Origin of the sequence: Dorea sp. D27 (assembly GCF_001185345.1) — a bacterium.
In the GTDB taxonomy this organism is placed as follows: domain Bacteria; phylum Bacillota; class Clostridia; order Lachnospirales; family Lachnospiraceae; genus Extibacter.
In genome coordinates, this window is sequence record NZ_KQ236743.1 from 1079261 (window position 1) to 1136931 (window position 57671).

The 57671-nt window shown below is 49.1% G+C and carries 50 protein-coding genes (1 of these 50 cut by a window edge); 3 read left to right on the forward strand and 47 right to left on the reverse strand.

The annotated features are described in order from the left end of the window. Nucleotides 1–22: 22 nt before the first annotated feature. The 3 genes from HMPREF0980_RS20010 to HMPREF0980_RS05145 form a co-directional block, all read right to left on the reverse strand. Complete coding sequence (locus HMPREF0980_RS20010) at nucleotides 23–241, reverse strand: hypothetical protein (RefSeq protein WP_049728022.1); 219 nt, start codon at nucleotides 239–241, stop codon at nucleotides 23–25. Nucleotides 242–343: 102 nt separating this feature from the next. Further along, nucleotides 344–718: a hypothetical protein gene (locus HMPREF0980_RS20015; RefSeq protein WP_049728023.1), complete on the reverse strand. Its 375-nt coding sequence runs from the start codon at nucleotides 716–718 to the stop codon at nucleotides 344–346. A 53-nt stretch (nucleotides 719–771) separates the two neighbouring features. Then, nucleotides 772–2217 carry a phospholipase D family protein gene (locus HMPREF0980_RS05145; RefSeq protein WP_049728024.1) on the reverse strand — a complete coding sequence of 482 codons (1446 nt, stop codon included), beginning with the start codon at nucleotides 2215–2217 and terminating at the stop codon, nucleotides 772–774. Nucleotides 2218–2392: 175 nt separating this feature from the next. Between HMPREF0980_RS05145 and HMPREF0980_RS05150 the strand changes: the two genes are divergently transcribed. Continuing rightward, nucleotides 2393–2959, forward strand: a complete 567-nt coding sequence (locus tag HMPREF0980_RS05150) for a ferritin-like domain-containing protein (protein ID WP_147629778.1) — start codon at nucleotides 2393–2395, stop codon at nucleotides 2957–2959. Nucleotides 2960–3054: 95 nt separating this feature from the next. Here HMPREF0980_RS05150 and HMPREF0980_RS05155 read toward each other — a convergent pair whose 3' ends face one another. The 7 genes from HMPREF0980_RS05155 to HMPREF0980_RS05180 form a co-directional block, all read right to left on the reverse strand. Then, complete coding sequence (locus HMPREF0980_RS05155; RefSeq protein ID WP_049728025.1) at nucleotides 3055–3822, reverse strand: CAP domain-containing protein; 768 nt, start codon at nucleotides 3820–3822, stop codon at nucleotides 3055–3057. Between the two features lie 129 nt (nucleotides 3823–3951). Next, nucleotides 3952–4752, reverse strand: coding sequence for a sensor histidine kinase (locus HMPREF0980_RS19395; RefSeq protein WP_242847337.1), 801 nt, complete (start codon nucleotides 4750–4752; stop codon nucleotides 3952–3954). Continuing rightward, a complete protein-coding gene (locus HMPREF0980_RS19400) occupies nucleotides 4710–5225 on the reverse strand; it encodes a hypothetical protein (RefSeq protein ID WP_242847338.1) in 516 nt (171 codons plus the stop codon). Before HMPREF0980_RS19400 ends, HMPREF0980_RS19395 begins: the two co-directional genes overlap by 43 nt. After that, nucleotides 5212–5889 carry a response regulator transcription factor gene (locus HMPREF0980_RS05165; protein WP_049728026.1) on the reverse strand — a complete coding sequence of 226 codons (678 nt, stop codon included), beginning with the start codon at nucleotides 5887–5889 and terminating at the stop codon, nucleotides 5212–5214. Before HMPREF0980_RS05165 ends, HMPREF0980_RS19400 begins: the two co-directional genes overlap by 14 nt. Nucleotides 5890–5896: 7 nt before the next feature. Further along, nucleotides 5897–6667: an ABC transporter ATP-binding protein gene (locus tag HMPREF0980_RS05170; protein ID WP_049728027.1), complete on the reverse strand. Its 771-nt coding sequence runs from the start codon at nucleotides 6665–6667 to the stop codon at nucleotides 5897–5899. 13 nt (nucleotides 6668–6680) lie between these two features. Then, the gene (locus tag HMPREF0980_RS05175; RefSeq protein ID WP_049728344.1) at nucleotides 6681–9059 is read right to left on the reverse strand and encodes an ABC transporter permease; all 2379 of its coding nucleotides are present in this window, start codon (nucleotides 9057–9059) and stop codon (nucleotides 6681–6683) included. Nucleotides 9060–9263: 204 nt separating this feature from the next. After that, entirely contained in the window at nucleotides 9264–10376 is a 1113-nt protein-coding gene (locus tag HMPREF0980_RS05180) for a GGDEF domain-containing protein (protein ID WP_049728028.1), read from the reverse strand. Between the two features lie 343 nt (nucleotides 10377–10719). Between HMPREF0980_RS05180 and HMPREF0980_RS05185 the strand changes: the two genes are divergently transcribed. Further along, the gene (locus HMPREF0980_RS05185) at nucleotides 10720–12792 is read left to right on the forward strand and encodes a sensor domain-containing diguanylate cyclase (protein ID WP_049728029.1); all 2073 of its coding nucleotides are present in this window, start codon (nucleotides 10720–10722) and stop codon (nucleotides 12790–12792) included. A gap of 130 nt (nucleotides 12793–12922) precedes the next feature. Here HMPREF0980_RS05185 and rlmH read toward each other — a convergent pair whose 3' ends face one another. The 19 genes from rlmH to HMPREF0980_RS05275 form a co-directional block, all read right to left on the reverse strand. After that, nucleotides 12923–13402: a 23S rRNA (pseudouridine(1915)-N(3))-methyltransferase RlmH gene (rlmH, locus tag HMPREF0980_RS05190; RefSeq protein WP_049728345.1), complete on the reverse strand. Its 480-nt coding sequence runs from the start codon at nucleotides 13400–13402 to the stop codon at nucleotides 12923–12925. Nucleotides 13403–13461: 59 nt separating this feature from the next. Further along, nucleotides 13462–14238, reverse strand: a complete 777-nt coding sequence (locus HMPREF0980_RS05195) for a ZIP family metal transporter (protein ID WP_049728346.1) — start codon at nucleotides 14236–14238, stop codon at nucleotides 13462–13464. A 162-nt stretch (nucleotides 14239–14400) separates the two neighbouring features. After that, nucleotides 14401–15789: an NADPH-dependent glutamate synthase gene (gene gltA / locus HMPREF0980_RS05200; protein WP_049728030.1), complete on the reverse strand. Its 1389-nt coding sequence runs from the start codon at nucleotides 15787–15789 to the stop codon at nucleotides 14401–14403. Next, nucleotides 15789–16676, reverse strand: coding sequence for a sulfide/dihydroorotate dehydrogenase-like FAD/NAD-binding protein (locus HMPREF0980_RS05205; protein WP_049728031.1), 888 nt, complete (start codon nucleotides 16674–16676; stop codon nucleotides 15789–15791). The genes gltA and HMPREF0980_RS05205 overlap by 1 nt, the downstream gene beginning before the upstream one ends. Before the next feature lie 139 nt (nucleotides 16677–16815). Beyond that, a complete protein-coding gene (locus HMPREF0980_RS05210) occupies nucleotides 16816–17997 on the reverse strand; it encodes an iron-containing alcohol dehydrogenase (protein WP_049728032.1) in 1182 nt (393 codons plus the stop codon). 200 nt (nucleotides 17998–18197) lie between these two features. Next, nucleotides 18198–19487 (reverse strand): chitobiase/beta-hexosaminidase C-terminal domain-containing protein, encoded by a 1290-nt coding sequence (locus HMPREF0980_RS05215; protein WP_049728033.1) that lies wholly within the window; start codon nucleotides 19485–19487, stop codon nucleotides 18198–18200. 15 nt (nucleotides 19488–19502) lie between these two features. Continuing rightward, nucleotides 19503–20342, reverse strand: a complete 840-nt coding sequence (folD, locus tag HMPREF0980_RS05220; protein WP_049728034.1) for a bifunctional methylenetetrahydrofolate dehydrogenase/methenyltetrahydrofolate cyclohydrolase FolD — start codon at nucleotides 20340–20342, stop codon at nucleotides 19503–19505. A 14-nt stretch (nucleotides 20343–20356) separates the two neighbouring features. Continuing rightward, nucleotides 20357–22027 (reverse strand): formate--tetrahydrofolate ligase, encoded by a 1671-nt coding sequence (locus tag HMPREF0980_RS05225; RefSeq protein WP_049728035.1) that lies wholly within the window; start codon nucleotides 22025–22027, stop codon nucleotides 20357–20359. 36 nt (nucleotides 22028–22063) lie between these two features. Continuing rightward, the gene (locus tag HMPREF0980_RS05230) at nucleotides 22064–24445 is read right to left on the reverse strand and encodes an FtsK/SpoIIIE family DNA translocase (RefSeq protein ID WP_049728036.1); all 2382 of its coding nucleotides are present in this window, start codon (nucleotides 24443–24445) and stop codon (nucleotides 22064–22066) included. Nucleotides 24446–24510: 65 nt separating this feature from the next. Next, nucleotides 24511–25209 (reverse strand): ClpP family protease, encoded by a 699-nt coding sequence (locus tag HMPREF0980_RS05235; RefSeq protein WP_049728037.1) that lies wholly within the window; start codon nucleotides 25207–25209, stop codon nucleotides 24511–24513. A 51-nt stretch (nucleotides 25210–25260) separates the two neighbouring features. Then, the gene (locus tag HMPREF0980_RS05240) at nucleotides 25261–26541 is read right to left on the reverse strand and encodes an O-acetylhomoserine aminocarboxypropyltransferase/cysteine synthase family protein (protein WP_049728038.1); all 1281 of its coding nucleotides are present in this window, start codon (nucleotides 26539–26541) and stop codon (nucleotides 25261–25263) included. A gap of 10 nt (nucleotides 26542–26551) precedes the next feature. Next, nucleotides 26552–26908 (reverse strand): CFI-box-CTERM domain-containing protein, encoded by a 357-nt coding sequence (locus tag HMPREF0980_RS19405; RefSeq protein WP_242847339.1) that lies wholly within the window; start codon nucleotides 26906–26908, stop codon nucleotides 26552–26554. Continuing rightward, on the reverse strand, nucleotides 26847–27317 hold the full coding sequence (locus HMPREF0980_RS19410) for a hypothetical protein (RefSeq protein WP_242847340.1): 471 nt from the start codon (nucleotides 27315–27317) through the stop codon (nucleotides 26847–26849). Before HMPREF0980_RS19410 ends, HMPREF0980_RS19405 begins: the two co-directional genes overlap by 62 nt. A gap of 57 nt (nucleotides 27318–27374) precedes the next feature. Continuing rightward, nucleotides 27375–28106 (reverse strand): YebC/PmpR family DNA-binding transcriptional regulator, encoded by a 732-nt coding sequence (locus HMPREF0980_RS05250; RefSeq protein WP_049728039.1) that lies wholly within the window; start codon nucleotides 28104–28106, stop codon nucleotides 27375–27377. 55 nt (nucleotides 28107–28161) lie between these two features. Next, a complete protein-coding gene (locus HMPREF0980_RS05255) occupies nucleotides 28162–28962 on the reverse strand; it encodes a hemolysin family protein (protein WP_049728040.1) in 801 nt (266 codons plus the stop codon). 24 nt (nucleotides 28963–28986) lie between these two features. Then, nucleotides 28987–29334 (reverse strand): type II toxin-antitoxin system PemK/MazF family toxin, encoded by a 348-nt coding sequence (locus tag HMPREF0980_RS05260; RefSeq protein WP_049728041.1) that lies wholly within the window; start codon nucleotides 29332–29334, stop codon nucleotides 28987–28989. 87 nt (nucleotides 29335–29421) lie between these two features. Further along, nucleotides 29422–30588, reverse strand: coding sequence for an alanine racemase (alr, locus tag HMPREF0980_RS05265; protein WP_049728042.1), 1167 nt, complete (start codon nucleotides 30586–30588; stop codon nucleotides 29422–29424). Further along, nucleotides 30589–32088: a bifunctional ADP-dependent NAD(P)H-hydrate dehydratase/NAD(P)H-hydrate epimerase gene (locus HMPREF0980_RS05270; RefSeq protein ID WP_049728043.1), complete on the reverse strand. Its 1500-nt coding sequence runs from the start codon at nucleotides 32086–32088 to the stop codon at nucleotides 30589–30591. A gap of 122 nt (nucleotides 32089–32210) precedes the next feature. Next, on the reverse strand, nucleotides 32211–32861 hold the full coding sequence (locus tag HMPREF0980_RS05275; RefSeq protein ID WP_049728044.1) for a redox-sensing transcriptional repressor Rex: 651 nt from the start codon (nucleotides 32859–32861) through the stop codon (nucleotides 32211–32213). A gap of 154 nt (nucleotides 32862–33015) precedes the next feature. On the opposite strand from HMPREF0980_RS05275, the gene HMPREF0980_RS05280 reads away from it, so the two are divergent. After that, the gene (locus HMPREF0980_RS05280) at nucleotides 33016–34935 is read left to right on the forward strand and encodes an ABC-F family ATP-binding cassette domain-containing protein (protein WP_049728045.1); all 1920 of its coding nucleotides are present in this window, start codon (nucleotides 33016–33018) and stop codon (nucleotides 34933–34935) included. 59 nt (nucleotides 34936–34994) lie between these two features. Here HMPREF0980_RS05280 and HMPREF0980_RS05285 read toward each other — a convergent pair whose 3' ends face one another. The 18 genes from HMPREF0980_RS05285 to kdpA form a co-directional block, all read right to left on the reverse strand. Then, nucleotides 34995–35687, reverse strand: a complete 693-nt coding sequence (locus HMPREF0980_RS05285; RefSeq protein WP_049728046.1) for a flavodoxin family protein — start codon at nucleotides 35685–35687, stop codon at nucleotides 34995–34997. Nucleotides 35688–35835: 148 nt separating this feature from the next. Continuing rightward, the gene (locus HMPREF0980_RS05290) at nucleotides 35836–37035 is read right to left on the reverse strand and encodes an NADP-dependent isocitrate dehydrogenase (RefSeq protein ID WP_049728047.1); all 1200 of its coding nucleotides are present in this window, start codon (nucleotides 37033–37035) and stop codon (nucleotides 35836–35838) included. A 24-nt stretch (nucleotides 37036–37059) separates the two neighbouring features. Then, nucleotides 37060–37713 carry a GntR family transcriptional regulator gene (locus HMPREF0980_RS05295; RefSeq protein ID WP_049728048.1) on the reverse strand — a complete coding sequence of 218 codons (654 nt, stop codon included), beginning with the start codon at nucleotides 37711–37713 and terminating at the stop codon, nucleotides 37060–37062. A gap of 23 nt (nucleotides 37714–37736) precedes the next feature. After that, nucleotides 37737–39128: a 2-isopropylmalate synthase gene (locus HMPREF0980_RS05300; RefSeq protein ID WP_049728049.1), complete on the reverse strand. Its 1392-nt coding sequence runs from the start codon at nucleotides 39126–39128 to the stop codon at nucleotides 37737–37739. Between the two features lie 169 nt (nucleotides 39129–39297). Further along, the gene (locus HMPREF0980_RS05305) at nucleotides 39298–40008 is read right to left on the reverse strand and encodes a response regulator (RefSeq protein WP_049728050.1); all 711 of its coding nucleotides are present in this window, start codon (nucleotides 40006–40008) and stop codon (nucleotides 39298–39300) included. Further along, nucleotides 40005–42650: a sensor histidine kinase gene (locus HMPREF0980_RS05310; protein ID WP_049728051.1), complete on the reverse strand. Its 2646-nt coding sequence runs from the start codon at nucleotides 42648–42650 to the stop codon at nucleotides 40005–40007. The genes HMPREF0980_RS05305 and HMPREF0980_RS05310 overlap by 4 nt, the downstream gene beginning before the upstream one ends. 60 nt (nucleotides 42651–42710) lie before the next feature. Further along, nucleotides 42711–43136, reverse strand: coding sequence for a tetratricopeptide repeat protein (locus HMPREF0980_RS05315; protein WP_242847341.1), 426 nt, complete (start codon nucleotides 43134–43136; stop codon nucleotides 42711–42713). Between the two features lie 247 nt (nucleotides 43137–43383). Further along, the gene (locus HMPREF0980_RS05320; RefSeq protein ID WP_242847342.1) at nucleotides 43384–43857 is read right to left on the reverse strand and encodes a DUF1653 domain-containing protein; all 474 of its coding nucleotides are present in this window, start codon (nucleotides 43855–43857) and stop codon (nucleotides 43384–43386) included. Between the two features lie 18 nt (nucleotides 43858–43875). Further along, entirely contained in the window at nucleotides 43876–45090 is a 1215-nt protein-coding gene (gene ilvA, locus HMPREF0980_RS05325) for a threonine ammonia-lyase (protein WP_049728053.1), read from the reverse strand. A gap of 26 nt (nucleotides 45091–45116) precedes the next feature. Next, nucleotides 45117–46091 carry a signal recognition particle-docking protein FtsY gene (ftsY, locus tag HMPREF0980_RS05330; RefSeq protein ID WP_198146163.1) on the reverse strand — a complete coding sequence of 325 codons (975 nt, stop codon included), beginning with the start codon at nucleotides 46089–46091 and terminating at the stop codon, nucleotides 45117–45119. 8 nt (nucleotides 46092–46099) lie between these two features. Further along, complete coding sequence (smc, locus tag HMPREF0980_RS05335) at nucleotides 46100–49660, reverse strand: chromosome segregation protein SMC (protein WP_049728054.1); 3561 nt, start codon at nucleotides 49658–49660, stop codon at nucleotides 46100–46102. 7 nt (nucleotides 49661–49667) lie between these two features. After that, nucleotides 49668–50363, reverse strand: a complete 696-nt coding sequence (gene rnc / locus HMPREF0980_RS05340) for a ribonuclease III (protein WP_049728055.1) — start codon at nucleotides 50361–50363, stop codon at nucleotides 49668–49670. Nucleotides 50364–50422: 59 nt separating this feature from the next. After that, nucleotides 50423–50656, reverse strand: coding sequence for an acyl carrier protein (gene acpP, locus HMPREF0980_RS05345; RefSeq protein WP_006444189.1), 234 nt, complete (start codon nucleotides 50654–50656; stop codon nucleotides 50423–50425). Between the two features lie 35 nt (nucleotides 50657–50691). Further along, nucleotides 50692–51714 carry a phosphate acyltransferase PlsX gene (gene plsX, locus HMPREF0980_RS05350; protein ID WP_049728056.1) on the reverse strand — a complete coding sequence of 341 codons (1023 nt, stop codon included), beginning with the start codon at nucleotides 51712–51714 and terminating at the stop codon, nucleotides 50692–50694. A gap of 59 nt (nucleotides 51715–51773) precedes the next feature. After that, nucleotides 51774–53816, reverse strand: a complete 2043-nt coding sequence (locus HMPREF0980_RS05355) for a DUF4118 domain-containing protein (protein ID WP_049728057.1) — start codon at nucleotides 53814–53816, stop codon at nucleotides 51774–51776. Between the two features lie 66 nt (nucleotides 53817–53882). After that, the gene (gene kdpC, locus HMPREF0980_RS05360) at nucleotides 53883–54530 is read right to left on the reverse strand and encodes a potassium-transporting ATPase subunit KdpC (RefSeq protein WP_049728058.1); all 648 of its coding nucleotides are present in this window, start codon (nucleotides 54528–54530) and stop codon (nucleotides 53883–53885) included. A gap of 12 nt (nucleotides 54531–54542) precedes the next feature. Next, nucleotides 54543–56609: a potassium-transporting ATPase subunit KdpB gene (gene kdpB / locus HMPREF0980_RS05365; protein ID WP_049728059.1), complete on the reverse strand. Its 2067-nt coding sequence runs from the start codon at nucleotides 56607–56609 to the stop codon at nucleotides 54543–54545. A gap of 103 nt (nucleotides 56610–56712) precedes the next feature. Then, on the reverse strand, nucleotides 56713–57671 hold the 3' portion of the coding sequence (kdpA, locus tag HMPREF0980_RS05370) for a potassium-transporting ATPase subunit KdpA (RefSeq protein ID WP_049728060.1). Its footprint extends 769 nt past the window's final position; the window shows 959 of its 1728 coding nt (coding positions 770–1728); the start codon falls outside the window, past its right edge; it ends in the stop codon at nucleotides 56713–56715.

Below are 57671 nucleotides of genomic sequence, written 5' to 3' on the forward strand. Positions count from 1 at the left end.
TNTTTTCTGTACTTGTCATTCTCTACTGAATCAGCACCGCTTCCATAAGGACCGGCTGATGGTCCGTGTATTCAAACTCCACATCTATGTTCTTAAGCGCAGTTACCCTGATATTGTCCGACACGATAAATCCATCGATGACATATACTTGGGAATCATCATAATTGCCGCTGTACGGCGCATTTAACAGGCGACATGTAGGGACATTGTCTGAGACGGCAAAGGAAAACCCTTCCGGCATATCGTCCTTCCCCGCTGTCGTAAGCTTCCAGGTGGAAGTTGATAAGCACGAGCTCTCTGACCGTATCGTCCAGAGGGATTCTTGTCTCCAGCATGCAGCGTTTCAGATTGCATGGTAAGACCTCTTTGAATCCAAATCTACTCCCTGCAGAAAATATATGTCAGCATTCTGCTCTTCTAGAATGGATGATATTCCCTCCAGATTATGTTCCACGACTTCCCGGCTGTCTGGCATCACCTTTTTACCACCGTCCATAAAGAAGTCCTCCTCTTTGCCAAGGCCGGCATAACCTGTATTGTATGTCAGTATGGCAAATGATTCTCCAGCCTTCAGCTCCCCTGTCCCCTCTGACGGTTCCAGCTTTTCCACCGCCTCAGGACGGTACTCCCTGACTGTCAGGTATAAGACTGCCGCCGCTGCCAGGACCACAATCACAAGCGCAATAATTGCCACCGTCTTTCGTACTTTTTTCTTCATAAGCCCTCCTTTCTTCCATATCCCCAGTCCCGCATGTCTGACAGTCAAAACTATCACATGAGAAAACGCAGCCAGTTGAACAATGTCAGGACTTTGACCCTGAACTCCCTTTTGCTGCTGATATCCTGTCTTGTGACCCCTTCCGGTATGTCGTACGTATCTTCATCCAGCACTTTGACCGACTCTGCCTCATACTCCCTCATATACCCCTTCAGCTGGCTGTTTACACCTTCGCTGTCGATAACAAGCATGAGTTCTGTGTCCAGATAGGCGCTCCGCATATCCATATTGAAGGAACCGACAATTGAAATATCATCTCCTATCGTAATACTTTTTCCGTGATAGGACACGCCGCCTTCATATTCGTATACCGTAATCCCCGTTTCCAGCAGCTTCCCTTTATTCAGCTTATAGTCAGAAGCCCCAAAAGGATTTCCGTTGTTGGCGACCGAATTCGTCATCAGTGCAGCTTTTTTGCTTCCGGCACATACCGTTTTCAGAGACGCATACATCCAGTCGTTGCAGATGATATACGGGGTATGGATCGATATATCTTCTTCTGTGTCCTTCATAAGCTCTGTAAGCGAATAGAATACCCGGGGCTCTTTGGAATATACGTGGACAGGATTGGACAGCAGCGTAATCCTGTTCACTTCGAATGTCATCCCTTCATAGTCCGCTTTCTCATTAATCACAGGATATTTTTTCAACATATCGCTGTACCGCTGTTCGAGCTCCTTCTCTGCTCTTGATACTTCCCCGTTGGAAACGGCACCGGGACTGGCGTGAAACACTCTGCAATCATCCAGATTCCATACGGATTCAAAATATTCTTCCAGCTCGTGGACAGAGCTTCCCTTGTCCTGGGGAGAGCGGCTGTATACGAGCACATCTCTGTCATAATTCCTGTAACCGCTGTCACCGAGAAAATAATCATACGTATTACGTCCGCCAAGCAGATACAGTCCGTCATCTGCAATGACATATTTGTCATGAAGGCGTCCCATACTTTTCCACGGCATGAGCAGGTTGATTCTATTGTATACCCTGATTTCCACATTGCCTGTAGTCGAAAGGGCATAGAAGTACTCATTGCCGTCCATCTGCTGCAGCGCCGAAAAGCCGTCCACAAGTATCTTAACGTCAACGCCCCGTTTCGCCGCATCCATCAATGCGGCTATCATATCTTTACCGCTTTTGTCTGCATGAAAGTCAAACGTAGACAAAATAATCCGCTTCTTCGCCTGGCCAATCATCCTAAGCCGTTCCTCCAGCGCCTGTTCATTGTCTTCTATCACGCATGCCCTGTCACACGATACCTCGTCCGAATAGCAGTCCTTGGGATCAAACATCTGCTTATATTCCCGGCTCACGCCCGGCTGCATCGCGTAGGACAGAACCGTCCCAGCGATGACGTATGCGGCAAACAGGACTGTCGCGGCTAGTATGTATCTCCACCTGAACTTGAATGCCGGTCTTTTCGATAAACCTTTCTTCATATATCGTTCCTCATCCACCTTTCCTACGTAAGTTCCTCTACATCGGTTAATCATACCACTAAGCAGGGCTTTTTGCCACATTACACCTCTTGAATTCTTCAAATATCCGTATATATTTCGCTTTTTATTCATAGATTGTTTAGTCAGGAGCCTTAAAGTAAAAGGAGTGTATGATATGAATAATGATGTAAACCGTAACTGCGAATGCGAATGTAACGATGCCAGGCCCCAGGTGCCGAAAGAACCGTCTTACGCCGCTTCCGGTCCGTATCCTCCGGTCCGTATCTGTGAACGCAACAGAGCCTACGGTAGAATGATGCTCGATAATATGGGAGGCCAGAACTCAGAAATGTCTGCCGTAAGTCTGTACCTCTACAACAATCTGCTCATTGATGAAGACGAGCGCTTATCTAAGATTTTTCACAAGATCAGCATCGTGGAAATGCACCATCTGGAAATATTCGGTCAGATTGCAAGGATGATGGGCGAGAACCCCCGCCTCTGGACTTACCGCGGAAACCAGATGGCATACTGGACACCGGCCTACAATAATTATCCGATAGAAATCCGCCCTCTGCTTATCAACTCGTTGAATGGTGAGAAAAAAGCAGTCCAGAAATATGAAGAACAATGCCGGAAGATAAAGGACACACATATCGTAGAATGCCTGAAACGCATTATCCGGGATGAAGAGATACATATCCACATATTTGAATCGCTGCTGGAAGAATATTGTGGTTAGGGTAAATGCGGGAGATGTGCACTTTGCCAGCTTCCAAAAGAACTACAGGGAGATGCAGCTGCATCTCCCTGTAACTTTGTCTATCCATATGCATCTTAGTAAGTAAACAACTGGGTCCAGTAATTCGTTCCCTTTTGGTTCTGGTAGTGTCCCACGCCGATAGTCGTGTATCTGGAATTCATTATGTTTGCCCTGTGGCCCGGACTATTCATCCAGCCTTTCATCACCTCTTCCGGAGTCTTCTGGCCCCATGCGATATTCTCACCGGCACCGCGGAATTTTACTCCTTGTTCTGTAAGTGCGGTATTGAATCCTCTGCCGTCCGGTCTTGTATGTGAGAAAGAGATTTCAGTTTCTTTCGCTCGTACGAGCGCTGCTCTTGAAACATCTTCAGCCATCTTCAGCGCCGGAAGTCCTTCCTTCGCCCTCTCTGCATTGACAAGCGTTACCACCTGTTCTGCAAATGTATTATTGCTGCTGTCATCCTGACCCGGCTTGTTGTCCGGCTGGTCTGGCTTAGGCTTATCTGTATCCGGCTCATCTGTATCTGGCACATCCGGCGTACTCGGAACATCCGGCATATCCGGAGTCTCTGGAACATCGGTGTCGGGCTTGTTGTCCGGCCTGTTTTGTCCGCCGCCATTAATGCCAGGACAAAGTTTATTAATAATTTCTTCTATGTTAAGCTTCTGCTTCAGCTGGTCATCCGTAATCTCATTTACGCTGACACCGCTGCCACTCCCGACAATTACATATCCTTTTCTTACAGGTCTGTTCCCTTCTGCCGCATGTGATACTGCCGGCACTGCCATACTTGCTGTGACTGCAACTGCAGCCAATGTAATGAAAATTCTGTATTTCATCTTCTCCTCCTTCTGGTCTATATAATTGTTACAAATATATTACACATTTGTTACGATTTATATCCTACCATAAAAAGAAGCTTCGGCAACATGTAATATCTGGAATCAGCCTGACATTTCTGTCTCTGCCTAGCGGAATACTAATACAAATGCCATGCCGTCTTCGTCCTTCTGGGCAAATATTTCACCGTCCATCTTCCGCATAATCTCACGGCAAATATACAGACCCAGTCCGTTGCCCTCCATTCCCCTGCTGTTGGCCCCACGGAAAAAGCTCTCGAAGATATGATTGAATTCGTTGTCCGTCACTGGTTTGCCGGTACTGTAAATCCGTATGAGATGGCAGTAGTCTTCTTCAAAAAAAGAAATTTCAATCCTTCTTCCGTCCCCGTATTTGAAAGCATTTTCAAAAAGATTCCCGAATACTTCCAGGGCTCGTTCCAAATCCCCTTTCAGCAGAAGATTGTCATATGCCCCAACGTTCAAATCCACCATGCGGATTCTGCATTTCTCCCAATACGTGTCCAATACCCTGTCCATCAGGTCCTTTTGATAGAATTCGCCTTCCTTTATCTGGATGTCCAGGATATCTTCTCTGGAATTTTTCATGATTTCTTCCACATAACGTTCGATTTCCGCCGCCTTCTCACCAATCTGATGTGCCGCATGTATCCTCTGGGGTCCATCGCCGTACAGATTTTCTTCCAGTGCCTTCCCGTATAGCCGTATCGTATGCAGCGGCGTCTTGATGTCATGCGAAAGCGACAGCAGCATCGTCTTCTTCTCCTTCTCGAGTTCCAGACGCCTTTTCCTGGCGTATGACAAAGCATCCCTCAACTGGCTCATGCCCAATACGAAATCACCGAAGAACCGGCTTTTCTCTTCTGTCACTTCCCCGGACAGGTGGCCGTTCGCCAGTTCATACGGCATTTTTTCAGGCGGAGGAAAGGCCCTATCAGCCGTGATTTCAGATAGAACAGAACGAAAATGAGAGCAGCCCCCATGATACCGAGAGACACCTCCGTCAGCAGAAAAATCTTTTCCGCCTGAAAAGGCGGTTTTTCATAATCGAACCTCAGGAATCCTTTTAGGACACCATCTTTAAACAGGGGAACAACCTGGATTCCGAGCTCGTTCTTCTCCTCATAAAAAGCGGTCGACTTCTTTTCTTCCTTAAGCTGGTGTTCCGGCAGATAAGAGACTTCTTTTACGTGCCGGAAAGATGACAGGTCAACATCTTGCAGCAAAACCCCCTCCTGCAGGGCACCATATATCTTGTTTATTTCAATTTTATACTCAGCGCTCCGCACCGCAGCTGTACTGTATATTCCAATTCCTGCTGTAACGGCTGAAAATAGATAGATAAGGACTGCAGCCAGAATCACGGCATTATATTTCTTCATATCTGTAACCCACTCCCCAGACCGTCACGATCCGCTTCGGCTCTCTGGGGCATTCTTCAATCTTGGCCCGCAGCATTTTGACGTGAACCGTCAGTGTCTGGCTCTCGCTGAAACTGTCTGCCCCCCAAACCTTCCCGAATATATATTCTTTTCGGAGCGTTTTGCCCGGATTCCGGACGAACAGGAGAAGAAGTTCATACTCCTTTATATTCAGTTCCAACGGCCTGTTCTTCAGAGATGCCGTCCGTGCCTTCTGATCGACTGTAATCGCTCCGGAAGATATGAGCGCCGCTTCCTGACGGCCTTCCGTACGCTTCAGTATCGCATTTACCTTGGCGGTCAGTATCTCTGGCTCCACAGGCTTCTCCATATAATCGTCCGCTCCCAGTTCATAACCCATAAGCTTGTCCTGCTTGTCGGATTTCGCGCTCATGATAAGAATCGGCACGTTCTGCACCGCCCTGACTGCCCGGCATACGGCAAAGCCATCCATGCCGGGCAGCATGATGTCCAGAATCATGAGGCGCACGCTCCCCTGTTCGGCATACCGGAGCGCCTCTTCCCCACTGGCCGCATGCACGACGGAATATCCGCTGTCCACGAGAAGCTCCCGCAGCAGCCCGGCCAGTTCATCGTTATCTTCTACTAGTAATATATCAGCCATATTTTGCTTACCATCCCAGTTTAATAAGCCAGTCATTCAGTATTCGTTCTCTCTGTCTTGCATCTTTGGCCCCGTTCCAGCTGCCGAGCGCTATCTCATCCCTTATATTGCCATCTTCGATATACAGGACCCTGCTGCATCTGGACGCGACTTTCATGTCATGCGTCACGAGCAGAATGCTTGTTCCTTCTGCATGGATCCGGTTCAGCTCTTCCATTACTTCGTTAGAATTCTGCTTGTTCAGAGAACCGGTCGGCTCATCGGCAAATATGATTTTCGGATGATTGATGAGGCTGCGGCAGATGCATGCCCGCTGAAGCTGCCCCCCGGACACCTCGTTGATGTCGTTTCCGGCTATCTCGCTGATGCAGAGCTTCTTAAGCAGTATCTTCGCATAGTCATCGATACGCTCCCTGCCCTTTTTACTTCTTCCTTCCGGCGACTGGTAAGCCGGCAATACAATATTATCATATATAGACAGATTTTTCAGCATATACATCTGCTGGAATACAAAGCCCATCTCATTCAGCCTGATGTCGCTCATCTCGCCGGCCTGCAGATCCGACAGATTCCGGCCGAAGAATACCACTCTTCCTGCGGTCGCGCTGTCCATGCCGCTGACCGTATAAAGCAGTGTCGTCTTCCCTGAGCCGGACGGGCCCATGATGCCTACCATTTCCCCTTCTTCTATGTCCAGATTCACGTTTCTGAGCACATTAATATGGCGCTTATCGATTATATATGTTTTGCACAAGTTACTGACGTTCAATGCTCTCATTCTATCTCTCCTCCTATTCCAGATGATTTAATTCCCGTATGTCTATTTTCTTTATCTTGCCTGCCGCAAGATAGGCTGCAGCGACAATGCCCGCCAAAAGGATGCCCGGATACACGCCGTATACCTGCCACGATACGACCTGTATATCTACATCCGCACCCATAATTGCAAATATCGGCTTGAGCACCCACCGGTTGCTGACAAGAGACAGCGGGACGGCCGCCGCCATGGAGACAAGTGCGACTCCTGTCATGCGGAGCACCTGCCACACTTTTATGCTGCCATTTCTGAATCCGATGCTTTTCATCATGGCAATCTCTCCTTTTTCTCTCACGATAAAAAGCCTTTCCATCAGCAGGGTGATCAACATGATTACCCCGCACAGCATTCCGGTCATCGGTATCACCAGATCCTGCAGGGATTTCTGAATTCCTCCCACATTGCCGTCAACGAATTCCTGGGCAGTTAGCCACCCATAGGCAGGAAGTGCACTTTTAAGTTCTCCGGCCGTCTCTTCCTGTGATTGGTCCGTCTCCATATCTACCATGATGTTCCAGCAATCGAACATAGGCTCATCCCTCAGATCTATCTCAGGGTTTAAGCGGGCACTTTTCCCCATCTGCATATAATCGGAATAGGTTCCAGTTATGATAAGGTTTCTTGTTCTGCCTTCCATTCCGGTCTCTACCCTGTCTCCAATCTCCCATCCATTTTCCTCCAGAATTTTCTCTGAAAATGCAATCTCGTCCGGCAGCAAGGGAGCTTCACCTTGCTGATACGTCATATAGTCCGCGTTTCCGCCAAGCGGCTGGATTGTCATGATTTTGCTCTGCGTCCCGTTCTCCTTCTCTTTAAAAGAGAAGAAATAGATGGGAATGCCGGTGAGCGAAGCCTGATATCCTTTTTCCGCCAATTCATCCTCCACCCGCTTCATGTTTTTTTCCAGCTCGTGGCCAGTCTTAATGCTGCTTCCTCCCTGCCGCTCGATGTCTTCAACATATGCAGCACTTTCCGGATTGATAGCAAATTTTCCGGCCATCTCTGTGCTCCGCATCGTATTCAGCGTATTAAGCGGGATTGTTATCAGTATAAAGCTCAGACAGAAGGCTGCCATCAATATAAAGTATCTTTTCGTCTGCCGGACCATATCGTTCATTGCGAGGTACATCGGAACAGGAAGCCTTTTCCTCCGATGAAGGGTGAGCCCCCTTATCCGGCCGAAGCGTTCTCCCGTATGGCCTCCCCGTATGGCTGAGATGGCCGATATCTTATTCATTCTTCTCGTACAGCTATAGCAGAACAGCAGCACGAAGAATACGACAGCGGTCGTACAGAGCAGGTTTATGCCTATGTTGGCGCTGCTGTCTTCCATTATCATATTTTTGCTTACGCCAGCCACCATCTGCCTGCTGACCGGAACGCTGGCTGCAAAACCAACCAGAGCGCCGCCGCAGACGAGAGCGGCATATTTTGTCAGATATATTTTTTGGATTGCAAATTCTTTCAATCCAATCGCCTTCATGATTCCAATCTCCCTGTAATCCTCCTCAATGGTAAAAACGATGGTAAAGCGCAGCACAAGAAGAGCAATCAGAATCAAGCAGATTCCAATCAGGATGAGCAGAGCCGCCATGATCATATCGAACGAATAGGCCAGAGAATACGTATCTTTCGTAACTGTATTTATAACCGTGGAAAAATTCTGCCTGTTCAGTTCTTTTATAAACTGGTTCACTTCGGACGTGTCTATATAGTACAGACCGATCATTTCACCTTCGTTCTTGTCTGCAAAGCGTGAATATTCCTCCGGATTGACGAGGATCCTGGTCATGCCCACCATCTCGCTGCCGAAAGCCGCATCCTTCGTCTGTACTTTTATCCGGTATTCCCTGCTTTCGCCACCGACGTTTACAGTGATACGGTCTCCTTCCTTCAGACCGCTGCTTTCCATGACGGACGTGCTTAACGCGGCTTCGTCGTCTGCCAGCGCAAATTCTTTGCCGTTCCGGTCATAGACTTTGCAGTAGCGGGCATCCGTCGTACCAAGATACACGCCGCCGTTGAGATCTGGCTGTTCGTCACCTCCGTCTTTCCTAAAGGTGATATTCTTTTTTATGAGCGTAAGCAGCGTATTATAATCATATTCCTCGACGCCCGGCCCTTTATCGCCAATCCACTCCTCTAACGTTTCTTTCTCGCTGTCGCCGGTTATGACGAGATTGATATCCGGCACATTGGCATAATCCATGTAATATTCGACAGAAGACGTCACGACGAGTATATTGTTGACGCTGCTGGCCAGAAATATCGTTGCTATCATTATGAATAGAAAAAGTATTAGATTTACGCTTTTTCTTCGTTTCATATCCCTTTTTAGTATGTTTCGTATCATAATCCGTTCCCTTTCCATTTACTTGGCAGCTGCTGTACTTTGCTGCCTGCTGGGTACAGTATAGCGGATAGACTATTAAAAAATCCTTAAATATATAAAATACCATATGCGGCTCTTGTATGACCACGGATAAATGAGATTCCGTCGCCATAAAAAAAGAGCCCTGCACAATCTGTACAAGAGCTCCGTCCCAAGGCTTAAGGCTCAATCCCTATCCCTCTTGAATTCATACATACGCTTGTCTGAAAGTTCCAGCAGTTCAGAGATGCTCTCAGCCTCATCCGGATATTTGGCCATACCTACAGATACTCCGAGAAAATCCATTTCATCTATCCTGACCTTGCCCGTATTCAGCTCTTCTATCTTTTTATAAAGCATGGCATCACAGGTCAGGCCGATGAACTCATCACCTGCAAATCTGAAAAACTGATCCTCTTCTTCGGAACACTCCCTCAGCATATCTGAAAATGCCCGCAGATAGCGGTCTCCAGACGCGTGCCCATAACGGTCATTGATAGATTTGAAATCATCCAGATCCAGAAAAATAAGGTAAAATGTCCCTTTCTCCGATGCCATCATATCCAGACTGCTTCTCAGCGCGATGCGGTTTCCAAGCTGCGTAAGACGGTCAATCCTTGTAAGCTCGCTCAGTTCCTGATTGTCGTCATCCGCCCTCAGGTAAGATACGCACAGGCTATATGATAGGATGATAAAACAAAGGAGGAGCATATAGACGAACAGCTTTCTGAGCATGGAGACATCCATTACCATCGTATTATTGTAGGCGATAATCAAGAGGAAGCTGACAATCGTATAGCGTATGAGCAGATTTTTCTGTCTCTTTCCCGCCTTCTGTATATAGCTGATAAACTGATGTTTAGAAAAGCGGAGGTACATCGGAAATGTCAGTGCATACAGCAGTGTCTGGGCCGCAAGGACCGTCCCGGCAAGATAACTCTCGTCAAACAGGTAGCCGATTCTGACTGCCATGGCAAATCCGGCAAGTCCGTACGAGAATGAATAAAACGCGATTATGATCCTGCTTTTGACATCGCCTGCATAGTTTACGAGCGCCGGGATAAAATACAGCACTCCCAAAACCATCAGACGGCCATTGCCATTGCCGTAGTCCGGCAGCCTCACTGCTACAAATACCATAAAAAGCATCAGCAGCAGTGTGATGGCCACATATAGCCCCAATGACAAGAACAGGCTGTGCTTCTTGCGGGAAAGTGTCCAGATAGCTATAAATTCAACACTAATAATCTCTAAAACTGTCAAAACATTAAATACCATGTCCATACGTATAAACTCCATCCAATCCCTCCTGCCAGCGTCAGTTTACAAGGCAGCGGAACGGGGCGGACGTACGCCGACAGACATTAACGCCGCAAAAAGCCAACAATAACAGTGCAAGGCGTGTGTTCTCTCGTAAGCTGACGCAAACATATGACTTTATTATACATCAGCACCCTCTATATAGCCAGTTGAAAATCGACATGCGGTGTTCCATTTATTTACAGCATGATACGTAGTACTGCCTGTGTCATACAGGCGTATTCGGAATATATTAATATACCAATATAATTATGCATGATACAGCTTCAAAGCTGTAGCATGGCTATCAGCTTTCACTACAAAACCTCTGGGAGAACATAAAATGGTTGTAAAAAATATGATGCAGAAACTGACGGAACAAGAAAGGATAAGTAAAGATATTCTGATTCAATTATTTGAAGAAACATTCAACGCAGGTGCACTATGCTGCAGAAACGCACCGGGATACCCTATCCTGTCGGCCAAAGGGAACCTCCCCTCTGTTCTTGGCTATGACACGGAGGAATCGCTGCTGCAGGATAATGCATTGTTTGTCGGCCTCGTCTATGAAGAGGACAAAGATTCCGTGATTACGGTAATCGAGAAAGCTGTTGCTGAAAGCAGCAGCTTTTCCATTGAATTCAGATGCCGTACCACTGGCGGCATGCCGGTGCCGCTGTGCGGTGCTGTCATTTACCTGAAAAATACCGGACATATACTCTTATCTTTTATCAAGACTGACGAGACTATCTGGGACCGGATATTCCGCCTGCTTCCATGCGGAATCTGCCGTGTAGCTGCGGATAATGTATTCACGATACTGCAGGCCAATGAAATCTATTATGACATATATGGGTACACGTCTGCAGACGCGGCGGCGGCCGGCTTCACGGATGAGAAGTTCATTATCCACCCGGATGACTTCGAGACGGTCCGGCATAAGGTGGCGCGCTGTCTGGAACTTATGGATAGCCCTACCTTTGAGATAGAGCACCGGGTAATTATGAGAGACCACAGTACCGGATGGGTGCTCGTCAAGGGATATATCGACAAGGCGGGCAGTGATTACTGTCTCAACTGCGTGCTGCTTGACATCTCCGACCGCAAGAAAGCGGAGGAAGAGCTGCGAATCAGTGAAGAGCAGAACCGGATTGCATTCCTGTCGACAGATAACTATATGGACATCTATGATGTAAAGACACATGTTCTGGAACATCCTTACGACGATGGCGAATATGAAAGGCCAAAACGGCTGGAAAATGTACCTTACAGCATAATCGCCGCAGGCCAGATTGAAGGCGACAGCATAAGGGATTATATGCAGTTGTTTGACTCAATGAATAGAGGGAATCCTGAAGGCCGATGCACGATACAGATGGCCGGCAGGGATGGGGGTGCTTTCGGCTGGTATGAGATAAAATACCGTCTGATTTTTGATAAATGTGGCAGCCCGGAACGCGCTATCCTTTCCTATAAAGATGTGACATCACAGCGGGAAAAGTCGTTTGCCTACGAGAAATGGAGCCGATTCTTCGAGCAGCAGAAAGCCAACAGCCTTGGCTATTATGAATATAATCTGACAAAGAATCTGTATGCCGGCAGCGAAGACAGCCTTTTGAACACGCTTCCAAGGCATATTCAAAGCTTTACGGAAGCTGTCAGCTACTATTTTGAACACTGTGTGTATGAAGAAGATCAGGAAAAATACTTGCGGTTCTACAGCCGCGACAGACTTCTGTCCGCATATTATTCCGGCACGAAGACGGATTATATCGAATACCGCCGTAAAAGGGACGGAGGCGCTATTTTCTGGGCGTCAGGAACGGTACAGCTCATATCCGATCCTTATACTGAAGATGTCCGCGCATTTATCCTTGTCCAGGACATAGATGAGAAGATACAGAAGCGTATCCGTCTGAAGAATCAGATTGAAATCGACTCTCTCACCACGCTCTTCAACAGGGGGACAGCCGTCAAGAAAATTACTGCCGGCCTGGCGGATAAGGACGCCGGCTCCCGCTCAATGCTTGCTATGCTGGACGTAGACCACTTCAAAGAAATCAACGACGCTTACGGACATCAGTTTGGGGACCGGGTGCTCGGCGATATTGGGAAAGTCCTGTCTTCGATGGCAGATACGCGTGATGTGTGCGGAAGGTTGGGTGGTGACGAATTCATCCTCTTCCTGACCGGAATATCTTCCACAGATGCCGCAGAAAGCAGGCTGCTTGATATAACAAGCTCCCTGAACATCGAATACGCCAATCCGGGCACCGCTGTCTCTGTCAGTGTAGGCGCGGTCTATCCATGCGGCGGCCTTACGTTTGATGTCTCCTATTCAGAGGCGGACGCCGCCCTGTATGAGTCCAAAAAAGGCGGGCGAAACCGATTTGTTCTTAAACGCAGAATCCCGTAACAGCAGGGAAGCGGATAGACGCTACTGTCCATCCGCTTCCCCGCAACATTTTTAGCGGTATGGCATCTTACCCGTTCTAAATCCTTTTTGTCTGTATATTATCATTTATTCTTTAATTTGCAAAACATATCTACTTATGATATGGCTCACCGTTCATAATCCGATAGCTTCGGTATATCTGCTCCAGCAATATGACGCGCATCAGCTGGTGCGGGAATGTCATATTGGAGAAGCTCAGCTTGTAATCAGAACGTTTTGTAACAGCCTCATGAAGGCCAAGAGAACCTCCTATGACAAACGTGATGCTGCTCGTCCCGTCAATCCCGAGCCTGCCAAGCTTGCGGGACAGGACGGCGGAATCTGGCTGCTCCCCATCAATCTCCAGCGTAATCACATAGTCTGTTTCTTTGATGTGCTTCAGCAGGCGCATAGCTTCCTTCTCTTTAATCTGGCACTCAAGCGCCTCTCCCGCCTTATCCGGCGTCTTTTCATCCTGGACCTCGATAATGTCCAGTCTGCAGTAGCGGCCAAGACGCTTCTTAAATTCATCGACCGCCTGCCGGTAAAATCTTTCCTTCACTTTTCCAACTGCAAGTATCGTAATATGCATGTACTTCATTTCCCTTCTTCCGTATATCACATACCTGTGGCACGATTATCTCTGTCGTATCAGCCAAGAGCCACATCGAGAACCATCATAAGCACGAACCCTAATGCAAATCCGATAGTGCCTATATTGCTGTGGCTTCCTTCTGCCGATTCGGGAATCAGCTCTTCCACCACGACATAGATCATGGCTCCGGCCGCGAACGCCAGCAGATAGGGCAGTATCGGCGTGATGTAGGCCGCCAGGAGAACGGTGATTCCCCCTGCTATCGGTTCCACGATTCCTGACATCGTACCGTACAGGAACGCCTTTCCTCTTCCGTTGCCTTCGCTTCGAATCGGCAGCGATACGATGAAGCCCTCCGGCAGATTCTGTATCGCGATTCCGATAGACAGCGCAAAGGCCCCCGCCACCGTGACATTGGTGTTGTGGGTCAGCAGCCCGGCAAACACGGCACCACTTGATATACCTTCCGGTATATTATGTATGGTGACCGCAAGCACGAGCATGGTGGATTTCTTCAGTGTACACTTTGGCCCTTCCGTCTCGTCGCACCCGATGTGCAGATGAGGGATAGCCCTGTCCAGAAGAAGCAGAAATGCGATACCGATGACGAATCCCACGGCCGCCGGTACGAATGCAAATCTGCCCATGGCTTCGGACATGTCCATGGCTGGTATGAGCAGCGACCATACAGAAGCAGCGACCATGACGCCGGCCGCAAATCCGAGCAGCGCTTTCTGAATCAACGGCTTCAGCTCTCTTCGCATGAACAGAACGCACGCCGCTCCTGCGGTCGTGCCGATAAAAGGAATCATCAGGCCCCAAAATATTGTCATATATATTAAACCTTCTTTCTTAATTGTAATTTTCCACATAATCATACCATATTCACCGGCAGCGGTATAGGGTAAAATTCAAGAAGAAAATGTGGCGTAAAAAAGGACCGCGGCGCCTTATTCAGGCAGCGGTCCCTTATACGTCATAACGGTGTTTTGTATTTATTTGTTGCTCAGCAGCTCATGGATTCCTTTCGCGCCTGCTTTACCGGCTCCCATTGCAAGGATTACCGTCGCTGCGCCTGTAACGGCATCTCCGCCGGCATATACGCATGCCTTTGTTGTCTGGCCGTTCTCTTCTTCTGCCACGATGCATTTTCTCCTGTTAGTCTCCAGCCCTTTTGTTGTGGATGCAATCAGCGGATTCGGAGAGGTTCCAAGTGACATGATGACAGTGTCAAGCTCTATCTCATACTCAGATCCCGGAATCTCCACGGGACGTCTTCTTCCTGAAGCATCAGGCTCGCCCAGTTCCATCTTGATTACCCTCATGCCGCATACCCATCCGTTTTCATCAACGAGGATTTCCTTTGGATTCGTTAGGAGGTTAAAGATGATCCCTTCCTCCATCGCGTGATGTACCTCCTCCACTCTGGCCGGAAGCTCGGCTTCGCTTCTCCTGTATACGATGTGTACTTCAGCGCCGAGACGGAGGGCTGTCCTAGCCGCGTCCATCGCCACGTTGCCACCGCCTACGACTGCAACTTTCCTGCCGGCTGCAATCGGCGTGTCATAGCTGTCATCGAACGCCTTCATCAGGTTGCTTCTTGTCAGGTATTCATTGGCAGAGAATACTCCGTTCGCAGTCTCACCCGGAATTCCCATGAACATCGGAAGGCCTGCACCTGAACCGATAAACACAGCCTCGAATTTTTCTTCTTCCATGAGCTGGTCAATCGTAGTGGACTTGCCAATTACGACATTAGTCTCAAACTTAACTCCAAGCTCTTTTACCTTTTCAATCTCTTTCTTAACTACCTTCTCTTTCGGAAGACGGAATTCAGGTATACCGTACACAAGGACGCCGCCAAGCTCATGAAGCGCTTCAAATACGGTCACGTCATATCCCATCTTTGCCAGGTCGCCGGCACACGTAAGCCCTGACGGGCCGGAACCGATAACGGCAACCTTATGGCCGTTCGTCTTTTCCGCCTTCTGAGGCTTGATATCATGCTCCAGAGCATAATCGGCCACAAAACGCTCCAGTTTTCCGATGGAGACGGGTTCCCCCTTAATCCCGCGGATGCATTTGCATTCACACTGGGATTCCTGAGGACATACGCGTCCGCAGATAGCCGGAAGCGCCGAGGACTCTCCTATCACCTTATACGCTCCTTCGATATCCCCTTCTTTTACTTTTGAAATAAATCCAGGTATATCGATTGCGACAGGGCAGCCCTGGATGCATTTCGCATTCTTGCAGTTCAGGCAGCGGACTGCCTCTTCCATCGCCTCTTCTTTATCATATCCGTAGCAGACTTCCTCAAAGTTAGTCGCTCTTACCTTTGCCTCCTGTTCTCTGACAGGAACTTTCTTCAATACATCAGCCATTAGTTGTCACCTCCGCAGTTGCCACATCCGCCGTGATGGGTGTCGCCTTCTCGTAATTTCAGCAGCGCTCGACCTTCCTGTGTCTTGTACATCTGCTGTCTCTTCATCGCCTCATCAAAATTGACGAGATGTCCGTCAAATTCCGGACCGTCAACACATGCAAACTTTATGTCTTCTCCCACATGGAGGCGGCATGCTCCGCACATTCCGGTTCCGTCTACCATTATCGGGTTCATGCTGACGATGGTCGGAATGCCGAGCTTCTTCGTCAGCAGACAGACGAACTTCATCATGATCATAGGGCCGATTGCCACGCAGACATCATATTTGTTCCCTTCTTCTACCAGCTTCTCGATCTTTGTCGTGACCATGCCTGCATGGCCGTATGTACCGTCATCCGTACAAGAATAGTAGTTGCCTGCCACAGCCTTCATCTCGTCTTCGAGGATGAGCATGTCTTTTGTTTTGGATCCTACGATGACATCCACATCCACTCCGTGCTCATGGAGCCATTTTATCTGAGGGTACACAGGGGCCGCGCCGACACCTCCGCCAACAAACAGCATCTTTTTATTTTTCAGGCTCTCGATGTCCTCATGTATGAAATCAGACGGGCAGCCGAGAGGGCCTGTGAAATCTCTGAAAGAATCTCCTGCTTTCAGTCCGGCCATCTTTTCCGTGGACGCGCCTACTGTCTGGAATACGATCGTGATTGTTCCGGCTTCCTTGTCATAGTCACATATCGTAAGTGGGATCCTCTCCCCTTTTTCATCCATTTTCACGATGACAAACTGGCCCGGCTCGCAATGCCTTGCGATACGCGGCGCTTCTACGTCCATAAGATAAATCTTATCAGCCGGATTTTCGGCTTTTAATATCTTGTACATCTCGTTTCCTCCTAATATTTAATACTTATTCCATAATAATGCATATATTACGAAATATCAAGTGGCTTATTTGCCTGGGTGACAAATATCCTCACTAAAAAACAGGCGCTTTACGGCACCTGTCTTCTATTTATTTATGTTAAAAATCGACTTCTGTTCCGTCATATATGCACGTAAATAACTTTTCCATGGCAGCCGGATCAATCGGGCGCGGGTTAGAACCTGTACATGCATCGCCGACGGCAAGCTCTGATATGTTTGCAATCTTTTCCTTAAACTCGTCTTCCAGGATGCCGAACTCCTTCAGTGTCTTAGGAATGTCGAACTCTGCATTCATGGCATCTATCTTCTTGCACAGGCTGTTGATCAGCGCTTGCTCAGATGTTCCGTCAAGCCCCATTCGGCGCGCGATTTCGGCATATCGGGACGCGGCCGCGGCATCCTTTGCATTATATTTGATCACATATGGCAGATACATGGCATTGGCACATCCGTGGGTGATATGGCCAGTGGAAAATGCCGCCCCCGTCTTATGAGCCATAGAGTGCACGATGCCGAGCAGCGCGTTTGAAAATGCCATTCCCGCAAGACACTGTGCATAGTGCATCTGTTCCCTGGCCGTCATATTTCCATGATAGGAGGCAGGCAGATAGTCAAGTACCATTTCAATCGCCTGCAGTGCAAGAGGATCCGTGAAAGCACAGTTCAAGGTTGAGACATAAGCCTCAATCGCATGTGTCAGCGCGTCCATCCCCGTATAAGCCACCTGCTTCACCGGGAGCCCTTCCACCAGTTCAGGGTCGACAATCGCCACGTCCGGCGTAATGTTAAAATCAGCAAGGGGATATTTTACTCCGGTTTCATAGTTTGTGATAACTGAAAATGCCGTAACCTCAGTTGCGGTCCCTGATGTAGATGGAATCGCCGCGAATTTTGCCTTCTGCCTCAGTTCAGGGAAGTTGAATGGAATGCAGAGATCCTCGAAGGTCGTGTCTGGATATTCGTAAAAAGCCCACATGGCCTTTGCCGCGTCTATTGGCGATCCTCCACCCATGGATACGATCCAGTCAGGCTCGAACTTACGCATAGCCTCCGCGCCTTTCATGACAGTCTCTACGGACGGATCTGGTTCCACTCCTTCAAACAGCTCAACCTCCATCCCCGCTTCCTTCAGATATCCAACCGCTTTGTCCAGGAATCCCTGGCGCTTCATAGAGCCGCCGCCCACGACAAGAATCGCTTTCCTTCCCTTCAGATTCTTCAATTCTTCCAGACAGCCTTTTCCATGATAAACGTCTCTTGGTAATGTAAATCTGCTCATTGTCCGCATCTCCTTTTGAATTATTTGTTAATTATTTATCAATATATGTATATTATAGTCCTGTTAAATAATTAACGCAATACCATAAATGGAAATTCTTGCATTTATTTTCGTACAATTTGATAAATTTTGAAAGGGGTCAGACCCCCGGCGTGCCGGGGGTCTGACCCCTTTCAAAATTCATTATATTGTCTGACAATTTATTCTGGTTCGTACATATAGTTTCTTGTCGTGACTCCGCTCGTACGTCCTTTGCCGTTTACAAGGACAGCCTTGAATATCGTCTCGCCCTGAGGCATGTCTATCGGACCTTCGTACTTTGTGGATGCGGTAGTCGGCTCGCTTTTATCCATCGTATAATAGGCTTCGTAGCCATCTGGCACTTTGATCTCTATCTGCATGGCCGTGCTGTATTGCCCTGTGGACGGGGATACGGCCGGGGCATCCTCTACCGGCAGCTCTACGGTAAATGTCTTCTTCACCGGCAGGCTTGGCACGCCCTCTTTGTTTACAGCGATAGCCGTGATGATGTTCTCGCCTTCTTCCAGATGGATCGGTTCTTTGTATTTCTCACTCTTTGTGTCAGGCTCGCTTCCGTCGGTCGTATAGTAGACCGCCTCTTCGTCAGTCTTGAGCGTAAGTTCCTGCACTTCTTCAAAGGTCTCTTTGTCGTCCAGGCTGAAAGAGGGTCCGTCTATGATATATCCGCCCAGCCTTTCCGCCACGTTGTCTGCCACGTCCTCGAGAAGTACGGGAATCTGCATCTTCTGGTCTGTATCCATGTAGAAGTCCACACAGGCTTCGTAAAGATCTGCATTTTTCGTCTGCTTGTCTATGGCATTTAAGAATACGTCTTCTGCCTTGTCCAGTTCATCCTGGGATATATATACTTTGGAAAGGCCCGTATAAGCGTCCGCTTTTTCCGGCTTCTTGGAAATGGCCTTTTTAAAATAGGTCTCCGCCTTTTCGTATGCTTTCTCTTTTTGTGCACTGTACCCTTTGTTCACGATGCCTTTGTAAGAATTCTGATAGCACACGATTCCAATCGCCACAGCAGCAACGACAAGCACAGCCAGGATGATGAGAGCTTTCCTGCGCTTTTTCCGTTTGAGGGCTTTCCGCCGCTCCATCTGCCTTCTGCGCTGCTCTTTTTCTGACATCATCCTGCCTGTCGTATTTCTGCCCGTATTCCGTCCGGTGTTCCGCCCTGCGGGGTTTCGTCCGGTATTCCTCCCTGCATTGGTGTTCCGCCTTGCGCCCGTGTTCCGGCCGGTGCCCGTATTTCTGCCCCTGGCGGTCATGTCTCCCGTAAACATGTCATAATCACTGTCGGACAAGGCACCTTCCTCATCATTGATAGACACCTTGATCTGTGCCGTAAGCATATCGTCTAAAGGATTATAGTCGGGAACAATGCGGACTTCCTTTCCACATGCTTCGCAATATAACATACCTTCCGGTATTTCGTGCCCGCAATACCTACATTTCATCTTTACGTTAACCTCCTACTTCCTTGCAGCCTCAACACAATTGCTCATCAACATGGCAATTGTCATCGGCCCAACTCCTCCTGGAACTGGTGTGATTGCCGCCGCTTTCTCTTTTACGTCGTCAAAATCGACATCTCCGCACAGCTTATTGTCTTCGTTCCTGTGTATTCCGACATCAATGACGACTGCCCCTTCTTTTATATACTCTGCTGTTATATACTTTGGTTTCCCAACTGCAGCTACCAGTATATCTGCCCTCTTTGTCACTTCCCTCAAATCTCTCGTCCTGGAATGCGCCACCGTCACGGTCCCGTTTTCCCTCAGCAGCAGCAAAGCCATAGGCTTACCTACGATATTGCTCCTGCCGACAACGACACACTCCTTCCCTTCTATCTCTATGCCGGAACGCTTCAGCAGCTGGATGATTCCCGCCGGCGTACAAGGTACAAACCCTTTTTCGCCGATACAGAGCCGTCCCGCGCTCTCCGGATGAAAGCCGTCCACATCCTTATCAGGATGGATGGCGCGGATAACCGCATTTTCATCGATATGCCCCGGTAACGGCAGCTGTACGAGTATGCCATCTACCTTATCGTCCCTGTTCAGCCTGTCAATCAGGGAGAGCAGCTCCTGCTCTGAGGTATGCTCTTCTAATTCATATGACAATGATTCGATTCCTACATAGTCACATGCCTTTTTCTTGTTTCCGACATATATGGAGGATGCCGGGTCGCTGCCGACCTGGATGACCGCAAGACAGACATGCCTGCCCTCTGCAGCCAGATACGCCGCTTCCTCCCTTAATTCATCCTTTATCTGTGCGGAAATTGCTTTCCCGTCGATTAACATGGCCATATCTTCTTAACTCCTTAAAATAATCCTACTATATTGCCTTCAGCGGACACATCGATGCCGTTTGCCGCCGGCACTTTCGGAAGCCCGGGCATCGTCATGACAGCGCCTGTCAGCGCTACGACAAATCCTGCTCCTGCACTGACATACACTTCTCTGATATGTATGTCAAAATCAGTCGGACGGCCGAGCTTCTTGGCATCGTCGGACAGGGAATACTGGTTCTTCGCCATACAGACAGGCAGATTCCCGAATCCCATAGCCGTAATCTTCGCAAGCTGCTTTTGTGCAGCCGGTTCGTATACGACGCCCCCTGCTCCGTAGATTTCTTTCGATATCGTCTCGATTTTCTCTTCCAGAGACAGCGTATCCTCATACAGAGTATGGAACCGGCTCTTCTTATTATCCAGCGTATCGATTACCTTTTCGGCAAGTGCGATACCGCCTTCTCCACCTTTTTCCCACACTTCTGACAAGGCGAATTCACACTCCTTTTGCTCGCAGAAATCTCGGATAAACTCATTTTCAGCATCCGTGTCCGATATAAATGAGTTCAAGGTTACTACTACAGGAATGTCATATTTTTGAATGTTTTCAATATGTTTTTCCAGATTTACGATTCCCCTCTTCAGGGCTTCTATATTCTCTTTTGACAAATCCTCTTTCGCAACTCCACCATTATACTTCAAAGCGCGCACAGTTGCAACCAAAACAACCGCATCTGGTTTAAAACCTGCTTTTCTGCACTTGATATCCAGGAATTTCTCTGCGCCGAGATCAGCACCAAAGCCTGCCTCTGTTATGGTGATATCGCTCAGCTTCAGAGCCATCTTCGTCGCCCGCACGCTGTTGCAGCCGTGTGCGATATTCGCAAAGGGTCCTCCATGGACGAGGGCAGGGGTATGTTCCAGTGTCTGAATCAGATTTGGTTTAATGGCATCTTTCAAAAGTGCGGTCATGGCGCCTGTAGCCTCCAGGTCATCAGCAGTTACAGGGTCGCCGGCAAAATTGTAAGCCACGATAATCCTTCCAAGCCTGTTCTTCAGATCATGTATATCATCTGCCAGACAGAGGATTGCCATAATCTCAGATGCAACGGTAATTACAAAATGGTCTTCCCTTACCATGCCGTCCATCTTGCTACCGAGCCCGACCACGATATTGCGCAGGCTTCTGTCGTTCATGTCAAGACACCTCTTCCACACTACCTGCCGTGGATCGATCTGAAGCGCATTCCCCTGCTGTATATGGTTGTCCAGAAGTGCCGCGAGCAGATTGTTGGCGGAAGTAATCGCATGGAAATCTCCTGTAAAATGCAGATTCAGATCCTCCATCGGCACGACCTGGGCATAGCCTCCGCCGGCCGCGCCGCCCTTGATTCCAAAGCAAGGTCCAAGAGACGGTTCCCGAAGCGCGATAATCGCCTTCTTACCGAGCCTGTCCATCGCCTCTCCGAGGCCTACCGTCGTCGTCGTCTTTCCTTCTCCGGCCGGCGTAGGATTTATCGCGGTGACAAGCACAAGCTTTCCATCCGGCCTTTCCTTTACTTTTTCCCAAATGTCGTCGGACAGCTTCGCTTTATACTTTCCGTAATACTCCAGCTCGTCTTCTGTAATTCCCACTTTAGCGGCAACATCTTTGATATGTGCCATATTAGCTTCCTGTGCAATCTGAATATCTGTCTTCATTTGTCAACCATTCCCTTTCCACTTTATTCTGTAAGCTTACTCTTCCATATAGCGTTCAAATTCATCTGCCGTCATAAGGATCTTCCTTGGCTTGGTACCTTCTTCTCCCCCTACGACGCCTGCTTCGCACAGCTGATCCATAATGCGTGCGGCCCTGTTGAAGCCGATTTTGAATGTCCGCTGCAGCATGCCGATGGATGCCTTTTCTTTTTCTATAATGAGACGGCCCGCATCCGCAAAATACGTGTCGCGTTCCTCCCCTTCCGTCGCTCCGGCGCCTGTAAAGCCTCCTGCCGCGCTCGTATTGACATGCTGCTCTATCTCTTCACTGTATGCAGCGTCTCCGTTACGGTCCTTCAGATATTCTACGACGCTCTGCACTTCCTTGTCCGACACGAAGGCTCCCTGCACTCTGGCCGGCTTCTGGTACCCGGAGGGATAGAAGAGCATGTCCCCTTTGCCGAGCAGCTTCTCGGCGCCGTTCATATCTATGATTGTCCGGGAATCCACGCCGGAAGACACCGAAAATGCAATCCTGGAAGGCATGTTGGCCTTTATCAGCCCTGTAATAACGTTGACAGACGGTCTCTGGGTCGCGATGACTAGATGGATTCCCGCCGCCCTTGCAAGCTGAGCGAGACGGCAGATGGCCTCTTCCACTTCTCCCGGCGCAACCATCATCAGGTCAGCCAGCTCGTCCACGATGATAACTATCTGGGGCATTTTCTCCGGCTTCCTGCCGTCTATCTCAGGCATATCAGGAACTTTGCCGTTATACCCTCTGATATCTCTCACGTTATATTCTGCAAACGCCTTATACCGCCGCTCCATCTCAGCAACAGCCCAGTTCAGGGCTCCCGCCGCTTTCTTCGGATCTGTGACCACCGGAATCATAAGGTGGGGAATGCCGTTATATACACTGAGTTCAACAACCTTAGGATCCACCATGATCAGCTTTACCTCATCCGGTGCAGCTTTGTACAGGATGCTCATGATGAGGGTATTGATACAGACCGACTTTCCGGAACCTGTAGCACCGGCCACGAGCAGATGAGGCATCCTCGCAATATCTGTGACAACCGCTTTGCCGCCGATGTCTTTACCGGCCGCAAAAGAAAGCTTCGACGTACTGTTTTTAAATTCTGCCGTTTCGAGCAGGTCCCTCAGCATGACAGCGGCATTCTCCTTGTTCGGAACCTCGATTCCCACGGCGGCTTTTCCTGGTATCGGTGCCTCAATTCTGATATCCGCGGCGGCCAGGTTCAGCTTGATGTCATCCGCCAGCCCTACGATCTTGCTCACCTTCACACCCATCTCCGGCTGGAGCTCGTAACGGGTAACAGCAGGTCCACAGCTTACATTCGTAACCGTCACATTCACCCCGAAGTTCTGAAGCGTCTGCTGAAGCTTCATCGCCGTCTCGCGCAGCGCCGCATCCGACTCGCCCGAATTCTTCTTTCCCTTCGACAGAAGAGAGACCGGCGGGTACTTATATGCCTTCTTCGGCCTTGCCTCGGCCGCGGCAACGCTTGCTGCTACTTTGGCAGCCGCAGCGGCTATGCCGGCCTTGTCATTCCCTTTCTCTGCCGTATGTACAGGCCTGTCCGTAGCAAAAGCCTCTTCTTCTGTCTCTGGCAGCGGCTCTTCCTGCAGATCTGCCGGTTTCGGCATCTCGCCGCGGTTGATGACGAACTGCGGCTCTTCTTTATTCCCCTGCAGCGGGTTGCCGGACGGCACCGCTGTCAATTCTTTGACTTCCGGCGATTTTTTGGCAATCGTAGTATCAAAAGATACTCCTTCCACATGATGGGCTGTCCGTTTCTTCTCCTCCTGGCGCTCGCTGCGCTTCCTATCTCTGTCTGCTCTTCTTTCTTCCGCCTGCTCCCGTCTCTTCTGCGCATCTCTCCTGGCCTTGTCATACGCTCTGTCACTCTGTTTCTTGACACCTTTAAGCGCAGACTTTCCGGTTATGATTACGATACAGATAATCATCAGTATAATATCGACAACATATGTACCAGCTGTTCCGATGGCCGGCACGAGCGCTCCCGCAAGAACCTCCCCCAGATCGCCGCCTCTGCCGTCTATCAGGTGCAGCAGAACACATACGAGGACAAGCAGTACCAGCCCCGTAACTGCCTTCATATATGCGGCAAAATTGCCTTTATTGGATACAATAAAGGCAACAAATCCAAACAGGACAAATGGGATTACATATGCTGCCCATCCAAATACATCCATCAGAAATGATGAAATGGCCGCTCCCACAAATCCGCCCATCCCAAAATTACTGATCAGTACCAGGATGCTGACAGCAAGTGTTGACCAAATGATGATCTCATCCCTTACAAAACTCTGTTCGCTGTTTTTTTTCTTTGTCTGCCGCGTATTCTTCCTCTTTTTTGACTTTACAGCCATAATATTTCCCCCTTATTTATTGGCACATACTATTTATAGTATAGCATTTTTAAAAAGGGCTGTCATTACATATTTTCGTGCTTTTTCTTCCGCTCCTCGTCTATCATTTCGTGCAATTTATGCAATGCATGGCTCATGCCGCCGACTTCGTCTATAAGCCCTTCCTTGACGGCATCTTCTCCCTCGAGCAGCGTGCCGACGTCTTTTACAAGTTCTGTCGGATTCAGCATCAGCTTCTCAATTCGTTCCTGGGTAATGTTAGAATGATCTGAAAGGAACCGTGTGATTCTGTCCTGTGTCCGGAGCATGTTCCGCAGGCTTTGCTCCACCCCGATGAACATGCCGCTGGAACGGACCGGATGGATTATCATCGTCCCGCTCGGCACGATGAATGAATACTGTGCCGACACCGCCAGGGGGCCCCCGATAGAATGACTTCCTCCCAGTACAAGTGACACGGTCGGTTTGCTGAGTGACGCAATCATCTCCGCGATAGACAGTCCTGCCTCCACGTCACCGCCGAGCGTATTCAGCAGGATGAGCATTCCTTCTATCTCTTCACTGTCCTCTACTTCTGCCAGCATCGGCAGCAGATGTTCGTACTTTGTTGCCTTCGTATTACCAGATACGGCCTCGTGGCCTTCTATCTCACCGATGATGGTCAGCAGCTTGATGTGATGGCTGCTTTTATTTTCATCCAGGTTGACGCTTCCCATCTCTTTAATCTGATCATTTTTCTGTTCTTCTTTCTCTTGATCTGCCATATAAAAACACCTCCATACCATTTTTAATAGTATGGAGGTGTTTTGCTTTTTTTATACTTGCTTTAATGCCTGTTCCAAATCAGCGATGATGTCGTCGATATTCTCTATGCCGACGCTGAAACGAATCAGATCCGGCTGAACGCCTGCTTCCATGAGCTCCTGCTCGTTCATCTGCCGGTGCGTGTGGCTGGCCGGATGAAGCACGCAGCTTCTCGCGTCTGCGACATGTGTCACGATGGCAATCATCTGAAGGCTGTCCATCATCCTTACTGCTGCGTCCCTTCCCTCTTTCAGCCCAAAGGTTATGACGCCGCATGTGCCGCCAGGCATATACTTCTGTGCAAGCTCATGGTACTTATCTCCCGGCAGTGCAGGACAGCTTACCCAGGCGACCTTCTCATGATTCTGAAGATACCTTGCCGCGGCAAGCGCGTTCTGGCAGTGCCGCTCCATGCGCAGGGCCAGCGTCTCCAGGCCGATATTGAGCAGAAACGCATTCTGCGGGGCCTGGATAGAGCCAAGGTCTCTCATAAGCTGTGCGGTTGCTTTCGTGATATAAGCGCCTTTTCCGAACCGTTCCGTATATACGATGCCATGATAGGTCTCATCCGGAGTCGTAAGCCCCGGAAACTTCTCTGCATGTGCCGCCCAGTCGAAATTGCCGCTGTCGACGATGGCGCCGCCCACGCTTGTGGCATGGCCGTCCATATACTTGGTCGTGGAATGGGTGACGATGTCCGCCCCCCATTCGAAGGGACGGCAGTTGACCGGCGTTGCAAATGTATTATCTACGATAAACGGTACTCCATGCGCATGCGCGGCTTTGGCAAACTTTTCAAAGTCCAGGACTACGAGGGCGGGATTGGCTATCGTCTCTCCGAATACGGCTTTCGTGCTGTCGGTGAAAGCCGCGTCAAGCTCATCCTCCGTACAGTCCGGATCCACGAATGTGGCGTCCACCCCCATCTTTTTGATCGTGTGGGCGTACAGGTTATATGTACCTCCGTAGAGTGCCGATGCGCATACGATGTGGTCTCCCGCCTCTACAATATTCATGATAGCGTAAAAACTGGCCGCCTGTCCCGAGGACGTAAGCATTGCGGCCACGCCGCCTTCCATATCGCAGATTTTAGCTGCCACGGCATCGTTTGTCGGATTCTGAAGTCTTGTATAGAAATAGCCGGACTCCTCCAAATCGAACAAACGTCCCATCTGCTCGCTGTTGTCATACTTAAATGTGGTGCTCTGGTATATCGGAAGAATCCTGGGCTCTCCGTTTCCAGGCTGATATCCTGACTGGATACATTTTGTTTCCATTTTGTAATTGCTCATACAAGTCCTCCTATGAATATAAGTATTTTTTCTGCAGACCGCGGACCATGCGTGTATACAGTTCTCTGCACTGTTCCTCTTCTCCGGCCTCGATACAGCTGATGCACGGGGCAAGGCAGTTCTTGTATAATTCCTCGTAGATTTCATCCGCATCCTTCTGCATATTGATAATCTGGACGATTCCAGGGGCGATGTCATAATACTCATCCACAAGCGCCCGTCCGTCCTCTGTGCTCATCAGATATTCGTCCCTGTATGCGCGCAGCGTCATCAGCTCATAACAGTCATCCGGCTTGTCCTGCCGCTCACAGACTGCCGTCGTGATGAAGCAGAAGCCTTTTTTTGAAGCCCCCGGCAATGTCATCATAGCTTGAATGCCCAAGAGTCAGTGTCGTGACGTGCTTTTCATTCCACACTTCCACCATACGTGACGCCACCTTTTCGCAATACTCGTTATGGGTATATGTAATCATCGGCACCACGTAGACCGCCATATTCATATTGTAGTCTACGGAATTCCTCTCTTTTTTGCCCTTTGACAGACCGTGCATCTTATCTACCGCATAGTCAGGGATGACATGGGCCAGTTCCTCAACTACGGAATCTTTCTCCTCGTCCGGAGCTTCCGCGCACAGGCGGGCGATATCCTCAACCGTGCCCTTGAACTTGTCATAGCCATCCTTGAAAATGCCTTCATATGTCTTGCGTTTAAAATGTTTGATCTGTGTCAGCATCTCTTGAAAGAGCTGGATTAGTTCCTGCTTTGTCTGTTCCATAAGTCTCCTCTCTGGCAATGCCCCTGCAACCAGGCATTGTTATTCGTCCCCGCTCAGCTATTCGTCCCAGTTGTGGTATACGTCTTGTACGTCGTCGTCATCATCCAGCATGTCCAGCGTCTTCTGGATGTTCTGGATGTCTTTTGAATCGGTGAGCTCTACGTATGTCTGTGGAATCATCGTCACTTCTGCCGCCGCCATAGGGATACCGGCCTCTTCCATTGCCAGCCGCACTGTGCTGAAGCCTTCCGGGGAGGTGACGATTTCGTAGCTGTCTTCTTCTTCGGCAAAATCTTCTGCCCCTGCGTCTAACGCCTGCATCATAAGATCGTCCGCATCACCTTCATATTCTTCTTTGGATACGATGATCTGTCCCTTTTTATCAAACATAAAGGACACGCAGCCCGGAGTCCCGACATTGCCGCTTCCTTTTGTAAATGCGTTCTTTACGTTCGTGGCGGTCCTGTTGCGGTTATCCGTCAGCGCTTCGACGATAATGGCTGTTCCGTTGGGACCATAGCCTTCATATGTAATATATTCGTAGTTAGCGGCATTTGCGTCACCGTCCGCCTTCTTGATATTCCTGTCAATCGTGTCGTTCGGCATGTTGTTAGCCTTCGCTTTGGCAATGACATCACGCAGACGGCTGTTGTTGGCCGGATCGGCGCTCCCGCCTTCTTTAACCGCCACGGCAAGCTCCTTTCCGATCTTCGTGAATATCTTGCCTTTGGCGGCATCATTTTTTTCTTTCTTATGCTTTATGTTTGCAAATTTTGAATGTCCTGACATGTTCTATATCTCTCCTTATACCTTATCTTTTCGCTGTTTCCGCACTTTTTCTATTCTAGCACTCTTCGTTTAGTTTTTCAATCTTAACTCTTTCGATTGTGTTATTATCTACGGAAAGAACAGCAAAGCGGTATCCGCCGTATTCTATGATACATGTCTCCTCTTCGGACGGAATCCTGTCGAGCTGGTCAACAAGAAAACCGTTGAGCGTCTCGTACTCTTCCTTTTCAAACGTCACCGGCAGCAGATCTTCCAGGTCCTCCAGATCCGTCATGCCGCTGGCAACGCAGCTTCCGTCCGGAAACATCTCAATGAGTTCTTCTTCGTCGTCATATTCGTCAAGAATATTGCCGACGATTTCTTCCAGTATATCTTCCATTGCCACGAGACCTGATGTCTGTCCATATTCATCCAGCACGATTGCAATGTGGTTCTTCTCTGCCTGCATCTCTTTGAACAGCGTATCGATGCTCTTTGTCTCCGGGATAAATGCCACCGGCCTTATGTAGTCGCCAAGCTGCCTCACCGGTACCTGGCGCAGGTCCTCATCGAAATAGCAGGTCATTGCTTCCCGAAGGTGTATCGTACCGATAATCTCATCAATATCATCTTCATATATCGGGAAACGGGAATAGCTTTCATCAAGCATAAACTGAAGCGCATCCGCAAGATTCTCATTCCCGTCAATAGCCACGATATTCTTCCGGTGAGTCATGATATCCTTTGCATCTTTATCCATATAGCGGAATATATTGCGAATCAATTCCGCCGCTTCCTTCCAGACACCTTCATCCTCGACGTCCTCTTTAATCTGAAATATCTGTTTCATCCTCTGAAACAAACTGCCTTCTTCCATAACTGCTTTTCTATACTCCTTCTACTATGTATGAAGCTCGAAGCTGATCTTCAGCGCCTCATCTACTTTGTTCATTATCTGTTTGTCAAGGTGGCATACCAAATCCTTGAGCCTCTGTTTGTCTATGGTCCTCACCTGTTCCAGCAATATGACTGAGTTCTTCACGATCTGGTATTTTTTTGCGTCAATCTCTACATGCGTAGGCAGCTTCGCCTTGTTCATCTTCGATGTGATAGCGGCACAGATGACGGTCGGGCTGTGTTTGTTCCCTACGTCGTTCTGTATGATTAATACCGGCCTGATGCCGCCTTGTTCCGAACCGACCACCGGACTCAGGTCTGCATAATATATATCTCCTCGTCTAACCTGCACTCTATTTCACACTCCATTTTCTTAAGATAAGATTAGTATTTCCATCTTTTTCAAATGTATTCTATAGAGCTGCAGTAATACCGGGAATTATGCGAAATAATCCATCTGTTCCACAACTTCACCGTGACGGATAAATTCTCTCGGAATTCTCTTCCCAAGGTCACATACGAATTCATAGTTGAATCTTCCGGAAAGCCCGCTCAAGACTTCGACCGGCAGCTTCTCATCTCCGTCATTTCCTACCAGTGTTACTTTATCTGCATACTTCACATCATCTATCTCAGTCGCATCTACCATAAACTGGTCCATGCATACACGGCCGAGAATAGGTGCCTTCTTCCCATGAATCAGGACATACCCTTTATTGGAGAGGCTTCTTGGATATCCATCTCCATACCCTACCGGTATCGTGGCTATCTTTGTCTTCCTGTCTGTTATATACGTCCCGCCATAGCTCACCGGCGTGCCCGCCTCGACCCACTTGACATGTGCCACATGGCTGATAAGCTCCATGGCCGGTTTCAGCGGGACATTCTCCTTGTGTACATCCTCAGACGGATACAGGCCATAGGTAGAGATACCGGCACGGACGAGATCCATGTTCGCCTCCCGTACATCGATGATTCCTGCACTGTTCGAACAGTGGTAATACTGGAACGTTACCCCTCTTTCTTCCAGTGTCTCCTTCATCCACACATAGTTTTTAATCTGTTTTTCCGTAAAAGACTTATCGATTTCATCTGCTTTCGCAAAATGTGTGTACATTCCTTCCATGACGAGGTTTGGCATCTCGCTTATACGCTCGATAATTTCCGCTGCTTCCTCCCCAATCATAAATCCAAGTCTTGACATTCCTGTATCCAGCTTAATATGAATATATGCCTGCTTTCCCATTTTGACCGCAAGTTCAGACACCTGGCGGGCCATTTCTTCTGTATACAACGTCATGCGGATGTCACCCTTTATCATTTCTTCCCGCTGATCCGGAAAGATGCAGCCCAGTACAAGCAACGGCTTTTCAATTCCGGCACGGCGCAGTACGGCAGCTTCGTCAAGCGTCGCGACCGCGAATCCCCACATGTAGTCTTTCGGGGAGAGCATTTTTGCTATCTGCACTGCTCCGTGACCATAGCCGTCCGTCTTCACGACACCGAGCATTTTCGCCCCTTCTCTGATATTGCGTCTCATCATCTCTATATTATATTCCACTGCATCCAGGTCTATCCTGGCGCACACCCTGTTATATTCTTTCATCTATCTGCCCTCCTGTTCTTTCATAGCCCGGCCTGCATACTCTATCAAATCAGAAGCCATGACGCTGTAGCTTCCCTTATCCAGGCTTGCAAGTTCCCCTGCCCTGCCGTGAAGATACGTTCCAAGCTCTGCCGCTTCTCTGAGACCGAGCCCCTGTGACAGCAGACCTGCTATCACTCCTGCGAGCACATCGCCCGCGCCTGCTTTCGCCATAGATGCATTGCCTGACAGATTCACATACGGCTGCCTTCCCGCCGACATGGTGACTGTCCGTGCGTCCTTCAGCACACAGGTGACGCTGTATTCTTCTGCAAATTCCCGCAGAATCTCCATTCTCTCTGACCTTAGCTCCGGGATGTCCTTCCCTGTCATACGGGACATTTCTTTCATATGCGGCGTGAAAATGAAGTTCTCATGACGCAGCCGTTCAAGATACTTCTTGTGGTCAGCAATCAGATTCAGCCCGTCCGCGTCTATCACACAAGGTACTTCTACATTTTCCATCACCGTTCTGAGTATCTTCCTTGATTTGTCGCTCGTTCCAATCCCGGAACCTACGCTTACTACGTCTGCCCGGTTCAGCAGCTTGAGCAGTTCGACTTCATCGTAAAAGTCATATGTCTTGATGACAGCTTCCGGCAGAAGCGTCTGCAATATGACGCGGTTGTCCTCTGACGTATATATCTGTACGAGCCCGGCTCCCACTGTATAAGCCGCCTTGGCGTTCAGGTAAGCGGCTCCGGACATGCCCCTGCTCCCTGCGATGATGAGCACCTTCCCATACGTCCCCTTGTTGGAATCGGCTCTGCGCTCAGGAAGGAGGCGTCTGTAATCGCTTCCTTCATATGTAAAGGCCGTACCGCTCTCTTTCTTGACTTCTGATGCATCTATTCCGATATCGGCAGTCTCTACTTCCCCCGCATATTCTTTTCCCGGATAAAATTCAAGCCCGAGCTTCCTCTCTTGGAACGTCACCGTAGCGTCTGCCCGGAAAGCTGTCCCCATGACAGAGCCGTTGTCCGCACATATGCCAGACGGAATGTCTACGGCCAGCCGGTATCCCTCTGAACGGTTCATGGCTTCAACGAGCTCCCTGTAACGGCCTTCAAGATTACGGTTTAACCCGACGCCAAACAATGCGTCCACGATGATGCTGTATCTTCCCTCTTCGTAATCTTTGGCAATCTCGGTTCCAGTCTGCCGTAAACGCTTTATCTGCTCCTTCGTATCTTTCGAACACTGTTCTTCATCCCCTGCGAGAACAGCTGTAACGTTATGTCCCTTTTCCGCGAGCAGCCTGGCGATGGCAAAGCCGTCTCCTCCGTTGTTGCCGGTTCCGCATACGATGCATGCTTCTGTCAGATCCAGCCCGCTGCCTTCCATGTAATTCACGCATGCCTCCGCGGCTCGTTCCATCAGTTCTAATGATGGAATCTGAAGCTGCTCAATCGTATATTGGTCCGCACGCTTCATCTGGGATGCATTCAACAGATATTTCATACCTCTCACCTCCTGTTATTTTGCCGGTCTTTTCTCATCTGTGAAAAGTTCCGGTATATAAAAGAACGTGTAAAGACAAGCCTGTTCTGCACATGCCCATCATTACACGTTTTTATACTTCTTTATTCTTTATCGCTATGTTCTTCGTTATAACGGCTTATATTATAGGAAAGCCTCATAAGGCTCTCGATAAGGTGAACATTTTCGACGATAATGTGGTCCGGCAGGTTCAAATCCGTATGTGCAAAGTTCCAGATTGCCCTTACTCCATTATCTACCAGGAGATTTGCGACTTCAATCGCCTTGTCCTTCGGGATGGTTAAGACAGCAATCTCAACATTGTTGTTCTGGACAAAGTCTTTCAGCTCATCCATCATACGAATCGGCACGCCTCTGATTGAAACTCCGTTCAACCTGGGATTCACATCAAAGATGCCTTTCAAGATAAAGCCCCGTTTTTCAAATGCAGCGTAATTCGCAAGCGCCTGTCCCAGATTGCCAGCTCCGATGATGACGATATTGTGATTTTCTTCCAGACCGAGAATCTTGCCGATTTCTGTATATAGATACTTTACATTATAGCCATATCCCTGTTGGCCGAACCCGCCAAAATTGTTGAGGTCCTGACGAATCTGGGATGCTGTTACTTTCATTCTCTTGCTCAAATCGTTGGATGATATTCTTTCGACTCCATTTTCCAGCAGTTCCCCCAAATATCTGTAATATCTTGGCAGCCTCCGAATCACCGCCTGAGAGATTTCTCTTTCTTCCACTAGCCCACTCACCTTCCTGTTACGTTCTAAAAAATATTATATAGAATTGTCACTTCAAAGTCAAACTTTTAGTTGTATTTTGTCCTATTTTCGATATAATGAATGTTAGCGGCGCCTGCTTTTAAAGCACTGCGGGACGCTGCAGGAGGACATTATGATACTAGCATGCCATGGAATAAATAAAGCATTTGGGGAAGATGTCATTGTGCGGGATGCGTCTTTTCATATAGAGGACTATGAAAAAGCTGCCCTTGTGGGGCCGAACGGCGCCGGCAAATCCACCCTGCTGAAAATGATAGTCGGTGAGCTTCCGGCCGATTCCGGGGACGTCATCGTCACGAAGGGCAAGACGCTCGGCTATCTTGCGCAGCATCAGGATATGTCGGGCGGCAGCACTATCTACGAAGAAGTGAAGACCGCTAAGGCTGAGGTCATCGAGACGGAACGCCAGATACGTGCGATAGAACTGGAATTGAAGCATCTCGAAGGGGATGCTTTAAAAGCGCGCCTCGATACATATAACCGTCTCACCGCCGCCTTCGAGCGCGCCAACGGCTATGCCTACGAAAGCGAGATTACCGGGGTTCTCAAAGGGCTTGGATTTGACGAGACGGATTTTGGCAAAAAAGTTGACACGCTCTCCGGGGGGCAGAAAACGAGAGTTTCTCTCGGCAAGCTTCTGCTGGCGAAGCCTGATATCCTTCTTCTGGATGAGCCGACCAACCATCTGGACCTCAACTCTATCGCGTGGCTGGAGACATATCTTTTAAATTACCAGGGTGCGGTGCTCATCGTCTCTCATGACCGGTATTTCCTGAACAGGGTCGTCACGAAGGTCCTTGAGATCGAACTGGGGGCACTGTCCGTCTTTATGGGCAATTACAGCCAGTATGCTGAAAAGAAGAAGTTGATTCGTGACGCCAAGCTGAAAGAGTACCTGAACCAGCAGCAGGAAATCCGGCACCACGAGGCAGTCATTGAAAAGCTGCGTTCTTTTAACCGGGAAAAGTCCATCAAACGGGCCGAAAGCCGGGAGAAGATGCTTGCCAAGATGCAGCCGGCGGAAAAACCTCAGGAAGTCAACGCAGAGATACATCTTTCTCTTGAGCCTTCCTGCGTAAGCGGTAATGATGTGCTTAGCGTAGAGCATCTGTGCAAATCTTTCCCGCCGCAGCATCTTTTTTCCGACGTCAGCTTTGATATCAAGCGCGGGGAACATGTCGCTGTCATAGGTGATAACGGAACGGGCAAAACGACTCTGCTTAAGATACTCAACAACGTGACCAGCGCGGACAGCGGAACATTTACGCTCGGAACGAATGTACAGATCGGGTATTATGACCAGGAGCACCATGTGCTTCATATGGATAAGACTATTTTTGATGAGATTTCTGATGATTATCCAGATTTGACTAACACGCAGATACGCAATATGCTGGCGGCATTCCTGTTCACAGGTGATGACGTGTTCAAGCTGATCGGCGATTTAAGCGGAGGGGAAAGAGGACGCGTATCTCTCGCCAAGCTCATGCTCTCGGAGGCGAATTTCCTCATTCTTGATGAGCCGACCAACCACTTGGATATCACCTCCAAGGAAATCCTGGAAAAGGCTCTGAACGATTACACCGGGACTGTGCTGTATGTGTCGCATGACCGTTACTTCATCAACGAGACCGCCACAAGGATTCTGGATTTGGTCAACCAGACCTTTGTCAATTATATTGGTAATTATGATTATTATCTTGAGAAGAAAGAAGAACTGACTGCAGTGTATGCAGGAACCGGGCAGACCGACGTTTCATCTGCACCGCCTGCAGAAGTGTCCGAGTCCAAATTGAGCTGGCAGGAGCAGAAAGAAGCCCAGGCAAAAGAGCGTAAACGCCAGAACGACCTCAAGAAGACCGAAGAACGCATTACCAGACTGGAAGAACGGGATGCTGAGATAGACACGCTCATGACACTAGAGGAGGTGTACACCAATTCCGTGAAGTGCCAGGAACTGGCAGCGGAAAAAGCAGCAATTCAGACAGAACTCGAAGAATTGTATATAAAATGGGAAGAATTGGCCGGATAATTTCATAGGGGTCAGACCCCTGTTAACACAGGGGTCTGACCCCTAACAATTCTGACAATTTATTTCCACGGACGTACTCTCCCAAGCCATCCCTTTTCTTCCCAGTACTTCTTATCTACTTCTGTCGTGCCTATTTTTTTCTGCATGATTCTCATGATGTGGAACAAGACTTTCGCCCGCAATGCCGGCGTCACCTTCGCCGCATCATGCTCTATCTTCAGTGCGAGATTATTAACCGCTGTCTCTATCTTCTCCCTGCTGCTGTCGTCTATTCCGGCGCCTAGAGCGATGCCGTAAGTGTATATCCTCGCCACGCCCCAGTATCTCAGGCTGTCTGTCATGTCCCGCAATGCTTTTTTCATTCCGCTTCCGGCGGCCGTGGTGATGCACACTGCCTGCTTTCGGAACATGGACGCTTCCGGGCGGTGCACCATCCACCGGTATCCATAGTGGTCCAGAAACGCTTTCAGCTGGCCAGGCACGTGATATACAATTACCGGAGCCGTGAACACGAGGAGATCCGCCTCGTCAATCATCTCTGTAATCCGGCGCATGTATATGAGGTAATCAGGGCATTTCTTCTCATCCTGGCAGATGCACACGGCACATCCCCGGCAGAATTCCGGCATATCCCTCGGCAGGAACAGCTCTTTCACCGTATCCCCCTCCGTCGCCGTCTTTTCTATAAACATCTTTCCTATCGTATATGTGGACCCCTTCCGCATGGTTCCGTTAATCATCAGTATATTCATCTCGGTTCTCCCCTTTTCGTCCTTACATCGGTGTCTTACTACTGTATACCCTTGTATTCGGGTACAGGCCTTCCGTCACTTTGGTACACCACAAAACACGATTTGGTACGTAACCTTTTTGAAAAGGATCACGTACCAAAATTAGTTTTTATGCGAGCTTTTCCGCGATTGCCTTTATAAATCCTTCGCTGTCCAGCACCGTCGGGTTCTCCATCGTCGTGATAAGTGCCAGGTCTTTTGTCATCCGGCCCTCCTCTATCGTATCTATCGTCGCCTTCTCAAGCCTGTCCGCGAACTCCATAAGTTCATCGCTGCCATCCAGCTCCCCGCGCTTCCTGAGCGCGCCGGACCATGCAAAAATCGTGGCCACGGAGTTCGTGGATGTCTCTTCTCCGTTCAGGTGCTTATAGTAATGTCTCTGCACCGTGCCGTGGGCCGCCTCGTATTCATAGTATCCTTCCGGGGATACGAGTACGGAGGTCATCATCGCGAGAGAACCAAAGGCCGAGGATATCATGTCGCTCATCACATCTCCGTCGTAATTCTTGCACGCCCATATATAGCCTCCCTCTGACTTCATGACACGGGCGACCGCATCGTCAATGAGCGTGTAGAAATAGGTAATGCCCGCCTCTTTGAACTTATCCTCATACTCTTCTTCAAAGATTTCCTGGAAAATATCCTTGAATGTATGGTCATACTTCTTGGAAATCGTATCTTTTGTGGCAAACCAGAGATCCTGCCCGATATCCAGAGCATAATTGAAGCAGCTGCGTGCAAAGCTCTCAATGGATTCATTGATATTGTGCATTCCCTGAACGATACCGGCTCTGTCAAATCTATGTACCAGCTCCCGGCTCTCAGAACCGTCATCAGCCGTATATACGAGCTCCACTTTCCCCCCTCCAGGTATTTTCATCTCAGCGCCTTTGTATACATCACCGTAGGCATGCCTTGCAATCGTAATCGGCTTCTTCCAGTTCTTCACGCATGGCTCAATCCCTTTGACTACGATAGGCGCCCGGAACACCGTTCCATCAAGGATGGCACGAATCGTCCCGTTGGGGCTCTTCCACATCTCTTTTAAATCGTACTCTTCCATACGGGCGGCATTCGGCGTGATGGTAGCGCACTTGACTGCCACTTTATATTTCTTCGTCGCGTTCGCAGAGTCTACCGTCACCTGATCGTCGGTTGCATTCCTGTGCTCAAGCCCGAGATCATAATATTCCGTGTTCAATTCGACAAAAGGTTCCAGCAGATTCTCTTTTATCATCTGCCAGAGGATTCTTGTCATCTCGTCACCATCCATCTCTACGATTGGTGTTGTCATCTTGATTTTTGCCATTTTTCTGTAACTCTCCTTTTCTTTTTACTCCTCTATGTGAAGGTTCTCCATCACCTTCATAATATGCTCGTTGGCGAGCCGTTCCGCCCTGCAGGCATCTTTCTGCCTGATAGCTTCCAGTATGGCCCGGTGCTCCTCTATGGACTTTTCCGCCCGCTCCTTCGCACCAACGGACATCGTTCTCGCCATCTGCACATATTTATGAAAATCAGATAATACATGTTCCAGTATACGACTATCTGACGCTTCATACAAGACTTTATGAAACTTTCCATCCAGTTCACTCACCTGCTCCGCCTGCTCGTTCCCCTTCTTCCTCAGATGGTATTCCGACAGCAGGATGATTTCTTCCAGCTCCTCAATCTGCTTCTCTGTAATATGCTCTGTCGCCCAATGTGCACAGAGCCCTTCCAGCATGGACCGGATCTTATAGATGTCATGCACGTCTTTCTGCGTAATGCCGGTCACATAAGCCCCTTTGTTCGGCACTATCGAGACAAGCCCTTCCAGCTCCAGCTGGCGCAGCGCCTCTCTGACGGGAGTCCTGCTGACCCCCAGCGTCTCACCTATCGTAATCTCTCTCAGCTCATCATGTTCTTTATATACCCCGGAGAGGATATCCTCTCTCAGCTTCTGGAACACCCTTCCCCGCAGCGAGCGGTCCTGATACTCTTCCATTGCGTCTTCTTACCCCCGATTCATTATTTAAGGCTGATGCCAAGCTGTGCGCAGGTGCTTTCAATGACACTTGTAAGCTCCTCGTCCGTCAGCACGGTGACACGTCCGTCCTCATACTCTTTGTCGACCCAGGCCTTTACCATCCCTACAAGCTCCGAGCCCTTATCTACCTGCATGGCACCGCGCAGGCGGTAATATGTATTGATCCAGTGGGCGATGCCCGCCAGGCCGGAAGTATTGGATACCGCTACGAGCGCAGGACGGTTTAAAAACTTCTCCGTATCAAATATATTATAAATCTCTTGATTTTTCAATAGCCCGTCTGCATGTATTCCGGCCCTTGTCACATTAAAGTTTTTTCCGACGAAAGGAGTCCTGGAAGGAACCCTGTATCCAATCTCCTTCTCATAGTATTCCGCAAGCTCCGTTATCGCTGTCGTATCCATGCCGTCAAGCGTCCCCCGTATCTGGGCATACTCGAATACCATAGCCTCGAGCGGAGTATTGCCGGTCCTCTCCCCGATACCGAACAAGGAACAGTTTACCCCGCTGGCACCATACAGCCACGCTGTCGTCGAGTTGCTGACGGCTTTATAAAAATCGTTGTGTCCATGGAATTCCATCAGGCTGCTTGGAACTCCGGCATGGACACGCAGTCCGTAGATGATGCCCGGTATCGAACGGGGAATCACCGCACCAGGATAATTCACACCATAGCCCATCGTGTCACATACACGTATCTTTATCGGTATCTTGTACTCCTCCATCAGATGCATCAGCTCAAGGCAGAACGGAATAACGAAACCGTAAATATCCGACCTTGTTATATCTTCCAGATGGCAGCGGGGACGGATCCCCGTCTCCAGGCATTCCCGTATTACAGAAAGGTAATGCTCCATCGCCTCGCGTCTTGTCATCTTCAGCTTGTAAAATATATGATAGTCCGAGCAGCTCACGAGAATACCTGTCTCTTTAAGGCCAATCTCCTTAACAAGCTCAAAGTCCTTCCTGCTGGCCCGGATCCAGCTCGTCACTTCTGGAAATTCATAACCTCTCTCGAGACATCTGTATACCGCGTCCCTGTCCTTGCCGCTGTATAAAAAGAATTCACACTGCCTTATCTTCCCTTTCGGACCGCCAATCCTGTGGAAATAATCGTACATGGACACAATCTGTTCTGTGCTGTAAGGAGCCCTCGACTGCTGGCCATCCCGGAAGGTCGTATCTGTAATCCATATCTCATCCGGCATGCTGTGCGGTACGATACGGTCATTAAAAGCAATTTTCGGTATCTCGTCATAATGAAACAAGTTGCGGAACACGTTGGGCTTCTCCACGTCCACAAGCGGATACATATGCTCCTCCAGCTGTAATAGATTCGTATGTTTGTCAAGATACACTTTCCTGTCTTCCATCATCATCTCTCCTTAAAATGAAATAGTACGGCACTTTAACGTGGTACCGCCTCAATATGTATAATTGTATACAATTATACATTGTATGTCAAGTCAAAAAAAGGAGGCAGGCTCTTACGACGCCTGCCTCCTTCCATCGTTACATTGCTGCAGCGATGGGCCTGCCTCTTCAGTTCAGCCTGACCATCCGGTATCCGATACCTATATGAGTCTGGATACACTGTGGCTGGCCGCTGTCCTTTTCAATTTTCTTCCTGAGGGAAGCCATATATACACGAAGCGACGACATATCGCTTTCGATAGCATTGGCCCACACCTTATCCAGAATAAACTGATACGTCAATACCTTGCCGACATTCTGAGCCAGAAGACAGAGAAGGCTGTATTCCAGCGGCATCAGATGAATTTCCTTTTCTCCTACATGCACGGTTCCCGCTCCATAATCAATCGTGAGGCTGCCATTGTGAAATATGCTCGCCTCATTGTCTCCCTTCTGTGTAAGATACTGTATCCGTCTAAGCGTAGAGCGCAGTCTGGCCAGAAGCTCCTCTACGCTGAACGGTTTGGTAAGATAGTCATCCGCCCCGGCGTCAAGCGCATCCACCTTGTCTCTGTCATCACTTCTTGCGCTGATTACTATGATGGGGGCGACAGACCATGTACGTATCTTCTTGATCACATCCACGCCGTCCATGTCCGGCAGCCCCAGATCCATAAGGATGATGTCAGGATTTCCTGAAGCTGCGGACATAACTGCCTGACCGCCGTTCACGGAAGTCATATACTTATAATTTTGAGATTCCAGTGTTGTCGCTATCAGATTTCTGACCGGCGCGTCGTCCTCTACCACAAGAACATAAGGTTTACCATCTGCTGTCATAGTATCACATCCTCCACTTCAAGTTCAAATCTGAATATCGTACCTTTCGGAACATTGTCATATACTTTTATCTCTCCGCCATGGGCATTGATAACCGCCTGGCAGAGCGTAAGTCCAAGCCCCATTCCACGCCTGCCGTCCGCCACCGAATTGCAGGACGTATAAAACATCTGAAACAGCTTTGGCTTCTCACTGTCTGGAATGCCCGGCCCGTTGTCGGAGACGGAGACGACCGCCCTGTCTCCGATGCGCTTCGCCCTTATCCATATCTCCGAATGGGGAGGCGTGTATTTGACCGCATTATCTATAAGGTTGATGATTACCTGCAGCATAAGCTTTACATCTATCCGGACCATCAGAAGTTCATCACACTCCACCCGGATGCTCTGCATCCTTCCCCTCCGGTTGACATGTTTGAGCGCTTCTGTGATGACATCTTCCACAATCTCTCCCTGTATGTTCAATTTCATGGAACCGTTCTCGATTCTTGTGACTGACAGAAGATTTTCAACGAGGTTGATAAGCCATATAGAGTCATCATATATGTCCTTATAGATAGCTTTTCTCTGCACAGTGCCTAACTGGCTGTCATTCCCCATCAGCGTCTCCGCGTTGCCCGAAATACTCGTCAGCGGGGTCCGCAGATCATGTGATATGGAACGAAGCAGATTGGCCCTCAGCTGTTCTTTCTGAAGCTTCATGTCCGCCTCTTTCCTTTCGATGATCAGCTCTTCCTTCTCCAGCGCAAATGCACATTCGTTTAATATCGCACCCATGATGCCCTCTTCAAACGCGGAGATGTCTCTGTGCTCCATATCGATTGCAACGACGGCAAATACTTTGTCTGTGCTGCGTACCGCCATGCACAGGCAACGGGCACCCGGGAGCGTCTGTGTGGAAAAACCGGCGTGTTTATTATTCCGGTACGTCCACTGTGCGACTGCCAGCTCCGAATCGCCCAGCGCGTCACTGGCTTCCTCATCTGCTTTGCACACGACCGGCCGGCTGTCCTTCCCTGGTTTTCCGAGATAGAAATAGACATTGCGCTCCAGCAGCATATTCAGCTGTTCCGCCGTCCGTCCAGCTATGTTTTCGAGGGAACCGGCGTCCTGGAGCTTACGGCTTGTCTCAAGAAGTATCTCTGTCCTGTATGCTTTCTTCGCATTCTGCTGTGCGTAATTCTTAACCTTTTTCGTCAGCGCTGAACTGATGACAGCGGTTATGAACATGACACAGAAGGTAATCAGATAACCTGGGTCGTTTACCTGCAGTGTCCTGTACGGCTCCGTGAAGAAAAAATTAAAGATGAGGATACTCATCACGCTGGCTATGATCCCCCATATCTGCCGGCTTGTGAATACGGCAGACATAAGGACGCCGATCATATACACCATCACGACATTGGCCGCGCTGAATCCAAAGAAACGGTTCAGCAGAAATGCTATCGCCGTTGAGCATAAAAGGCCCAAAGCACAGATTCCAGCGTCTGTCCATATCCGTTTCTGCTCCACAGCCGGCTTCTTCCTTTTCCTCACCGATTTATACTTCCTGTCATATGCATCCGGAATCAGAAAAATCTCCAGAGACGGGGCCAGCCTGCTCAATTGTTCTGAAAAGCTGTCTTTTATGAACAGAAGCCTGCGCTTCGTATACGTCCTGCCAAGCACAATCTTCGTGACACGTGCAACTTCTGCATAAGCTGCAATCTCTTCCACGATATCGCTGCCGTACGAGGTTACGACCTTTGCACCGAGCTGTTCTGCCAGACGGGTATTCTCATTGAGCTGCCGGATATCCTCCCTTGACATCTCAGACGCTTCCGGCGTCTCTACATAAAGTGCCGTAAACTTTCCATGGAAAGCCACTGCCATTCTGGATGCCTGCCGGATTACCGTACCATTGGACGGTGACGGCGACAGGCAGATGAGGATATGCTCTGCCGTCTCACGCTTGGAATGAGCCATTGCTGCCTGGGCAAGATTCACGCGGTCCGCCATTCTTCTCAGGGCAATTTCCCTCAGAGAGAGGAGCTTATCTTTTGTAAAAAAATTGTACATCGCCCTGTCTGCCCGGTTCTCCCCGTATATCCTGCCCTTTTTCATTCGCTCCAGGAGTTCCTCTGGCTCAATATCAACCAGCTCTACCTGTTCCGCTTTGTCGAACACCGAATCCGGGATGCGCTCTCTTACGACAATCCCGGTTATTCCTGAGATGGTGTCATTCAGACTCTCTACATGCTGTACATTGACTGTCGTATAGACATCGATACCTGCCTGAAGCAGTTCCTTGATATCCTGGTACCGCTTTTCATGACGGCATCCTGCCGCGTTCGTGTGCGCGAGCTCATCTACAAGAATCAGTTCTGGCTTCCGCTCAAGCGCTGCCTCCAGGTTAAATTCTTTCAGCGCCAGCTTATGATACTTCAATTCTTTCAGCGGCAGCATCTCCAGCCCTTGTGTCAGAGCCATCGTCTCCGCTCTCGTATGAGGTTCGATATAGCCGGCCACTACATCTATTCCGGATTCCTTCGCTTTCTGCGCAGACTGCAGCATGGCGTAGGTTTTCCCTATGCCCGCCGCATACCCAAAAAATATCTTCAGTTTACCACGTCTGGGCTGTTCTTTTCTTTCTTCTGATTCCATCTTTTTCACCTGCGTATATCTTACTTCAAAATATCATGCGGCGCAAGAATTTTTAGGTTTCTAAGCAGCGCCTGCCTTCTTTTGGTGTACAGTCAGCAGGCTCTTCAGGAAAAAACTCGTCTTCTGGACAATTCCCGGTTCTCTTTTCGGCATACAGTCTTCCATCGTATAGGCGGGCTCTACCTCTCCTTTCCTGTCATAGATGGAATAGGCGTCCATATTACGGTTCGCCGGGACAAAAGTGGAGTCCAGCGACCATGCTGCGCGGAAATGCTTCATGGCCTCCGGATGCTTCCCCTGTTTTTCCAGCACGATACCCATCAGATTGTGTGGAACAGCACTGTCGGGATACATTTCCATATATTGGGGAATCTCCTCCATGCAGGCCGCCCAGTCATCCTTCTTGACATATTCCTTTATCAATCTGCAAAGATTGCTCAACTCCTGCTCTTCTCTGCTCATCTGATCCTTTTCACCGTTTTTCATGTATCATTACCTCCTGAACTTCTTCCTTCTTTCTAAACAAATCATAACAGGTGGGAGATAAAATAGGTGTTAAAGGAGATGCCTGATATATTAAAATAGTATTAAATTAGCCGCAGTGGGACTGGTTTCCAATCCCTTTTCTAAAGGAAGTGATAGCTGAGACGGGAAAGCATCCGGCTTTCCCGTCTCAGCTATCTGGAGTCTGCGTTCTTCGCATCTTTTATCTTACAGCCTGTTTTCTACTTCTTTACCTCCCCCTCCTGTTTTCAAATCGTATCAAAGTCTTCAGATAATGCATAAGGCCTTCATAGCGCAGATCCAGATCTTCGCTGTTCTCCACATAGTCCAGACTCATGGCCGCCGCGCTTAGGAAGTCCTCTGTCATGTTCATCCTTTCCCTCTGCAGGAATTCAACCTTTTCCTCTTTCGTATCCAGATCCAGAAACTCCATAATCAGGCTCCGTTCTTCCCCGATCGGATCTCCATCCTCTCCTTCCAGCTGGAAGCGGAACTCCTGTGCCGTGTCCGGATATTTCTCTCTGTCCACCCTGCTCATGAACTGCTCAAGCGGTCTGGCGTATACCGGATGTTCCCCGTACAGCCCTTCATAGACGACAAGCTGCTGGGCAGTTTCAGAATGGGATGCTACCGCCAGAACCTGATATCGGTTTCCTTTGAAGTGACGGTAGCATTCTCCCTTCTGTGGAATGTGATGTTCCATATGCATATCCCCTTTACATTAATATAATTTTGCACCGATTTCTCTTGGGCGGAATCCCTCGTCTTCCAGCGCCTGCATAATCTCATGCTTATGCTCTGTACCGAATGCCTCCATAGTGATACGCAGTTCCACAGCCGCATTTCGGTTCGTGCTTACAAACTGGTTATGTTCCAGCTTGATTACATTTCCCTGGGCGTCTGCTATCGTGGAAGCGACGCGCACGAGTTCACCCGGCTTATCCGGAAGGAGTACAGATACGGAGAAGATACGGTCTCTCTGTATAAGTCCGTGCTGAACGATAGAGGACATCGTGATTACATCCATGTTGCCCCCGCTTAAGATTGCTACCGCCTTCTTTCCCTTTAAATCCAGCTGTTTCAGCGCGGCTACGGTGAGCAGCCCGGAATTTTCCACGACCATCTTGTGGTTCTCTACGAGATCCAGGAATGCGCCAATCAGCTCGTCATCTTCCACCGTAACTATCCGGTCCACATTCTCCTGGACATACGGGAATATCTTTTCACCGACCCGTTTTACAGCCGTGCCGTCTGCTATCGTATTGGCGCTTGGCAGCGTGACAGGGGCGCCTTCAGCGAGCGCCGCCGTCATGCTGGCTGCCTGTGCCGGTTCTACGCCGATTACTTTGATTTTAGGATTCAGCATCTTTGCCAGGGTAGACACACCCGAGATCAGTCCGCCCCCGCCGATCGGAGCCAGTATGTAATCTACCGTGGGCAGCTCCTGTACGATTTCCATCGCAATGCTTCCCTGCCCGGTTGCAACGTCAAGGTCATCAAACGGATGGACGAACGTATATCCATTCTCCTCCGCAAGTTTTAAGGCATGCTCACACGCGTCATCGTAGACATCCCCGTGAAGGATTACTTCGGCACCGTAGCTCTTTGTACGGTTTACCTTGATGAGCGGGGTCACTGTCGGCATTACGATGGTCGCTTTACATCCATATTTTTGCGCCGCGTAGGCAACTCCCTGGGCATGGTTGCCTGCAGAGGCGGTAATCAGTCCCTTCCCACGTTCTTCTTCTGACAGGGTACTGATTTTATAATAAGCACCTCTAACTTTATATGCACCTGTATACTGCATATTCTCAGGCTTCAGGTATATCTTTCCGCCGCTTGGCTGGCTTAGATATTCACTGTAGACCAGTTTGGTGGGATTGGTTACATTTTTTACGAGCTCGCTTGCCTGCTCGAATTTCTCTAGTGTCATCATACGAATACCTCCCTTTTTTCTCGTATTTATTCTTCCGGCTTTTCAGTCGTGAATAACGCGTTAACAAATGCATCTGCATCAAATTTCTGCAAATCTTCTATCGTCTCTCCCACACCGATATATTTGACCGGTATTCCAAGCTCTGCCTGGATAGCTACCGCGATTCCTCCCTTTGCGGTCCCGTCCATCTTCGTCAGGATAATTCCCGTGATGTCGGCGACTTCATTAAACTCTCTGGCCTGCATGAGAGCATTCTGTCCGGTCGTTGCATCGAGCACGACCAGCGTCTCTCTGTATGCACCGGGGAATTCCCGATCAATAATACGGTTCATCTTCTTCAGCTCTTCCATGAGGTTCTTCTTATTGTGGAGCCTGCCCGCCGTATCGCACAGGAGCACATCTGCGTGACGGGCTTTTGCCGCTGCCACCGCGTCATATACGACAGAAGCCGGATCTGAGCCCTCCTGCCCGCCAATCAGTTCCGCCTGCGCCCGGTCTGCCCATTCCTTCAGCTGCTCCCCCGCAGCCGCGCGGAACGTATCCGCCGCCGCAAGTACCACTTTTTTATGTCGGCTTCTGAGCTTTCCTGCAAGTTTTCCGATTGTCGTCGTCTTTCCGACGCCGTTTACACCGATGACCATCACGACAGAAGTCTTATCTTCAAATTCATAAGCTGTCTCTCCGATATCCATCTGCTCCTTGATGCTGTCAATGAGGAGCCGGCGGCATTCGGAAGGCTCTTTAATATGCATGGCCCTGACCTTTTCTCTCAGGTCTTCCAGTATGCCGTCAGTTGCCTGAACCCCAAGATCGCCCATTATGAGCACTTCTTCCAGCTCCTCATAAAATGCTTCATCAATCTTGGAAAATCCACTGAAAATGCTGTCCATGCCTGAGATGATGTTATCTCTCGTCTTCGTCAGGCCTGATACGAGCCGGCTGAAAAAGCCTTTTTTCTCTTCAGATTCCTTCATTTCTTCTATAATTACTTCCTCGGACATAAACCCTCCTATTTATCCAGCTGTTCTTCCAGAAGGCTTACGGATACCATCGTCGATATACCTTTTTCCTGCATCGTAATTCCGTAAAGCCTGTCTGCCGCTGTCATCGTTCCTCTTCTATGCGTGATAACTATAAACTGTGTATTCTTCGTCAGTTTATGCAGATATTTTGCAAATCTTACGACATTGCTGTCATCGAGAGCCGCCTCAATCTCATCCAGAAGGCAGAATGGCGACGGCTTCAGGTTCTGTATGGCAAATAGCAGGGCAATTGCAGTGAGCGCCTTCTCACCACCTGACAGCTGCATCATATTCTGCAGCTTCTTCCCCGGCGGCTGAGCGATGATCCGGATTCCAGCTTCCAGGATATCCTCATCCTCCATCAGCTCAAGGGTTCCTTTCCCTCCGCCAAACAATTCCTTGAACACATGGTCAAATTCTACCGATATCAGGTCAAACTGCTCCCTGAACTGCCTGCGCATGGCCTCGTCAAGTTCCTCTATAATCTGTAAGAGCGTAGCTTCTGCCTCGACGAGGTCATCATGCTGGTTTTTCAGGAACTCATATCTCTCCGACAGATTCTTATAATCCTCGATGGCATTGACATTGACGTCGCCTAGTCCCTTGATTTCACTCTTCAGCACCTGTATCTGCTTTTTCATCATTGCAAGGTCGGTAAGCGTCTCATCTCTTATCTCCTGCGCGTGGTTGTATGTGACCTCGTATTCTTCCCACATATAGTTCATCTGCTTTTCAGAAGCTTCTTCATAACTTTCCTTCTGGCTCTCAAGACGGAATATTTCCTTATCCAGCTCTGACATATGGCTGGACAGGTCTTCCCTTTTCTGGAGGAATACTTTATGCTTCTTGTTCAAGTCTTCCCGCTCCTGCTTGAACCTCTCAATTTCCTGCTGGATTTCGACGAACAGCTCTTTTGAATTCAGTATGGTGCCCTTTAGATCTTCAATCTGTTCCTGCTTTTCTTCTATTTCCCTGGAAGTGCCGCCTTTATTAGCCTCTAGCTCGCTCAGCTCTTCCTGGAACTTGGCGATCTCGTCCTGGATACGTCCGGTATTCTCAAGCAGGAATGCGTGTTTCTGCTCAAGTCCCGCATAAGCCAGATGAATCTCTTCCGCGGCTTTCTGCTTCCGGCTCTCCTCTTCCCGCACGCCTTCCAGCGTCTTCTGCTCTTCCTCTATCCTGTCTGTGAGCTCTTTTTCTAGACTCTCCGAAGTATCAAGCTCTACATTGATGGACTCCTGATTGTCGATGATATCCGTTATCTGCCCATCCAGTTCCTCGGCTTCCTTTGTCAGGGCGGATGCAGAATTTCTGGCGGAACGGATTCTAGCCTCCGCCTGGTCTACATTCATCTTCGCCGTATTCTGGATGACATATGCTTTCTGCAGCCTGCTTTTCAGTTCTTCCAGCCTGTCATAATACCCGGAGCGCTCCTGCCGCAGCGCATCGGAGGATGCCTCCAGCTCGTCCATCTCTTTCTTGAGCTGTCGGACCGTCTTTTCAAATTCTTCTATCTCACGGCGCCTGCTCAGCAGATTGCTTGAGTTCTTGAAGGCGCCGCCGGTCATGGAGCCCCCCGGATTGATCAGCTCTCCTTCCAGCGTTACGATACGGATAGACTGCCTGTACTTGCGTGCGATGGCTATGCCGTGGTCGATGTGGTCCACGACGAGCGTTCGCCCAAGAAGATACTCTGCCAGCCCTTGGAACCGTTCCTCTGTCATGACGAGCTTATCCGCCGTACCGATCACGCCGGGTTCTTTCAATGCCTCCTGCCTGTAGATTCCACCGTTGGCCTTGATACTTGTGAGCGGAAGGAAGGTCGCCCGCCCGAACTTGTTCTGTTTCAGGTACTGGATCATGCGTTTCGCCGTGTCCTCATCTGCGGTGACAATGTTCTGTATGCTGCCGCCAAGCGCAGTCTCTACGGCAATCTCATATTCCTTGCCGACTTTGATGATGTCCGCCACCACACCGAGAAGCCCTTTTTCCTTTTCCCTGTTGTCCATCACCTTCCGGATGCTGTTGCCGTAGCCGTCATACCGTTCCGTGATATTCTTTAGAGACTCCAGCCTGGACTGCTCCCTGTGGTATGCGGTCTGTCCGATTCGGAACTGCTCGGTCTGTCCCGCAAGCTTATCCTGAAGCTCCTTAATCTTGTCGTCGTATGAACTGCTCTCTTCGGTCAGCTCGATAATCTGGCCCGAAATCTCCTCAAGCTCTTTTTGGAACCCCTCCAGATGCACTTCTTGTTCGGATGCCTCTTTCACAGACTCTGCAGCCTGTTCGGTCATCTGGCTTTTTCTCACCTGTATCTGCTCCAGCATCGTATCATAACGCTGAATCTTGGCCTTGGTGGAAGCTCTGTTGTTGAGCAGTTCGATGATGTCCTTCTTATTGCTTTCTATAGACGCCGTCAGCGTAGCGATCTTCGTCTCCACTTCAATGAGCTGTGCTCTGGCGTCACGTTCCAGCCTTCCTTTTTCATCCAGTTCCATCTGGATGCTCTCCTGCTCTTTCACAAGCTCTGAAAGCTGCTGTTCCCTCTCCGCAATCTCACTCTCAATCGTCTTGGCCCGCTGGTCATAGTGTTCATCATTCATATGCGCGCTGTGGATCTGTTCCTTCAATAGTGCTATCTGGTTCTCAAGCTGCTGTTTCAGCATATTTGTCTCATTCAGCTGGCTTTTTGCCTTTTCAATCGATGCGTCGATACTGTCTACCTGTTCTTCCACCGATTCATACTCTGCCTTCATTTCCGCATAACGGCCGCCGGCCTCGTCAAGCTCTGTACGCGCGTTTTCAAGCTTGCCGTCTATCCCTTTTATCTGCTCGCTTAGCCGTCTCGTCTCCAGCAGAAACATATTGATGTCATACTTCTTCAGCTCTTCCTTCTTCTTCAGGTATTCTCTTGCCTTTTCCGCCTGCTTCTCCAGCGGTCCCACCTGCTTCTCCAGCTCTGACAGTATGTCATTGACCCTGAGAAGATTCTGCCTTTCCTCTTCCAGCTTCTTCACGGACATATTCTTGCGCCGCTTGAACTTCACGATGCCAGCCGCCTCGTCGAACAATTCCCGGCGTTCCTCCGGCTTGCCGCTCAATATCTTATCTATCTGTCCCTGTCCGATGATCGAATATCCTTCCTTCCCGATCCCGGTATCGTAGAACAGCTCGTTGACATCCTTAAGACGGCAGGCGCCGCCGTTGATCAGATACTCACTCTCTCCTGAACGGTAGAGCTTTCTGGCCACCGTCACTTCCTCGTAGTCTATCGGCAGATGGTGGTCGGAATTGTCCAGAGTGATAGCCACAGATGCATAGCTCAGGGGCTTCCGGTTTTCTGTGCCTGAGAAGATGACGTCCTGCATGCTGCCTCCGCGCAGCTGCTTGACCCTCTGTTCGCCGAGTACCCACCGGACCGCATCCGCGACGTTGCTTTTCCCGCTCCCGTTCGGCCCTACGATGGCTGTTATGCCGTTGTGGAAATCAAATTTTATCTTATGTGCAAATGACTTGAATCCCTGCACTTCTATGCTCTTTAAATACATACTCCACCTACTTTATGTTCTTCTCGTGCAGCTTCAGAATGCTTTGATAGGCAGCTTCCTGCTCGGCTGCCTTCTTCGTCCGTCCACGTCCTGTACCGTACGCTTCCTCTCCAATGTGCACGGATACAAGAAAAGATTTGTCGTGGTCAGGCCCCTCTTCCCCAATAAGATGATAGGTTATCACATCTTTAAAGTTGGCCTGTACGATCTCCTGCAGGATAGTCTTGCTATCAAAAAAGAGTTTCTTATTCTCCAGGTCCCTCAGAATAAACCGTTCGATAAACTCTTTCGCATTAGCAAAACCACCATCGATATATATAGCTCCAATCAGCGCTTCCATCGCGTCAGACGTGATAGACTCTCTCTTACGTCCTCCCGTCGCATCCTCGCCCTTTCCCAGCAGGAGAAAATCTCCAATCTGTATCTCTCTGGCGCAGAACGCCAGCGCAGGTTCACACACCATTCCGGCTCTCGTCTTGGTCAGTTCCCCTTCCGGCATCTTCGTGTGTTCATAGAACAAGAACTCGCTGGATACGAGTTCCAGCACCGCATCACCGAGGAATTCGAGCCGTTCGTTACACTCATACTTGTGCAGATGCTGTTCATTGGCATATGAACTATGCATCATGGCCTTTTTCAGCAGGCCGAAATCCTTAAAAGTGTAGCCGATTCTTTTTTCCAGTTGCCTCAGATCCTGATTCATATAGCTGCTCTCCTCATAATGCGAAAAAGCCCTACCGGGCTTTTTCGCATCTTATATGCCTAGTTATTTGTCGCGTTTTTAATCTGTTCCACCGCATCGCCTACGGATACAATCTTCTCCGCATCATCATTATCGATTTCGATATCAAAGGTCTCTTCTATTCCCATAATTATCTGGAAAATATCTAAGGAATCAGCCCCCAAATCATCCACAAAAGTCGTCTCCATTGTAATGTCCCCTGCCTCAACATTCAATACATCTGCAATGATTTCCTGTAACTTTTCAAATTCCATACCATTTCTTCCTTTCTTATTCCATAGAGTAGTCTTTATTCAGCGGATGCAGCATCCGTTTGAATACAATTTTTAATCTTTTCATTAATTCTCTGCCGCTTAAATGTAACACACTGTATTAATGTATTCGTGACTTCCTTGGACTTTGAACTTCCGTGTGTCTTTACCACCAGCCCGTTCAGGCCAAGCAGCGGCGCTCCGCCGTGCTCGCTTGCATCAAACGCCTTAAGCGTCTCCTTTAAGGCCGGCTTTACGAGCAGTGCCCCGATTTTGCTTCTCAGGCTTGTCATCATTCCTGCTTTCACTTTTTTGATCAGGACATCTCCCACCCCTTCATAAAGCTTAAGTATGATATTTCCCGCAAAAGCCTCGCACACGATGACGTCTGCCGCCCCGTGAGGGATATCCCTCGCTTCGACGCTGCCGATAAAATGAATGCCTTTTGTCTCTTTCAGCAGAGGGAACGTCTCTTTGACAAGCGCGTTGCCCTTCTCTTCTTCCGCTCCGATATTGACTATCCCGACCCTGGGACGTTCCACACCTAATATACTCTCCATATATATGGATCCCATCTTAGCAAACTGTACGAGATGTGATGGCCTGGCATCCACATTGGCGCCACAGTCTATCAGAAGGGAAACCCCTGTTTTCGTCGGGATGAGCGGCGCAAGCGGCGGCCTCTCTACTCCCTTGATTCTTCCTACGAGCGTCTGTCCCCCGACGAGGATGGCGCCCGAACTTCCCGCTGACACGAAAGCGTCTGCCTCACCCGCTTTTACCATCTTCATGCCGACAACGATGGAAGAGTCCTTTTTTCTACGTATGGCGTTGACCGGGGGTTCTGCCGTCTCTATCACCTCTGTGGCATTCACAATTTCAATCTGGTCTCTGTCGTAAATACAGCCATCCAGCTCCTTTTGGATGGCCTCTTCCTTACCGACGAGATAAACTTTGATGCTTTTCTCTCTGGCAACGGCATCTACAGCACCCTTGACCATCTCGCCCGGGGCATTGTCACCGCCCATGGCATCCAGCGCTACTCTTGTAATTTCTGTCATTCTTTCTTCCTCCCAGCACTACTAGGATTAATTCTACTAGACATCCCTCTAAAAATCAATCATTTTGTGAAAGAATTACGCGCCATATCTTCCATCTTCTGAATCCTTGCAAATACGAGTGCCGCCTCCCCGAGCATTGCACATATCAAATCATATTCGAAAGTACCAATTTCCCTTCTTTCCTCCAGTATCATCCCTATAACGGCCGACACGTTGTCGCTGTCCATGACCGGGAGATAGATGGCCTTCGCGCTCGGAAGCGTATGTGTCGTACATCCGGCCCGGTGGCCGTTTTCAAACACCCAGGCAGCTACCGCGCGTTCCTCTTTAGAAGTATAGTCTTGAATCAGCCTTTCCCTGCATTGGCAGCCAATTCCACTTCTCAAGTAGACAGAAGGCTCCTGTATCTGTCCGTCGTTCTTCATATACACGATGACAGTAAAGTTCATAAGCTTCTGTATCTGCGATGCCAGCTCATCGCCAATCTCTTTTCGGTTTTTTACACGTCTTAGCTTCTTGCTGTTCATGAGCAGTATCTCCGTGCGGTATGCGCGCTTGGCATTTTCCTCATTCTGCTTCTGTATCTTCGACATGTTCCACGAAGTCAGGAGGCTCACCGCGAACATCATGGCAAAAGTCAGGGGATAGCCCTTGTCATATGCATGCAGGCTATAGAACGGCATGGTGAAAAAATAATTAAAAAGCAGTACGCTTAATACAGATGCGAGCACCGAACATACATAGCCCTGTGTATGGATGGCGGTCAGCATGACGCCTAACAGATATGCCATAATTATGTTGGCCTCTGTCAGCTGCAGACGGCTGAGAACGAGCCCTGCCGAGGTGCTGGCCGCCATCATGGTTCCCATGATTATTAAGTCGGAACCCTTTACCTTCTTAAACCCTTTTCCCATACCCGCAGCGAAAGAAATCTTCTGTCCGATGCCGCTTTGAAGATCCGGTATGATATAGACATCCAGCGACGGAGCATATTGATTCAGACTCTCGACGAGGGTCTTCCTCGTCTGTCCGAACAGAATTCTGTGTGCGGTCCTGCCCATGACAATCTTCGTCACATTGCTGACCTTAGCGTATTGTGCTATCTGTCTCGCCACATCTTCACCGTTTACCGTAACGATCTTCGCTCCAAGCGTCCTTGCAAGACGTATGTTATCGTCTCTTCGCTTTTTTACTCTATCATCTGCATTCTGAAGGCTTCTCGTCTCTACGTACAGAGCGGTAAATTGTGCGTGGAACGCATAGGCGAGGCGTGCCGCCGCTCGGATTACTTTTGCGTTGGACGGCGCGGGAGATATACAGGTCATCACATGTTCACCGGCAGTAGAGATTTCACTGCCCCCGAGACGTTTTTTCTCTTCCTCCGCGAGATGGTTCACCCTGTCCGCCATCCGCCGCAGTGCTGTCTCGCGCAGTGCTGCAAGCTTATCCCTCGTAAAGAAATTCTGGAGCGCCCGCTGGGCCTGTATGCCCTGATATATTTTGCCCGACTTCATGCGCTGGATGAGTTCTTCTGGTTCAATATCCACCAGTTTTACCTGCTCCGCCTTGTCAAAAATACTGTCCGGTATCCTCTCTTTCATCTGTATCGAAGTAATGCCTGCAATATTGTCGTTAAGGCTTTCCAAATGCTGGATATTGACCGTCGTATATACATTGATTCCGTGCTCCAGCAGTTCTTCGATATCCTGGTATCTTTTCTGATGACGGCAGCCCGGAGCATTCGTATGGGCCAGCTCGTCAACGAGAAGGACTTTCGGCCTGCGCTTGAGGGCCGCGTCCAAGTCAAACTCCCGTATCTTTACTCCTTTGTAATCCACCATCAGAAAAGAAATCTGTTCCATCCCTTCCAGCAGGGCGGCAGTCTCCGGACGGGCGTGAGGCTCTACGTAACCTGCCACTACGTCAACATGGCTGTGCTGAAGTTCCCTGGCGGCCTCCAGCATCTCATATGTCTTGCCGGTTCCGGCCGCATAACCGAGAAATATCTTAAGCATGCCGAATGTTTTCTGATGTACCTTCTCTTCTTCCGCCTGAATCTTTTCAAGCATTTCTTTTGAACTTGGCCTTTTGTCACTATTCATCCACATTCTCCTATTTATACGCTAAAAAGCTGCCGGCAGCCATTGTCAGACTGACGGCAGTTAAGGTTATATTTCACCAAGCGCTTTGGCAACTTCAAGATTGCATTTCAGGACATTGACTCTCTCGTGCCCGAATATCCCGAGCGTCTTGCCGGCTGTATTGCGGTTTACGATGTCTTCAAGTTCCCTTTCGCTTAGTCCCGTGGCTTCCGAGATGGCAGGTATCTGTATCTTGGCCGATTGCGGAGTGATGTCAGGATCCATGCCAGATCCCGACGCCGTCAGGAGATCGGCCGGAATCTCTCCTTCCTTTACATCCGGATGTTTTTCCAGAAATTGTTCCACAGCATCATCTACCCTCTTCTTCAGCTCCTCATTGGAAGGTGCCAGGTTTGATCCGCCTGACCCGGGTCCCGTATATGAGCCGTCTGCTTTATCCCCCTCTGTGTACACATTATAATTAACTCCCGATACCCTGCCCTGGAAATATCTTGCGTCATCCGAAAAGTCCTGGCCCACGATAGCGGAACCTACTGCTTTATCGGAATCTGTTGTCTTTTCCCCTTCTGCCGTCACAAGGCTTCCATTCGCCTGGTGCGGGAAGATTGCCTGTCCAAGCCCTGTCAGCGCCGCAGGATATGCAAGTCCACAGACGATTAGCATCAGAACAGTCAGTATCACAGCACTTTTCACATATTTCAAAAATGATTTCATTGTAGTTCCCTCCTATATTCCAAGCACTGACAGTAAAGGTGCAACGATACAGTCAATTAGCTTAATACCTGCAAACGGTACGATAATGCCGCCCAAACCATAGATGCCCATATTTTTCAAAAGCATACGCTCTGCACTCATCGGCTGATACTTGACACCTCTCATAGCGATAGGAATCAGACATGGTATAATGATTGCATTGAATATCAGTGCCGATAAGATTGCCGACATCGGTGTAGACAGCTTCATAATGTTGAGCATCTGCATCTGTGGTATCACCAGCGTAAACATTGCCGGTATGATTGCGAAATATTTTGCCACATCGTTAGCGATGCTGAAGGTGGTCAGCGAACCTCTTGTTATCAAAAGCTGTTTGCCTATTTCCACTACTTCCAGAATCTTCGTCGGATCAGAATCCAGGTCCACCATATTAGCAGCCTCTTTCGCTGCAGCGGTGCCGGAATTCATAGCAAGGCCAACATCGGCCTGCGCAAGTGCCGGGGCATCATTCGTGCCGTCTCCGGTCATCGCTACAAGCTTGCCTTCCGCCTGCTCATTCTTGATTGCCGTAATCTTGTCCTCCGGCCTGCATTCCGCGATGAACCCGTCCACACCGGCTTCTTTTGCGATTGTGGCCGCTGTAAGGGGATTATCTCCGGTACACATAATTGTCTTAATGCCAATATCCCTCAGTCTCTGGAACCTTTCAACAAGCCCGGGCTTTACGGTATCCTTCAGGTAGATGACACCATATATGACATTATCTGCCGAGACGACAAGAGGTGTCCCCCCAAGACCTGCTATTCTTTCCACAATCTCATCCAGATCCTTTGGAATGCTGCCTCCATCCTTCTTCACCATAGCTTTGATTGCGTCTGCAGCTCCTTTCCTGATGATGGAACCATTTGGGAGATTGGCTCCCGACATTTTTGACTGTGCGGTAAATTCTATAAATTCTATCTGTTCTGCAGCATTGTCATCTATCCTGGTTCCCAGGCTCCGTGCCAGCTCTACGGTCGATTTTCCTTCCGGCGTCGGATCGCAGAGAGAGCTCATCACGGCATAATCAATCAGGTCTTCTTTGCTTTTCCCTTTTACTGGATAAAAGTCGGCCGCAAGACGGTTTCCGAACGTGATTGTGCCTGTCTTGTCAAGAATCATCGTATCAACGTCTCCACATGCCTCTACCGCTTTACCGGACATGGCGATGACATTAAACCTTGTCACCCGGTCCATCCCTGCTATGCCAATTGCGGACAATAGCCCGCCTATCGTCGTTGGTATGAGGCATATAAGAAGAGCAATCATAGTAGATACCGGTATCTGTACACCAGAGTATGTAGCAAAAGGATAGAGGCATACGACTACAATCATGAAAATGACCGTAAGTCCCACAAGCAGTGTGTTCAGAGCAATTTCATTCGGCGTCTTCTGCCGGGATGCCCCTTCTACAAGCGCTATCATCTTATCCAGGAAAGATTCTCCCGGCCTGGAGGTGATACGTATCTTCAGCCAGTCGCTGACTACGGTCGTACCGCCTGTAACGGATGAAAAATCCGTTCCAGCTTCACGGGTGACAGGTGCCGATTCCCCGGTAATCGCTGATTCATCTACCGATGCGATACCTTCCACCACCTCACCGTCATTTGGGATTACTTCCCCGGCTTTAACAAGTACGATATCATCCTTCTTCAGCCGTGAAGCGCTCACGGTGCTTTCCGTCCCGTCCCTGCCAATCAGCCTGGATTGTGTATCCTGTTTAGTCTTTTTAAGCGATGCCGCCTGTGCTTTTCCACGTCCTTCCGCTACAGATTCAGCGAAGTTCGCAAATAATACCGTAACAAAGAGTATGGCGCAGACAATCCCGTTGTATGACCTCAGATAGCCAAGCGACGCATCATCGCCGAATATAGTTGGAACTATCGTCATAATCAAGGTCAGCACAAAGCCTATCTCTACTACGAACATGACCGGATTCTTAACCATATATTTCGGATGAAGCTTCTGGAAAGCACCCGTTATGGAGCTTCTCAGTATATCATTCGTCACGAACTTTGTTTTTTGTTGTTTCTTAGACATTTCTTCTCTTACATCCCTTTCTAAATTTTATGATACCAGGGTCAAAAGGTCATGCGTTTCATGCCTGCATGAAAAAGCGTGACTTTGGGACCCCAACATCATTTTATGAAAACCATAAGGTAAGGTGCTCTGCTATTGGTCCCAGCGCAAGTGCAGGGAAGAATGTTAAAGCAGCGAAGATATATACGATGAATACAAGCAGTATGGCAAATATTACATTGTCTGTCCTCATCGTTCCTATGGAAGCCTTCACCTGTCTCTTTGCAAGAAGCGAACCTGCGATTGCCAGCTGTGCGATAATCGCGATATAACGTCCGAAGAACATTGCGAGCCCGCTCGTGATATTCCAGAAATATGTATTGTCTGACAGCCCTTCAAAACCGGAGCCATTGTTGGCAGACGCTGAAGAATATTCATACAGAACCTGCGACAGGCCGTGGAAACCAGGATTGGTGATGCCCTCAAGACCTGCTTGTGTAGATACGGCCAACGCTGAGAACCCGAGAATCAGAAGCGGATGTATAATCAGTACAAGCGCCACAAGCTTCATTTCCCGGCCTTCTATCTTCTTACCAAGGTATTCTGGTGTACGCCCTACCATCAGGCCACATATAAATACGGTAAGTATCGCGTACATGAGCATATTCATCAGGCCCACCCCCTTACCACCGAACACACAGTTCAGCATCATGTGCAGCAGCGGCACCATCCCTCCAAGGGGTGTAAGTGTATCATGCATATTGTTGACCGTGCCAGTCGTAAAAGAAGTTGTCACCGTGGTAAACAATGCTGACTGGTCTACACCGAACCTTACTTCTTTTCCTTCCATGCTTCCCATTTCCTGTCCGACTCCCGCTGTCTCAAGAACTGGATTCCCTGCCTTTTCCGATACGAAGCAGACGGCCAGCCCTACAAGGAATATGATCGACATGGCTGCAAAAATTGTTCTTCCCTGTTTTCCAAATACCGGCTCTTTGATCTTAACAGCTGCCGCAGTTTTCTCTTTTTTCCGGTCCATGCACATCTTTCCAAATGTCAGCACGCACGCTCCCGGAAGAATCA

Coding starts and splice junctions, on each gene's coding strand:
- HMPREF0980_RS20010 (WP_049728022.1), bottom strand. CDS start 241: ATGCCGGAAGGGTTTTCCTTTGCCGTCTCAGACAATGTCCCTACATGT.
- HMPREF0980_RS20015 (WP_049728023.1), bottom strand. CDS start 718: ATGAAGAAAAAAGTACGAAAGACGGTGGCAATTATTGCGCTTGTGATT.
- HMPREF0980_RS05145 (WP_049728024.1), bottom strand. CDS start 2,217: ATGAAGAAAGGTTTATCGAAAAGACCGGCATTCAAGTTCAGGTGGAGA.
- HMPREF0980_RS05150 (WP_147629778.1), top strand. CDS start 2,393: ATGAATAATGATGTAAACCGTAACTGCGAATGCGAATGTAACGATGCC.
- HMPREF0980_RS05155 (WP_049728025.1), bottom strand. CDS start 3,822: ATGAAATACAGAATTTTCATTACATTGGCTGCAGTTGCAGTCACAGCA.
- HMPREF0980_RS19395 (WP_242847337.1), bottom strand. CDS start 4,752: ATGCCGTATGAACTGGCGAACGGCCACCTGTCCGGGGAAGTGACAGAA.
- HMPREF0980_RS19400 (WP_242847338.1), bottom strand. CDS start 5,225: ATGAAGAAATATAATGCCGTGATTCTGGCTGCAGTCCTTATCTATCTA.
- HMPREF0980_RS05165 (WP_049728026.1), bottom strand. CDS start 5,889: ATGGCTGATATATTACTAGTAGAAGATAACGATGAACTGGCCGGGCTG.
- HMPREF0980_RS05170 (WP_049728027.1), bottom strand. CDS start 6,667: ATGAGAGCATTGAACGTCAGTAACTTGTGCAAAACATATATAATCGAT.
- HMPREF0980_RS05175 (WP_049728344.1), bottom strand. CDS start 9,059: ATGATACGAAACATACTAAAAAGGGATATGAAACGAAGAAAAAGCGTA.
- HMPREF0980_RS05180 (WP_049728028.1), bottom strand. CDS start 10,376: ATGGAGTTTATACGTATGGACATGGTATTTAATGTTTTGACAGTTTTA.
- HMPREF0980_RS05185 (WP_049728029.1), top strand. CDS start 10,720: ATGGTTGTAAAAAATATGATGCAGAAACTGACGGAACAAGAAAGGATA.
- rlmH (WP_049728345.1), bottom strand. CDS start 13,402: ATGCATATTACGATACTTGCAGTTGGAAAAGTGAAGGAAAGATTTTAC.
- HMPREF0980_RS05195 (WP_049728346.1), bottom strand. CDS start 14,238: ATGACAATATTTTGGGGCCTGATGATTCCTTTTATCGGCACGACCGCA.
- gltA (WP_049728030.1), bottom strand. CDS start 15,789: ATGGCTGATGTATTGAAGAAAGTTCCTGTCAGAGAACAGGAGGCAAAG.
- HMPREF0980_RS05205 (WP_049728031.1), bottom strand. CDS start 16,676: ATGTACAAGATATTAAAAGCCGAAAATCCGGCTGATAAGATTTATCTT.
- HMPREF0980_RS05210 (WP_049728032.1), bottom strand. CDS start 17,997: ATGAGCAGATTTACATTACCAAGAGACGTTTATCATGGAAAAGGCTGT.
- HMPREF0980_RS05215 (WP_049728033.1), bottom strand. CDS start 19,487: ATGAAATGTAGGTATTGCGGGCACGAAATACCGGAAGGTATGTTATAT.
- folD (WP_049728034.1), bottom strand. CDS start 20,342: ATGGCCATGTTAATCGACGGGAAAGCAATTTCCGCACAGATAAAGGAT.
- HMPREF0980_RS05225 (WP_049728035.1), bottom strand. CDS start 22,027: ATGAAGACAGATATTCAGATTGCACAGGAAGCTAATATGGCACATATC.
- HMPREF0980_RS05230 (WP_049728036.1), bottom strand. CDS start 24,445: ATGGCTGTAAAGTCAAAAAAGAGGAAGAATACGCGGCAGACAAAGAAA.
- HMPREF0980_RS05235 (WP_049728037.1), bottom strand. CDS start 25,209: ATGGCAGATCAAGAGAAAGAAGAACAGAAAAATGATCAGATTAAAGAG.
- HMPREF0980_RS05240 (WP_049728038.1), bottom strand. CDS start 26,541: ATGAGCAATTACAAAATGGAAACAAAATGTATCCAGTCAGGATATCAG.
- HMPREF0980_RS19405 (WP_242847339.1), bottom strand. CDS start 26,908: ATGATGACATTGCCGGGGGCTTCAAAAAAAGGCTTCTGCTTCATCACG.
- HMPREF0980_RS19410 (WP_242847340.1), bottom strand. CDS start 27,317: ATGGAACAGACAAAGCAGGAACTAATCCAGCTCTTTCAAGAGATGCTG.
- HMPREF0980_RS05250 (WP_049728039.1), bottom strand. CDS start 28,106: ATGTCAGGACATTCAAAATTTGCAAACATAAAGCATAAGAAAGAAAAA.
- HMPREF0980_RS05255 (WP_049728040.1), bottom strand. CDS start 28,962: ATGGAAGAAGGCAGTTTGTTTCAGAGGATGAAACAGATATTTCAGATT.
- alr (WP_049728042.1), bottom strand. CDS start 30,588: ATGAAAGAATATAACAGGGTGTGCGCCAGGATAGACCTGGATGCAGTG.
- HMPREF0980_RS05270 (WP_049728043.1), bottom strand. CDS start 32,088: ATGAAATATCTGTTGAATGCATCCCAGATGAAGCGTGCGGACCAATAT.
- HMPREF0980_RS05280 (WP_049728045.1), top strand. CDS start 33,016: ATGATACTAGCATGCCATGGAATAAATAAAGCATTTGGGGAAGATGTC.
- HMPREF0980_RS05285 (WP_049728046.1), bottom strand. CDS start 35,687: ATGAATATACTGATGATTAACGGAACCATGCGGAAGGGGTCCACATAT.
- HMPREF0980_RS05290 (WP_049728047.1), bottom strand. CDS start 37,035: ATGGCAAAAATCAAGATGACAACACCAATCGTAGAGATGGATGGTGAC.
- HMPREF0980_RS05295 (WP_049728048.1), bottom strand. CDS start 37,713: ATGGAAGAGTATCAGGACCGCTCGCTGCGGGGAAGGGTGTTCCAGAAG.
- HMPREF0980_RS05300 (WP_049728049.1), bottom strand. CDS start 39,128: ATGGAAGACAGGAAAGTGTATCTTGACAAACATACGAATCTATTACAG.
- HMPREF0980_RS05305 (WP_049728050.1), bottom strand. CDS start 40,008: ATGACAGCAGATGGTAAACCTTATGTTCTTGTGGTAGAGGACGACGCG.
- HMPREF0980_RS05310 (WP_049728051.1), bottom strand. CDS start 42,650: ATGGAATCAGAAGAAAGAAAAGAACAGCCCAGACGTGGTAAACTGAAG.
- HMPREF0980_RS05315 (WP_242847341.1), bottom strand. CDS start 43,136: ATGAAAAACGGTGAAAAGGATCAGATGAGCAGAGAAGAGCAGGAGTTG.
- HMPREF0980_RS05320 (WP_242847342.1), bottom strand. CDS start 43,857: ATGGAACATCACATTCCACAGAAGGGAGAATGCTACCGTCACTTCAAA.
- ilvA (WP_049728053.1), bottom strand. CDS start 45,090: ATGATGACACTAGAGAAATTCGAGCAGGCAAGCGAGCTCGTAAAAAAT.
- ftsY (WP_198146163.1), bottom strand. CDS start 46,091: ATGTCCGAGGAAGTAATTATAGAAGAAATGAAGGAATCTGAAGAGAAA.
- smc (WP_049728054.1), bottom strand. CDS start 49,660: ATGTATTTAAAGAGCATAGAAGTGCAGGGATTCAAGTCATTTGCACAT.
- rnc (WP_049728055.1), bottom strand. CDS start 50,363: ATGAATCAGGATCTGAGGCAACTGGAAAAAAGAATCGGCTACACTTTT.
- acpP (WP_006444189.1), bottom strand. CDS start 50,656: ATGGAATTTGAAAAGTTACAGGAAATCATTGCAGATGTATTGAATGTT.
- plsX (WP_049728056.1), bottom strand. CDS start 51,714: ATGACAGAAATTACAAGAGTAGCGCTGGATGCCATGGGCGGTGACAAT.
- HMPREF0980_RS05355 (WP_049728057.1), bottom strand. CDS start 53,816: ATGAATAGTGACAAAAGGCCAAGTTCAAAAGAAATGCTTGAAAAGATT.
- kdpC (WP_049728058.1), bottom strand. CDS start 54,530: ATGAAATCATTTTTGAAATATGTGAAAAGTGCTGTGATACTGACTGTT.
- kdpB (WP_049728059.1), bottom strand. CDS start 56,609: ATGTCTAAGAAACAACAAAAAACAAAGTTCGTGACGAATGATATACTG.